The following is a 54,513-nucleotide window of genomic DNA, read 5'->3' as shown; positions in this document are numbered from 1 at the left end:
GCGCGGCCTCGTTGAGCACCGGGTGGTTGTAGCCGTGGATCGCCGACCACCAGGACGACATCCCGTCGACCAGTTCCCCGGACCCGTCCGCCGGACGCAGCCGCACCCCGCTCGCCGACTCGACGACGAGCGGCTCGGTGCGGCCGGGCATCGGGCCGTACGGGTGCCAGACGTGCCGCCGGTCCAGCTCCAGCAGCTCGCGCACGCTCAGGTCAGGCATTGGGCGCGAGGTCCGTCCCGGCACCCCTGCGGCGTACGGCGACCAGGTCGGGGCGCGGCTCGTGAGCGGCCGCCGGCGCCTCGGCCGCCGTACCGCAGACACCGCCGCCCTCGTGCGACCCGCAGCCCGTGCCGGCCTGCGACCCGCACCCGGCGCTCTCGTGAGAGCCGCATCCCGCGCTCTCGTGGGAGCCGCAGCCCCCGCCGGCCGTCGCCCGGTGCTCCGGCAGGGTCACCTGGTCGGCGCCCTCCACCTCGAAACCGGCGTCCGCGATCATCTCCAGGTCGGCCTTGCCGGCCTGGCCCTCGCTGGTGAGGTAGTCACCGAGGAAGATCGAGTTGGCCAGGTGCAGGGCGAGCGGCTGCAGGGTCCGCAGGTGCACCTCGCGGCCGCCCGCGATGCGCACCTCCACGTCCGGGCAGACGAACCGGACCATCGCGAGGATGCGCAGGCACCGCTGGGGCGTGAGGTTCCACTCCTTGGCGAGCGGCGTGCCCTCGAAGGGGATGAGGAAGTTCACCGGAACGGAGTCCGGGTCCAGCTCGCGCAGCGAGTAGACCACGTCGACCAGGTCCTCGTCGCTCTCGCCCATGCCGGCGATGAGCCCCGAACAGGCCGACAGGCCGGCCGCGTGCGCCTTGTGCACGGTGTCCACGCGGTCCGCGTAGGTGTGCGTGGTCGTGATGTCCCCGTACGTCTCCTCGGACGTGTTGAGGTTGTGGTTGTAGGCGTCCGCGCCGGCCTCGCGCAGCCGCTCCGCCTGGCCGTCGGAGAGCAGGCCGAGGCAGGCGCACACCTCGACGCCCTCGTTCTGCTCCTTGATCGTCTTGATGGTCTCGGAGACCCGGTCCACGTCCCGGTCCGTCGGCCCGCGCCCGCTCGCCACCAGACAGACCCGCTTGGCACCGCCGGACAGGCCCGCGGCCGCCGCCTCGGAGGCCTGTTCGGGCTTGAGCCAGGTGTACTTCAGGATGTCGGCCTTCGAGCCGAGCCGCTGGGAGCAGTACGAACAGTCCTCGGGGCACAGCCCGGACTTCAGATTGACGAGATAGTTGAGTTTGACCCGTCGCCCGAACCAGTGACGGCGCACCTTTCCGGCCGCGGCCACCACGTCGAGCAGGTCGTCGTCGGACGTGGCCAGGACGGCCAGCGCCTCCTGGCGGGTCGGCAGCTCGCGCCGAAGCCCCTTGTCCACCAGCGTGTTCAGCAGGTCCATAAAACGTGATCCTGTCCTACGCACCCGCCTCCGGCCAAGGTAGGGATCGCACAACACACCCGGTTTGACGTGTGGGTATTGCCACACCCTGGGTGGCGGGCCGGACCGCTAGGGTCTGTGCGCTACCTACAAAAGCCCCGGAGGACCCATGGCGTTCGGCTGGATCGACGAACAGGCGGAGCGGCGCCGCCGCGTCGGACTCGTACGGACCCTGCGCCCCCGCCCCGCCGACTCGCCGCTGCTCGATCTCGCCAGCAACGACTACCTGGGCCTGGCCCGCCACCCCGAGGTCGTGGAGGGCGCCGCCGCGGCGGCCCGGACCTGGGGCGGCGGCGCCACCGGCTCCCGGCTGGTCACCGGCACCACCGAGCTGCACGCCGAGCTGGAGCGCGAGCTGGCCGGGTTCTGCGGCTTCGAGGCGGCCCTGGTCTTCTCCTCCGGGTACGCGGCGAACCTGGCCGCCGTCACCGCGCTGACGACCCCGCGCGGTTCCCTGATCGTCGCCGACGCCGACAACCACGCCTCCCTCATCGACGGTTGCCGGCTGGCCCGCGCCGCCACCGAGGTGGTGCCGCACTCCGACCCGGAGGCGGTGCGCAAGGCGCTGCGCGCCCATGACGGGCCGGCCCTCGTCGTGTCCGACACGGTGTTCTCCGTGGACGGCGACGCCGCCCCGCTGACGGCACTGGCCGCCGCCTGCCGGGAGTACGGCGCCGGACTGGTCGTGGACGACGCCCACGGCCTCGGCGTGCTGGGCGCGGGCGGGCGTGGCGCCCCGCACGCGGCGGGTCTCGCGGGCGCCGACGACCTGGTCGTCACCGTCACCCTGTCCAAGGCGCTGGGCAGTCAGGGGGGCGCGGTGCTCGGCCCGGCACGGGTGATCGCCCATCTGGTGAACACGGCCCGCAGTTTCATCTTCGACACGGGCCTCGCCCCGGCGGCGGCGGGAGCCGCCCTGGCCGCCCTGCGGCTGCTGCGCCGCGAACCGGAACGGGCGGCACGGGTGCGTGCGGTGGCGGGCGAGCTGCACACCCGGCTGACGGCCTCGGGTCTGACGGCGGTCCGTCCGGACGCCGCGGTCGTCTCGGTGCGCGCGCCCTCGCGGGACGAGGCCGTGCGGTGGGCGGCCGACTGCCGTGCGGCCGGTCTGGTCGTGGGCTGCTTCCGTCCTCCCTCCGTGCCCGACGGTGTCTCACGGCTCCGGCTGACCGCGCGGGCGGACCTCACCGAGGCACAACTGGAGCACGCGGTACGGGTGATCGGCGAGACGCGGCCGTGAGCGGGCGGTCCACGCCCGTGTCCCGGCGGGGCGCGGCGGTCGCCGCGGCCGTGGTCAGCGCAGCGCGGCCGTGAAGTCCGTCCAGCTCTCGGGCGAGAAGAGCAGCGCGGGTCCGGACGGGTTCTTCGAGTCGCGTACGGCGAGCCGTCCGGCCCAGGGCCCGGTGGCCGGGCGGGCGGTCTCGACACAGTTGTTGGCTCCCGTGCTGTAGCTGCTGCGCAGCCAGCGCACGTCGGCCGGTCGGGGGGTGGAGGGGACGTGCCGAGGCGATGCGGTCATGGGGGGTGCCTCCTTATGCACCGCCGTCACCTAGTGCGGCGATGAAATCCAGCGAGTCCTCGGGCGAAAGGGCGTGGATCCGAAGGGCGTCGAAGGCCTCGGTGTAGGCCCGGAGGTCTTCTTTCCGCTCCAGATAGAGGCTACTCGTCAAGTGGTCGAGAACAACCACATCCAGATCAGAAGTGCTCGAAAATGAGAAGACAACGAAAGGTCCGGTGACCCCGATGTGCGCCCCGGCGGCGAACGGCAGCACCTGCAGCCGCACTTGGGGCAGGCGCGCGGCGCTCACCAGGCGGCGCAGCTGCTCCGCCATCACCTCGGGGCCGCCGACCTCGCGACGCAGCACCGCCTCGTCGAGTACCGCGGACAGCCGCAGCGGCGGATTCGCCCGCAGGACGTCCTGCCGGGCCAGCCGGACCTCGACCAGCGTGTCCAGGCGGTCCTCGGACACTCCCTCCACCGCGGCCCGGGTCACCGCGCGTGCGTAAGCAGCGGTCTGCAGCAGCCCCGGGACCACGGTGGTCTCCAGCGTGCGCATCGCGGTGGCCTGCGACTCCAGGCTGATGAAGTCCCGGTAGGTGGGCGGCAGCACGCCTCGGTAGGCCTGCCACCAGTGCTCCCGTCCGGCGCCGGCGCCGTCGGCGCCGGCCAGCATCAGCATGAGCCGGCGCAGCTGGGGGTCCGCGACGCCGTAGGTGTCGAGCAGTAACCGGACGTCGGACGGTTTCGCACCGCTCGTCCCGGTCTCGATGCGGCTCACCTTGGACTGGTGCCACCCCGCCAGCCGGGCCGCCTCACCACTGGTGAGACCCGCGCGGGTGCGCAGCGCACGCAGCTCGGCGCCGAGTTTGCGGCGGCGCACCACGGGGCCGTGCTGCATGGAGTACTCCCAACTGCCGACGAACCCCCGGGCAACGCGCTGCCGTGGCAGAGTTCACCGCTTCGGGGGACAGATATATGCATATCTTGGTGGATCGCCCCCGTGACCGGTGCGGCAATGGCAGGCTGACGACGAAGCACCAGTCCGGGACCGTACTCGAACCATCCGCAGCGTGTCGGACTCCGGTCCCGCGGGAAAGGGACGACGTCGCCATGGCAGACCACCTGGAAGCATCCGTCACCCTGCCGAGCGATCCCGGCTCGGTCGCGGCAGCGCGCGCCTTCGCCGTCGGCACCCTGGGGGAGTGGGGGCTGCCGGTGGACGCCGACCTCGCGGACACCATCCGTCTGATCGTCTCCGAACTCGCCACCAACGCCGTACAGCACACCTTCGGGAGATCACCCACCTTCACGGTGGACCTGGTTCTCGAACACGACGAGAACCTGCGGGTGGGTGTCACCGACAGCCACCCGCGCTTCCCCAGACGCCTCCCGGCCGCCGTTCAGCAGGACAACGGCCGCGGCATGGTCATCATCCGCTGCCTCACCGCCGAGTGCGGCGGCAGGCTGCGCGTACGGCCCACCCGCGAGGGCGGCAAGACGGTGTCCGTAGAGGTCCCTTGGGCCGTCCCCGCCGAACAGGTGACCATGGCGGGCCCCCAGGACATGGCGGGCCCCCAGGAGCAGTAGCCCCCGGAATCCTGTCCCGTCTACCGCTGCCCCGGCCGTTCGTGCCCCCGTGCCCCCCGTGTCCCTCATCCGCCGCCCCGCCGGACACGGCCCGCGGGGCGGCGGCGGGCAGGCCCCGGAAGGGTTGTCAGGGAGTCCGCTCCGGGGCCTGGGAATCAGCGGACGCGCCCGTACCAGACACTCCTGGTCCAGAGCTTCTGCAGCTTCACGACGTCCCCCGTCTTCGGCGAGTGCCAGATCTTGTTGTGACCGGCGTAGAGACCGACGTGGTACACGTTCGACCCGGAGTGGAAGAAGACCAGGTCACCGGGTTTGCGGCTGGACGCGGAGACGTGTCGCGTCCGGTTGTACTGCTGGGCCGCCGTCCGCGGCAGGCTCTTGCCGGCCTTCTTGTACGAGTACATCGTCAGCCCGGAGCAGTCGAAGCGGTGGGGGCCGGCGGCGCCGTACCGGTAGGGCGAGCCCTTCTTCGAGGCCGCGATCTGCAGGGCCTTCGTCGCCGGCGTGACGGCCTCCGCGTCGGCGGCGGCACCCGGGACCACGATCGAGCCGCCCACGGCGGCGATGGCGAAGGCCGAGGCCGTACCGGCCCGGACCATGAGGGACGGGACACGATTGAGCGCGGTCATGCGCAACCCTTCGTCAGCCGCCTGTGAAGGATGACCTGTCGGATTCGGGCTGGCGAAGTTGCCCGGCCGCTGACGCGGCTTCACCCCAAGAGTCCCTCGGTCCGGTCATGGCGTGACCGTGCCGGCGACCCGTCGTGCTCGGGTCCTCCACTCCTGCCGAACCATCCTGTCGACCGGTCGTCCGGGCGGCGGCAGGACTCGGCGTCCGCCCGGACCGCCCCGCCGCTTGTGGCGGGGGCTTGTCGTCAGTCAGGGATCTTGGCTGACCGATGTCCGAAAATCCCAACGGAACCGAGGATTTGTGGTGTTACTCACCACTCACCCGTTCGGGTGGACATCCCGATCCGCGACCTGGTGTCAAGAGGCCCATGACCCTGCGGACCAGCGAAGAAATGTCCCGATACGACCCGAAGCTACGCGCGTCGCGCAAGCCGGGGACCCTCGCCGCTGGTCGAAAATTCGGTCCCTCGGTACTCCAACCGTGGGTAACTCCCTTGGGCCGTTTGAATCGCGGTCAGGACACCCGCCGCACCCGGCCGTCGGGCGGCACCCGGTGGCGGGTGGGTCAACTGTCGGAGAGCGGCGGCAGGGCGACGCGCGCCGTGCGGCGGTCGCCGTCCAGCACGCGCAGCGCACGCGCCAGCGTGGGTGCGTGGACCTCGCTCTCTCCGCGCTGGTGCATCAGTTCCAGGGCGTCCCGCAGCGCGATCGCCTTGCCGACCAGGGTCTGGGCCGCTCGCAGCCCGCCGTAGGTGTCACCGGGGCGGGACGGATTGATCCGGCCGATCAGATCGACCACGTCGAGGTAACGGTCGATCAACTCCGCCTCCGCGCGCGTCAGAGCGGGCAGGGGCGGCAGCTCGGGGGGCAGCATCGACCGTCTCACCTCCCGCCGGACCCGGAGAGCGACTCGGTGCGCCCGGCCACGATCCGGTCCGCCAGCCCGTACTCCACCGCCTCCCGCGCGTCGAGCACCCGCTCCCGCTCGATGTCCGCGCTCACCCGTTCCCGGTCGCGCCCGGTGTACCGGGCCAGTAGCTCCACCAGCAGCGCCCGCAGCCGTGTCAACTCCTCGGCCTGGAGGGCCAAATCGCTCGCCTGGCCGGTCACCGGGCCGGACAGCGCCGGCTGGCGCAGCGTCACGCGCGCCCCGGGCAGCACCTGCCGCTTGCCCGGGGCGCCCGCCGCGAGCAGTACCGCGGCGGCGGAACCGGCCCGGCCGAGGCAGGTGGTGGCGACATCGCAGCCCACGTACCGGATGGTGTCGTGGATCGCCGCCATGGCGTCGAGCGAACCGCCCGGCGAGTTGATGTACAGCGCGATGTCCCGGTCGGGCTCCCGGTGCTCCAGATGGAGGAACTGGGCCACCACGTCGTTCGCCGACGTCTCGTCGACCGGTGTGCCGAGCAGCACGATCCGCTCCTCCAGCAGCTTCCCGTACGGATCCGTCGTGCGGTGACCGGGGCCGGTGCGCTCGGTGAACTCGGGCAGAACGTGACGGGCTGACGGCCGGATCATGTGAGCCCCCTCCTTCGGCGTCCGTAAAAAATGTACAGGACGTACATGACGTAAGGTGGGAGCATGGCCTACGAGATCCCAGTGACGCAAGCCCGGGCTGAGCTCGCCGAACTGATCAACCGGGTGGTGTACGGCGGAGAACGGGTCGTCGTGACCCGGCACGGCAAGCCCCTCGTCGCCCTGGTCTCCGCCGCCGACCTGGAACGCCTCGACGCCCTCGACGCCCCCATCACCGACCAGGTGATCAGCTCGGTCTCCGCGGTGCGCGAGGCCGGGGCCGCCGCCCGCGAGCATCGCCGGTTCGGCATCGCGGCGGAACATCCGGGGTCGAACCCGTCCTGACGGACTCGCCGGCCCCGTACCGAGGCCGGCACCCGCCGAGCGGAGGGCGCGCCGGTCCCGCGCGGAGCCGGCCGGGGTCAGCTCGCGGGGGCGAGTTCCCGCTCGACCGCCGGTGCCGGGCTCCCGGCGCGGGAGGTCAGCCGGGTGCCGAGCAGGACCGCCGCGAGGCCCAGCGCGGCCCACCAGGCGAGGGTGATCAGGGGGCCGGTCGCCGCCGCGCCGCCGAAGTAACCCACCGAACGCAGCAGCGAGGCGCTCGCGCCCGGCGGCAGCCACTGGCCGAGGGTGCCCACCGGCTCGGGCAGCAGGTGCGGTGCCGTCGCGGCACCCGAGAACGGGTTGCCGATCAGCATCATCAGGGCGCCGACGAGGGCGATTCCCGCCCGGCCGGCCAGCGCGGCGGCCCCGGCGACCGCACCGGCCACGGCCAGCGTGGCCAGACCGAACGCTCCCGCCTCGGCCCACCAGTTCCCGTCGAGCACCCCGAGCCAGCTGTCGGCGAGGGTGGCGGCGGCCAGTCCGACCAGCCCGGCGGCGCCGGTCAGCGCGACCGCGGCCCGGCCGCCGCGCAGCCCGAGCAGTGTCACCGCCGACCCGGCCGCGAGCCCGGCCATCACCAGCGGCAGCACGCTCGCGGTCAGGGTCGCGCCGCGCGGATCGGCCGCCGGGGCGGCCACCACGTCCTCGGTCCGCAGCGGTGTCCCGCTCGCGGCGGCCTGTTCGCCCACCGCTCGCCGCAGGAGCTGGGCGACGACCGGGCTCGCGGCGGAGGCGGTGAGCAGTTTCGGGCCGTCGGGTGCGGCGACCACGGCGCCGTATACGGTCCGGTCCTCGACGGCCTCGCGGGCGGCGGCCTCGTCGGCGTAGCGGTGGATCCGGAAGGCGCCCTCGTGCCCCTCGCGCAGTCGCTGCTCCAGCGGGGCGGTGGCGGCGGCGGGTCCGGCCAGGCCCAGCGGGAGGTCGTGCGGCGCGGTGCGGGCGGCCGGCCATGCGAAGGCCCACAGGGCCAGCAGTGCCAGGGCCGGGGCGAGCAGGGTGGCGGCGAGCAGCCGGCGGCCGACGGGGGGCGGGGCGGCCTCGGCGGGCTGTGCGGGCTGCGCGGCGCCGGTGGGCGAGGCGGTGCTGCTGGTGGGCATGACTTCCCCCAAAAAAGAAGGATCGTTCGTTTTACAGTTGCCCTCACCGTGCTCCGGTAGCCGCCTCTTGTCAAGAAGGAACGTTCGTTTTAGCTTGGGGGTATGGCTCGCGTATCCCAGCAGCATCTCGACGCCCGGCGTCGGCAGATCCTCGACGCCGCCGCGCTCTGCTTCGCCCGCAACGGCTTCCACGCCACCTCGATGCAGGACGTGCTCAAGGAGGCCGACCTGTCCGCAGGCGCGGTCTACCGCTACTTCAGCGGCAAGGACGAGCTCATCCGCGCCATCGTCACCGAGGTGCTCGACGAAGTGCGGGGCGCCTTCGAGCAGGCCGCCCGGCTGAGCCCCCCGCCGCCCCCGGACGAACTGGTCGGCTCGGTCCTCGGCCGGGCCCTCGGCGCCCGGGCGTCGCTGACCTGCGACGGCGAGCCGGCCTTCCCCCGCCTGGTGGTCCAGGTGTGGGCGGAGACCCTGCGCGACAAGGAACTCGCCGCCACCATGCACGAGGGCTACAGCCGCGTCCACGACGGCTGGATGACGCTGGTCCGGGCCTACCAGGACAGCGGGATGATGCCCGCCGACGTTCCGCCGGAGCACGTCGCGAGCACCATGATCGCCGCCGTGCAGGGGTTCCTCGTCCAGCAGGTCCTCTTCGGCGCGGCACCCGTCGCGGTGCTCCAGGACGGTCTGCGGGGCCTGGCCGGCGTACGGGGGCCGCGCTCCGGCACCTGAACGAGGGACGCGGGTCCCCCGAGGGGACCACAGCTCGGTTTACTTGCCGGAAATGCGCCCCAACTAGCCTGCCCCTCCACGCCACCCGGCACGTTGCCCGGGGCCGCGGCGACCGGGCCCCGTACGGCCCACAGCGAGGATGTGAGGTGGGACGTGCAACTGACCCCGCACGAGCAGGAGCGGCTGCTGATCCATGTGGCGGCCGACGTCGCCGACCGGCGCCGGGCCCGCGGCCTCAGGCTCAACCACCCCGAGGCGGTCGCCCTCATCACCTCCCACCTGCTCGAAGGCGCACGCGACGGCCGTACCGTCGCGGAGCTGATGTCCTCCGGGCGTGAGCTGCTCACCCGGGACGACGTCATGGACGGCGTCCCCGAGATGATCCGCGAGGTGCAGGTCGAGGCGACGTTCCCGGACGGCACCAAGCTCGTCACCGTCCACGACCCGATCGTCTGAGGGAGAGCCATGATTCCCGGCGAGATCCTGTTCGCGGACGGCCCGATCGTCTGCAACGAGGGCCGCGAGGTCACCCGGCTGACCGTTCTCAACGCCGCCGACCGGCCCGTCCAGGTCGGCTCCCACTACCACTTCGCCGAAGCCAACCCCGGCCTTGAGTTCGACCGCACCGCCGCCCGCGGCCGACGGCTGGACGTCCCCGCCGGCACCGCCGTGCGCTTCGAGCCGGGCATCCCCGTCGAGGTGGGACTCGTCCCCCTGGCCGGTGCGCGGATCGTGCCCGGGCTCCGCGGGGAGACCGCGGGCGCCCTCGACGGGGGCGACGCACCCGGGACCGCCGGGCCGCGGAGCACCACCGGCCCGCGCGGGCGCCGCGCCGGCGACAGCGACACCAGCCGCCCGCGCGGCGGGACGGACGGAGCGGCAGGTGCCTGAGATCTCGCGTGCCGCGTACGCCGACCTGTTCGGGCCGACCACCGGAGACCGGATCCGGCTCGCCGACACCGATCTGCTGGTCGAGATCGAGGAGGACCGCTGCGGCGGGCCCGGACTCGCCGGGGACGAGGCGGTGTTCGGCGGCGGCAAGGTCATCCGGGAATCCATGGGCCAGGCGTGCGCCACCCGTGCGGACGGCACCCCCGACACCGTGATCACCGGCGCGGTGATCGTCGACCACTGGGGCGTCGTCAAGGCCGACGTAGGTGTCCGGGACGGCCGGATCACCGGCATCGGCAAGGCCGGCAACCCCGACACCATGGACGGCGTCCACCCCGACCTGGTCATCGGACCCGAGACGGAGGTCGTCGCCGGCAACGGGCGGATCCTGACCGCCGGGGCGATCGACGCGCACGTCCACTTCATCTGCCCGCAGATCGCCGACGAGGCGTTGGCGTCCGGCGTGACCACGCTGGTCGGCGGCGGGACCGGGCCGGCCGAGGGCTCCAAGGCGACGACCGTGACGCCCGGCCCCTGGCACCTCGCCCGGATGATGGCGGCGATGGAGCAGTACCCGCTGAACATCGGCTTCCTCGGCAAGGGCAACACCGTCTCGCACGAGGCGATGCTCTCCCAGATCCGGGGCGGCGCCCTCGGCCTGAAACTGCACGAGGACTGGGGCTCGACGCCGGCCGTCATCGACGCCGCGCTGACGGTGGCCGACCGGACCGGCATCCAGGTCGCCATCCACACGGACACCCTGAACGAGGCCGGGTTCGTCGGCGACACCCTCGCCGCGATCGCCGGCCGCGGGATCCACGCGTACCACACGGAGGGTGCGGGCGGCGGGCACGCGCCCGACATCATGACCGTGGTCTCGGAGCCCAACGTGCTGCCCAGCTCCACCAACCCGACGCGGCCGTACACGGTGAACACCGCCGAGGAACACCTCGACATGCTGATGGTGTGCCACCACCTGAACCCGGCCGTACCCGAGGACCTGGCGTTCGCCGAATCCCGGATCCGGCCCTCCACCATCGGCGCGGAGGACATCCTGCACGACCTCGGCGCCATCTCGATCATCTCGTCCGACTCCCAGGCCATGGGCCGGGTCGGCGAGGTGATCCTGCGGACCTGGCAGACGGCGCACGTGATGAAGCGGCGCCGGGGCGCGCTCCCCGGCGACGGGCGCGCGGACAACCACCGGGTCCGCCGGTACGTCGCCAAGTACACGATCAACCCGGCACTCGCCCAGGGGCTGGCCCGCGAGGTGGGTTCGGTGGAGATCGGGAAGCTCGCCGACCTGGTGCTGTGGGAACCGGCGTTCTTCGGCGTCAAACCGCACCTCGTCCTCAAGGGCGGGCAGATCGCCTACGCGCAGATGGGCGACGCCAACGCCTCCATCCCGACGCCGCAGCCGATCCTGCCCCGCCCGATGTACGGGGCGATCGGGCGGGCACCGGCCGCCAACTCGGTCAACTTCGTGGCCGCGCTCGCGATCGATGACGGGTTGCCGGAGCGGCTGGAGCTGGGCAAGCGATTCGTCGCGATCGACTCGACGCGCGGGGTGACCAAGGCGGACCTCCGGGAGAACGATGCCCGCCCACGCGTCGAGATCGACCCCGACAGCTTCGCCGTGCGCATCGACGGCGAACTGGTCGAGGCCGAACCGGCGGCCGAACTTCCGATGGCCCAGCGCTACTTCCTCTTCTGACGGGGGTCCTCATGACACGGGCCGCACTGCTGGTCCTGGCCGACGGGCGCTTCCCCGCCGGAGGGCACGCGCACTCCGGCGGGGCGGAGGCCGCGGTCGGGGCCGGCCGGATCACCGGCGCGGCGGATCTGGCGGACTTCTGCCGGGGCCGGCTGCACACGACGGGTCTGGTGGCCGCCGCACTCGCCGCCGCGGCGGCGTTCGGCGCCGCACCGGCCGAGTTGGACGCGGCGGCCGACGCCCGGACCCCCTCCCCGGCGCTGCGTGTCGCGGCGCGCAAGCTGGGACGGCAGCTGACCAGGGCCGCCCGGGCGACCTGGCCCTCCGCCGAACTCGACGCGCTGGCACGAGCGTTCCCCAAGGGGGCCCACCAGCCGGTCGTCCTGGGGCTGGCCGCCCGCGCCGCCGGCCTCGGTCCCGAGGACGCGGCGCACTGCGCGGCCTACGAGAGCGTCAGCGGACCGGCGACGGCCGTCGTCCGGCTGCTCGGCCTCGACCCCTTCGACGCGACGGCGGTGCTGGCCCGGCTGGCGCCCGAGACGGACATCGTCGTGGACCGGGCGGTCGCCGCGGGACGGGCGGCGGCCGAGGAGGGCGTGGACGCGCTGCCCGCCGCCTCCGCGCCCGTGCTGGAGATCGGGGCGGAGGCTCACGCGGCCCGGCCGGTCCGGCTGTTCGCGTCGTAGACCGCCACGCGTACCCCGCGGGCCTGCCGCCGTCGCCGCGGCAGGCTCCGCATCCCCCTCGGAAGCCACGGACGGCACAACCCCCTCAGCCGGCCCTGACGGGCCGCCCGACGACTTACGGAGCTCCATGCACCTCGACCACTCACACGACGGCCCCGCCGCCGTCAGCGCCGACGCCCGCCGGCCCGACGGGGCCCGCCGAGCCCTGCGCATCGGGCTCGGCGGGCCCGTGGGTTCCGGGAAGACCGCCACCGTGGCCGCCCTGTGCAGGGCGCTGCGCGCGGAGTTCTCGCTGGCGGTGGTGACCAACGACATCTACACTCGCGAGGACGCCGAGTTCCTCCTGCGGGAGGCCGTGCTGCCGCCCGAGCGGATCGCCGCCGTGGAGACGGGGGCCTGCCCGCACACCGCGATCCGGGACGACATCTCCGCCAACCTGGAGGCCGTGGAGGACCTGGAGGACGCCGTCGGCCCGCTCGACCTGGTGCTGGTGGAATCCGGCGGGGACAACCTGACCGCCACCTTCTCCAAGGGGCTCGTGGACGCGCAGATCTTCGTCATCGACGTGGCCGGCGGGGACGACATCCCCCGCAAGGGCGGCCCCGGCGTCACCACCGCCGACCTGCTGGTGGTGAACAAGACCGACCTCGCTCCCCACGTGGGGTCCGACCTCGGCCGGATGGCCGCCGACGCCGAGGCGCAGCGCGCCGGACTGCCGGTCGTCCTGCAGTCGCTGCGCGGCGAGGCCGGGGTGCGCGACGTCGCCGCCTGGGTGCGGGAGCGGCTCGCCGCGTGGACCGCGTGAGCGCCGCCGGCACGCTCGGCGTCCGTGCCGCCGCGCGCATCGTGGCCCGGGCCGACGGCCGGGGCGGCACGGCCCTGCCGGTGCTCGGCAGCGACGGGCCCCTGGCCCTGCGCCGCGCCCGGGGCACGGACGGCGAGGCGCACGCCGTGCTCGTCGGCGCGATGAGCGGGCCGCTCGGCGGCGACCGGTTCGCCGTGCGGGCGGACGTGGCGGAGCACGCCCGGCTGCGGCTGTCCTCCGCCGCCGCCACGCTGGCCCTCCCCGGCCAGGTGAAGGACCACGCCTGCTACGACGTCCGGATCCGGGTCGCCGACCACGCCCGGCTGCGCTGGCTGCCCGAGCCGCTGATCTCCGCCCGCGGCAGCGACCTGCGGGTCACCACCCGCGTCGACCTCGCCCCCACGGCCGGCCTGGTGCTGCGGGAGGAGCAGGTGCTGGGCCGGACCGGCGAGGAGCCAGGGCGGCTCACCAGCCGGCTCGTCCTGCGGATCGGTGAACGCGCGGTGCTCGACCAGGAACTGGCCTGCGGCCCCGGCGCACCGGGCGGCTGGGACGGGCCCGCCGTACTGGCCGGACATCGCGCCGTGGGCCAAGTGGTCCTCGTATCACCGGAGTTGCACGACCGACCGGTGGCCGCCCGGGTCCTCGGTGACACCGCCGCCCTGCTGCCCCTGGCCGGGCCCGCCGTGCTGGTCACCGCCGTGGCGGCGGACGGACTGCGGCTGCGCCGAGTACTCGACGCCGCCCTGGACGAGGTCCGCGTGGCCATCCGGTGAGCGGTGCGCACCGTACGCTTATCGGATTGGCAAAGAAGCCCCGCGAGACCTGTTGCCCGGGTCCGCACAGCGGCGAGGATCCCCCCTGACCAACTGTCCGCATGTCACCAGGTAGGGGGAGTACCTCAGTTGAGGGAGATACGACCGAACAGACGGACGCGCGCGCTGGGTTCGGCCGGTGTGCTCGTCACCGCGACGCTGCTGGCCGGCGCCGTCGCCGCGCCCACCGCCGGCGCCACCACCGACCGCCACGGCCAGGGCCGGGAGCAGCGCGGCGCGGCGATCGCCGCCGCACGGGCCGCGAAGACCGGGATCGACTGGCAGGACTGCCCGGCCGACTGGGGCCTGGAGAAGCCCATCCAGTGCGGCTGGGTGACCGTGCCGGTCGACTACGCCCACCCCTACGGCAAGCAGATCAAGCTCGCCGTCGACCGCATCGGCAACACCGGCACGCCGCACGAGCGCCAGGGAGCGCTCGTCTACAACCCGGGCGGGCCCGGCGGCTCCGGGCTGTACTTCCCGCGCCGGGTCACCACCGGCAGCGCGGTGTGGGCCAACGTGGCCAAGGCCTACGACTTCGTCGGCTTCGACCCGCGCGGTGTCGGCCACTCCGCGCCCATCTCCTGCGCGGACCCGCAGGAGTTCGTCAAGGCGCCCAAGGCCGACCCGGTCCCGGACGACGAGGCCGACAAGCGGGCCCAGCGCAAGCTGGCCCGCGAGTACGCCGAGGGCTGCCAGGAGCGCAGCGGCGCCATGCTGCCGCACATGACCACCCCGAACACCGCCCGCGACCTGGACGTCATCCGCGCCGCCCTCGGCGAGCGCCGGCTCAACTTCCTCGGCGTCTCCTACGGCACCTACCTCGGCGCCGTCTACGGCACCCTCTTCCCGGGCCATGTGCGCCGCATGGTCGTCGACAGCGTGGTCAACCCGTCCCGCGAGAAGATCTGGTACCAGGCCAACCTGGACCAGGACGTCGCGTTCGAGACCCGCTGGCGGGACTGGCAGGACTGGGTCGCCGCCCACGACGCCACCTACCACCTGGGCACCACCCGGGACGCCGTGCAGGCCAAGTGGCTCGACCTGCGCGCCACCGCCGAAGCGCACCCGCTGGGCGGGGTCGTCGGCCCGGCCGAGCTGATCGGCTTCTTCCAGGCCGCCCCGTACTACGACTCCGCGTGGAAGCGGGTCGCCGCGGCCTTCAGCAAGTACGTCGCCGGTGACCCCCAGCCCCTGATCGACGCCGCCGCCCCCGACCTGTCCGACACCGAGGGCAACATCGCCTCGGAGAACGGCAACGCCGTCTACACGGCCGTCGAGTGCACCGACGCCAAGTGGCCCCGCAACTGGCGGACCTGGGACCGTGACAACACCCGGCTGCACCGCGACCACCCGTTCATGACCTGGGCCAACGCCTGGATGAACCTGCCGTGCGCCACCTGGCCGGTCAAGCAGCGCACCCCGGTGGACGTCAGGACGCGGCACGGGCTCCCGCCGGTGCTCATCGTGCAGTCCGAGCGGGACGCCGCCACCCCCTACGCCGGGGCCGTCGAACTGCACCGGCGCTTCCAGGGCTCCCGCCTGATCACCGAGAAGGGCGCCGGCTCCCACGGCGTCACCGGACTGGTCAACTCCTGCGTCAACAGCAGGGTCGACGCCTACCTGCTGAACGGCACGCTCGACACCGCGGACGTGACCTGCGCCCCGCACGCCACGCCGCAGCCGTAACCGGCCACCACCCAGGGTGGGAGGGGCCCGGCGGCCCCTCCCACCCGCTCCGCCTCAGCGCAGCGGCAGCCGCGGGAACCTGCGCTCCTTCTCCGCTGCCGCCGCCTGCTCCGCCTTCGCGACGGCCGCGTACTGGTCGACGTACTCCTGCTCCGACAGGGTCAGGATGGCGTACATGATCTCGTCGGTGACGGCGCGCAGGACGGCCTTCTCGTTCTCCATGCCGCTGTAGCGGGAGAAGTCGAGCGGCTCGCCGAAGCGGATCGTGATCGGACGCAGCCGCGGGACGACCTTCCCCGGCGGCTGCGCCTCGAAGGTGCCGATCATCGCCACCGGCACGACCGGCACCTGCGCCCTGAGGGCCATCACCGCCACGCCGACCTTGCCCTTGTACAGGCGGCCGTCGTGCGACCGGGTGCCCTCCGGGTAGATGCCGAGCAACTCGCCCTTGCGCAGCACCCCGAGCCCCTCCCGGATGGCCGCCTTGCCGGCCTCCTTGCCGGAGCGGTCGACCGGGATCTGACCGGCGCTGCGGAAGAAGGCCGCGGTCAGCCGCCCCTTGACCCCCGGACCGGAGAAGTACTCGGCCTTGGCGAGGAAGGTGATCCGCCGCTTGAGGACCGCCGGCATCAGGAAGTGGTCGGAGAAGGAGAGGTGGTTGCCCGCCACGATCGCCGCGCCCGACTCCGGCACATGTTCCAAGCCCTCGATGCGGGGCCGGAAGAGCAGCCTCAACAGCGGTCCCAGCACGACGTACTTCAGGAGGTAGTAGAACAACGGGATCCCGCCTCCATTCGCCGAAAGCGCTGTCAGTGTAGGCGCGACGGTCACCGTCCGGAACAGGCCGGACGGCTCCCGCCCGGCCCCGTCCTGCCCACCCCGGCACCGCGTTCACAGCCGTACGATCACCAGCGCCGTGTCGTCCGTGGCGCCGCCCGGAGGGAGCAGTTCCAGCAGGACCGCGTCGGCGAGGGACTCGGGGTCCTTGCCCCGGTGGCGGACCAGGGACTCGGCGAGCCGGGCCAGACCGGTGTCGATGTCCTCGCGGCGCCGCTCCACCAGCCCGTCGGTGTACAGCACGAGCGTGGCCCCCCGGTCGTAGCGCATTCCCGCCTGCGGTCTGGGCATCGGGTCGGGCCGGGCGTCGAGCGGCGGGTCGGTGGCCTGGTCGAGGAGTTCCACCCGGCCGTCATGGTGGACCAGGATCGGCGGGGGATGCCCGGCGCTGCTGTAGCTGATGGTGCGGTGGTCGAAGTCGATGAACGTGGTCACGGCGGTCGCCGACTCGGCGCCGTCCACCACGTTGGCGTACCGGCCCAGGACGTCCAGTGCCTGGGCCGGGCCCGCCGCCACCCGGGAGGCCGCGCTGAGCGCGCTGCGCAACTGGCCCATCACCCCGGCCGCCTCCAGCCCGTGGCCCACCACGTCGCCCACGGACACCCCGATCCGGTCGCCGCCGACCAGGTCCACCACGTCGTACCAGTCGCCGCAGACGTTCAACGCGCCCACCGCGGGCCGGTACCGCACGGCCAGCTGCCGGTACTTCAGCTGCCGGTTGGCCGGCAGCATCGCGCCCTGCAGGGCGAGCGCCACCTCGCGTTCCCGGGCGTGGGCCTGACGCAGCCGCTCGTTGAGCTCCTGCAGTTCACGGGCGCGCGTGTAGAGCTCGGCCTCCAGTACCCGGGCCTGGCTGCCGGTGTGGCCGTTCGCCCGCCCGCGCCGGGCCTTGATCAGCTCGGTGACCTCCTCCACCCGGTGCACGATCAGCGCCACCCGGCCGTCGGGGCCGAGAACGGGCGCGTTGACCGGGCTCCAGTAGCGCTCGGCCCACTCGCCGGGCCGCTGGGGGTCCTCGACGTCGTAGCGCTGCAGGGCCATGGTGTCGCGCTCGCCGGTGTCCACCACCCGCAGCATCGACGCCCGGAGGTCCCGCATCCCGGTGGCGGTCGGGTCGCCCGGGTTGTCGGGGAAGACGTCGAAGATGTAGCGGCCCACCAACTGCTCCCGGGTGCGTCCGGACAGCCGCTGGAAGTCCTCGTTGGCGTCGGCGTACACCAGGCCGGGGGTGAGCAGGGCCACCATGCCGGGCAAAGCCTGGAACACCGTCGCGTAGTCGATCTCCGAGTCGTTCATCGCCGCGCCCCATCTGCCGGTCTTGCGTCATTTTCGCATGATGTGTCGGGGGTGACCTGTCAGAGCTCGGGTCCGGACAGCGACTGCTCGGCCCAGATGATCTTGCCATCGTCCGTGAAGCGGGTGCCCCACCGCTGGGTGAGCTGGGACACCAGCAGCAGTCCGCGCCCGCCCTCGTCGGTGGTACGCGGATGGCGCAGATGCGGCGCGGTGGCACCGCCGTCGTGCACCTCGGTGACCAGCGCCCGGCCCCGGATCAGCCGCACCCGGATCGGCCCCGCGGCGTGCCGGATGGCGTTGGTCATCAGCTCGCTCACCACCAGTTCGGTGGTGAACACCAGCTCCTCCAGACCCCAGTCCGCGAGCCGCCCGGCCGCCGCCCGCCGCGCATCGGCGACCGTCGCCGGATCGGCCGGCACCTCCCACTCGGCGACCTGCCCGGCGCCCAGCCGCAGGGTGCGCGCCATCAGCAGCGCCACGTCGTCGTTCGGCCGGGCCGGGGCCAGGGCGTCGACGACCGCCCGGCAGCGCAGGTGCAGCGAGTCCACCGTGCCCTCCAGCGCCCGGCGCAGCCCGTCCCGGCCGCTGTCCGGCGCCCCCGGCCCGCGCCGCGCCAGCAACCCGTCCGTGTGCAGCGCCAGCGTGCTGCCCTCGGGCAGGCACAGCTCGACCGCCTCGAAGGGCGGGCCGCCCGTGCCCAGCGGCGGACCCTGCGGCAGCTCCACGAAGATCACCGCCCCGCCCGGCGCCACGACCACCGGCGCCGGGTGCCCCGCCGCGGCCATCGCGCACCGCCCGTCCACCGGGTCGTACACCACGTACACACAGCCCGAGCCCACGGCACCCGCGCCCTCGCCCGCCGCCCCCTCGGGGTCGACGCCCTCCTCGCTCGCGGTGCGCGCCACCAGGTCGTCCAGGTGGGCGAGGACCTCGTCCGGCGACAGGTCCAGCGCGGCCAGCGTGCGCACCGCGGTGCGCAGCCGGCCCATGGCCGCCGCGGCCGCGATGCCGTGCCCCGGCACCTCGCCCACCACCAGCGCCACCCGGGCGCCCGACAGCGGGATCAGGTCGTACCAGTCGCCGCCGAGACCGGTCAGCTCGTCGGCCGGGCGGTAGCAGGCCGACACCGTGACCGCGTCCTGCTCCGGCAGCCGGCGGGGGAGCAGACTGCGCTGCAGCAGCAGCGCCGCGTCGCGCTCGCGGGTGTAGCGGCGGGCGTTGTCGACACAGACCGCGGCCCGCGAGACCAGATCCTCGGCGAGCGAGACGTCGCCCGCGTCGAACGGCTCCTTGCGATGCCCCCGGAAGAACGTGGTCAGGCCCAGCGTCACCCCCCGGGAGCGCAACGGAACGATCAGCGCGCTGTGCAGGCCGAGCTCCCGGAAGGTGGCCCGCCGCTCGCCGGGCACCTCGGCCGCCCACTGCGGCGTCGACGGGTCCAGCCGCTCCCGGGACCAGGATCGGCCCGAGGCCAGAGCACGCAGCGGCGGTGAGCCGGGCAGGTACTCCACCGGCCCGCCGGCCGGTACGAACGCCTCCGGAACGCCCTCGTTCACCGACTGGTGCCCCGCGCGCCGCAACGCCACCCCGGCCGCACCGTCGCCCTCCGGCACCGGTGCCGGCTCCACGCCCCGCAGCACCGACTCCAGCAGGTCCACGGTGACGAGGTCGGCGAAGCCCGGCACGACGATGTCGGCCAGCTCCTGCGCGGTGCGCGCGCAGTCCAGGCTGCGGCCGATCGACCGGCCGGCCATGTCGAGCAGGGCCAGCCGCTGCCGGGCACGGTGCCGCTCGGTGATGTCGACGACCGTGTAGTAGACCCCCATCGGGTGGCCGTACTCGTCGTCGAGCCGGGTGAAGGACATCATGTGCGCGGTCTCGCGGTGCGGTGCGGACCGTATACGGCCGACGTGCTCGTACCCGACGACCGGTTCCCCGCTGGCCAGCACCCGCCGCATCCGGCTCTCGATGGCCGAGGCGTCCAGCCCCGGCTGGATGTCCGCCAGCCGGCGGCCCAGCCGCTCGGCCGGAGGGCCGCCGCCGAACCGGGCGAGGGCCGCGTTCGACCACACGAAGCGCAGGTCGGTGTCCACGATGGCGATGCCGATGGGTGAGCCGGCCACCATCTGCTCCAGGACCTGGCGGTCCATGTTCCAGCCGGGTGCCTCGGCCATCTCGTTGAGCAGCACAAGCCAGCGGGAGGGGCCGCGCACTTCGGCGGCGGAGGTGATCCGGGCCATCACCCGCAGCGACCGACCGTCGCGGCACCGGGCGGTGAGCAGCCCGGCCCATCCGCCGTCGGTGCGGCACCGCGCGAGCAACTGCGGCACCCGGGCGGCGTCCTCCCGGCCCAGCAGCCGCTCCAGCCCCGTCCCGACCGCCTCGGCGGCCGGATACGCCAGCAGCCGCCGCGCGCTGCCGGTCCAGCTCGTGACCACGCCCTCCGCGTCGAGCAGCAGGGGTGCGGCGTCGGCCACGTCGAACCAGCGGCGGCCGACGTCATGGTCCTCGTCAACGCCCACGGCCGACCTCTCCGTCGCTGAGAGTGGTCTACCACCTCTTCCTTCCCCCTCACCCTGCCCGCCCGGGGTCCGGTCGGCTACCTGGACGGCGCGGTGAACGCGCCGCCGGTCACCGCCGACGGCGTGCGGGGGAGTGCGGGTGGTCCGGGCCCGGCGCGGGCAGGCGCGCCGGGCCCGGACCGGTGCGGTCAGGCGTCCTGCCGCAGTACTCCTCCCAGGGTGGCGAGCGCCGAGGCCAGTTCCTCGGCGGTGACGGTCAGCGGCGGGGCCAGCCGGATCGTCGAGCCGTGGGTGTCCTTGACCAGAACCCCTTCGCGCATGAGCCGCTCGCTGATCTCCCGGCCGGTGCCGATGCCCGGGTCGATGTCGACGCCCGCCCACAGACCGCGCGAGCGGAACCCGACGACGCCCTCGCCGACCAGCTCGGACAGGCCGCCCCGCAGCACCGCGCCGAGCTCGGCCGCCCGGCGCTGGTACTCGCCGCTCTCCAGCAGTTCCACCACCGCCGTGCCGACCGCCGCCGCCAGCGGATTGCCGCCGAACGTCGAGCCGTGCTCGCCCGGCCGCAGCACCTCCAGCACCTCGCGCCGGCCCACCACCGCCGACACCGGCACGATGCCCCCGCCGAGCGCCTTGCCGAGCAGCACCACGTCCGGGACCACGCCCTCGTGCTGCACGGCCAGCGTGTGCCCGGTACGGCCCAGACCCGACTGGATCTCGTCGGCGACGAACAGGCAGTTCGCCCGGCGGGTGATCTCCCGCACCCCGGCCAGATAGCCCTCGTCCGGGATGATCACCCCGGCCTCGCCCTGGATCGGCTCGATCAGCACGGCCGCCGTGGTCTCGTCGACCGCCGCCTCCAGCGCCGCCAGGTCGTTGTACGGCACGATCCGGAAGCCCGGGGTGAACGGCCCGAACCCCGCGCGGGCCGTCTCGTCCGTGGAGAAGCTGACGATCGTCGTCGTACGGCCGTGGAAGTTCTCCGCGGCGACCACGATCGTGGCCCGGTCCGCGGGCACGCCCTTCACCTCGTAGGCCCATTTGCGAGCCACCTTGATACCGCTCTCCACGGCCTCCGCGCCGGTGTTCATCGGCAGCATCATGTCCATGCCGGTGAGGCGCACCAGCCGCTCCGCGAACTCCGCGAGCTGGTCGTTGTGGAAGGCCCGCGAGGTGAGCGTGAGCCGGTCCAGCTGGCGGTGCGCCGCCTCGATCAGCGCCGGGTGCCGGTGACCGAAGTTGAGCGCCGAGTAACCCGCCAGCATGTCCAGGTAGCGACGGCCCTCCACGTCCTCCACCCAGGCGCCCTCGGCACGGGAGACGACGACCGGCAGCGGATGGTAGTTGTGCGCGAGCACCGGCCCCTCGGCCTGGATCAGCTCGGCGGAGGAACGGGTGGTGGCGAGAGCGGTCATCAACGAATCTCCTGGGTGCAGCACTTGATACCGCCGCCGGCCTTGTGGAACTCCGACAGGTCGACGGGGACGGGGATGTAGCCGTGCTCGGCGACACGGCCGGCGAGCGCCTCGGCCTGCGGCGCGATGAAGACGTGGCGGCCGTCGGAGACGGAGTTCAGGCCGAACGCCATGGCGTCCTCCCGGGTGGCCAGCACGGCGTCCGGGTACAGCCGGGCCAGCACCTCCCGGCTGCCTGCCGAGAACGCCTCCGGGTAGTACACGATGTTGTCGTCGTCGAGCACGAACAACGCCGTGTCGAGGTGGTAGAAGTACGGGTCCACCAGCGTCAGGCTGATCACCGGGTGCCCGAAGAACTCCTGCGCCTCGCGGTGCGCCTCCCGGGTGGTGCGGAACCCGGTGCCGGCCAGGACGTACCGCCCCGTCCACACCAGATCGCCCTCACCCTCGCACACCGACTCCGGCCGGTGCACGGCGTAGCCGGCGTCCTTGAACCAGGTGTCGTAGTGCAGGGACTCGGGCCGCCGCTCGGGGGCGTGGAAGAGGGAGCCGAGGACCCGGCCGTCGACGACGACCGCCGAGTTCGCGGCGAAGACCATGTCGGGCAGGCCGGGGACCGGCTCCAGGGTGTCCACGGCGTGACCGTGGGCGCGGTAGGCACTGATCAGCGCCTGCCACTGCTCCTGCGCCAGGTCGACGTCGACCCGGGTGTCGGGATGCATCCAGGGATTGATCGCGTACTGCACGGCGAAGTGTCTGGGTTCGCAGACCAGGAAGCGCCGGGGGCGCGGCACACGGCTGTCGGTCACAGAGGGGTTCCTCCGCTGGGGTCCTCCGCTTGTCAGCGGTGTCGACTGAGGGTTGACACCACGGTAGAAACTGACCGAACCGCCCGACAAGGAACAAGAGCTGCGTGTCCACGCAACGATGCTGCGTGTTCAACGGTCTCAGCGCACGTCTGGTGCGGGCTGGCTGGCGCCGGCCTCCGGGCTCTCCGGCAGCAGGTGCGACAGCACCATCACACTGATCGTCTTCCGGATGAACGGCTCCGCCCGGATCCGCTCCAGCACCTCCTCGAAGTGCTCCACGTCCCGCGCCCGCACGTGCAGCAGCGCGTCCGCCCCACCGGTCACCGTCATCGCGGCGGTGATCTCCGGGTGGTTGCGCACCACCTCCGCCAGCCGCCGCGGCGGGGCCGCGCCCTCGCAGAACACCTCGACGTACGCCTCCGTGCGCCAGCCCAGCGCGGACGGCTTCACCGTCGCCGTGAAGCCGGTGATCACCCCGGCGTCCCGCAACCGGTCCACCCGGCGCTTCACCGCCGTCGACGACAGCCCGATCGCCGTCCCGATCTCGGCGAAGCTGGTCCTGGCGTTCGCCATCAGAGCCGTGATGATCTTCCGGTCGAGCTCGTCGAACGAGGCGGGAACGCTGTGCATGCGGGCACTGTATCCAGTGGGGAGGACCCTCGCGCCCGACCGGCGGGACGGCCGCGCACGGCACGTGTCCCCCGGCGCGGATCGCCCCTACACTCCACCTTCATGTTGCGCGCGCTCGCCGTGGACGACGAACGGCCCTCGCTGGAGGAACTCCTCTACCTGCTGACCGCGGACCCGCGGATCGGCACGGTCGAGGGCGCCGGTGACGCGACCGGGGCCCTGCGCCGCATCAACCGTGCCCTGGAGTGCGGCCCCGACGGCCCCGACGCCCTCGACGTGGTCTTCCTCGACATCCAGATGCCCGGCCTCGACGGCCTCGACCTGGCCCGGCTGCTCACCGGCTTCGCCCAGCCCCCGCTCGTCGTGTTCGTCACCGCCCACGAGGACTTCGCCGTCCGGGCCTTCGACCTCAAGGCCGTCGACTACGTCCTCAAACCCGTGCGCACCGAACGCCTCTCCGAGGCCGTGCGCCGCGTCGCCGAACGGCGCGCCGCCGCCATCCCCGACGCGGCGGCCGGCACCGCCCCGCCGCCCATCCCCGTCCACGAACCCGACCCGGACCACATACCCGTCGAACTCGGCGGGGTGACCCGGTTCGTCGCCGTCGCCGACATCACCCACGTCGAGGCACGGGGCGACTACGCCCGTCTGCACACCGACCGGGGCAGCCACCTCCTGCGCGTCCCGCTGTCCACGCTGGAGGAGCGCTGGCGCGCCCGCGGCTTCGTGCGCATCCACCGCCGCCACCTGGTCGCCCTGCACCACATCGACGAGCTGCGCCTGGACGCCGGCACCGTCAGCGTCCTGATCGGCGGCGAGGAACTCCAGGTCAGCCGTCGGCACGCCCGCGAACTGCGGGACCTGCTGATGAGGAGGGCCTGACGGTGCCGCACGACCCCGCCGCCCCCGCCGAGCGCAGAGCCGAACGCCGTGTCGTGGTCACCGGCCCGCCCCGCCGCACCCGGCGTGCCCTGGGCCACTACCGCCCGCGCACCGAGATCGACGAGCAGACCACCCTCGGCCACACCTACGTCCGCTCCCTCATGCGCAGCCAGCTGCGCGCCGCGCTCACCGTGTTCGCCGTCCTCGCCCTCCTCGTCGGACCCCTGCCGCTGGTCTTCGCCGCCATGCCCCAGGCCCGCCGCCTGGAGTGGGCGGTGCTCGGCTTCTGCCTGTACGCGCCGCTGGTCCTGCTCGCCCGCTGGTACGTGCGCCGCGCCGAACGCAACGAGCGGGACTTCGTGCGGCTGGTCGAGGACCGCTGAGCACCGGGCACCGCCGTGAACTCCGCCTACGCCGTCCCCGCCGTCGCCCTGGTGGTCGTCACGACCGTCCTCGTCGGTGCCTTCGGCCTGCGCGTCTCCCGCACCACCTCCGACTTCTACGTCGCCTCGCGCACCGTCGGCCCCCGCCTGAACGCGGCCGCCATCAGCGGCGAGTACCTCTCCGCCGCCTCGTTCCTCGGCATCGCCGGACTCGTCCTCGTCCAGGGTCCCGACATGCTGTGGTACCCGGTCGGCTACACGGCCGGGTACCTGGTCCTGCTGCTGTTCGTCGCCGCCCCGCTGCGCCGCTCCGGCGCCTACACCCTCCCCGACTTCGCCGAGGCCCGGCTCGCCTCCCGGCCCGTGCGCCGTCTCGCGGGCGCTTTCGTGGTCGGCGTCGGCTGGCTCTACCTGCTGCCCCAGCTGCAGGGCGCCGGACTCACCCTCGCGGTCCTCACCGACGCCCCCGACTCGCTCGGCGGGATCATCGTCGCCGTGGTCGTCACCGTGACCGTCGCCGCCGGCGGGATGCGCAGCATCACCTTCGTCCAGGCCTTCCAGTACTGGCTGAAGCTCACCGCCCTGCTCGTCCCCGCGCTCTTCCTCGTCCTCGCCTGGCAGTCCGACGGCGCGCCCCGGCAGGCCTTCGCGGAACCGGCCGCCTTCCGTGAGCAGCGTGCCGTGCGCGTCGACGACACCCTCGACCTGAGACTCGACTCGCCCCTGACCGTGACGGTCACCGGCACCGTGGACAGCCGGCCCCTCGACGGCACCGAGGTGCGGCTGCCCCCGGGCACCCACCGCGTCACCGGCGGCACCCGTCTCACCTTCGCCGCGCACACCACCGTCCCCGCCGCCGACCGCGCCGGCAACGGCGGCCTGTCCACCTCGCTCGCCGAGGGCCGTGCCGAGCGCCCGCTGTACGCCACCTACGGACTGATCCTCGCCACCTTCTTCGGCACCATGGGCCTGCCGCACGTCGTCGTCCGCTTCTACACCAGCCCGCACGGCGTCGCCGCCCGCCGCACCACGGTCGCCGTCCTCGCCCTGATCGGCGCCTTCTACCTGCTCCCGCCCCTCTACGGTGCCCTGGGCCGGCTGTACGCCCCCGAACTGACCCTCACCGCCGACGCCGACGCCGCGGTGCTGCTGCTGCCCGGCAGGATGATCGGCGGCCCCGGCGGTGACCTGCTCGGCGCACTGGTGGCCGGCGGCGCGTTCGCCGCGTTCCTCTCCACGGCCTCGGGACTGACCATGGCCGTCGCGGGCGTCCTCACCCAGGACGTGCTGCCCACCCGGGGCGTCCGCCACTTCCGGCTGGGCACCGGGCTCGCCATGGCCGTGCCGCTCGCCGCCAGCCTGCTGGTCGGCGGGCTGCCCGTGGCCGACGCGGTCGGGCTGGCCTTCGCGGTGTCCGCGTCGTCCTTCTGCCCGCTGCTCGTCCTCGGCATCTGGTGGCGGCGGCTCACCCCGCCCGGCGCGGCCGCCGGGATGCTCGTCGGCGGCGGCGCGGCCTTCGTCGCGGTCGCCGCGACCATGGCCGGACTGCCCGGCACGGGCCGCCTGCACGCCCTGCTCGCCTGGCCCGCGCTGTGGTCGGTACCGCTGGGCTTCCTCACCATGATCCTGGTGTCCCTGGCCACCCCGGGCCGCGTCCCCGCCGACACGGCCGCCGTCCTCGCCCGCTTCCACCTGCCGGAGGCCCTGCGGACACCCGCGTACCCGCCACCCGAGGAGCCCCACCCCGCGCAGGAGCGCGCATGAGCGGTTTCCTGGCCGGCTTCCTCGTCGCCATCCTCCCCCTGCTGACCGCCGGCTTCTGGCTCGGCCGGCGCACCGCACGCCCCGAGAACCTCGGCGGGCTCGGCACCCCCGTCGAGCACGCCACCTTCCAGACCCTGCACACCGCCTCCCTCGCCGCGCCCCCGCTTCGCGCCGGCCTCACCGAGGAGACCGCCCGCAGGTCGGCCCGCCGGCTGCGCTCCCTGCTCGGCACCGACGCCCTCTGCCTCACCGACGAGAAGGACGTGCTGGCCTGGGACGGCGTCGGCGCCCACCACCGCGCCGAGATCATGGAGCGGCTGGCCGGACCGCTGGAAACGGGTCGTGGCGAGGCGTTCCGGCTGCACTGCGACGCCCCCGACTGCCCGGTCCGCTGGGCGGTGGTCGCCCCCCTCACCGTCGACGACCGCGTCCACGGGGCGCTGGTGGCCTGCGCGCCGCGCGAGTCCGCCGTCCTGGTCCGGGCGGCCGGCGAGGTCGCCCGCTGGGTGTCGGTCCAGCTGGAGCTGGCCGACCTCGACGACTCCCGCACCCGCCTCATCGAGGCCGAGATCAAGGCGCTGCGCGCCCAGATCAGCCCGCACTTCGTATTCAACTCGCTCGCGGTGATCGCGTCCTTCGTCCGCACCGACCCCGAGCGGGCCCGCGAGCTGCTCCTGGAGTTCGCCGACTTCACCCGCTACTCGTTCCGCAGGCACGGCGACTTCACCACCCTCGCCGACGAACTGCACGCCATCGACCACTATCTGGCCCTGGTCCGCGCGCGCTTCGGCGACCGCCTCGCCGTCACCCTGCAGATCGCCCCCGAGGTGCTCCCCGTCGCCCTGCCGTTCCTGTGCCTGCAGCCGCTCGTCGAGAACGCCGTGAAACACGGTCTGGAGGGCAAGGCCGACCGCTGCCACATCCGGATCACCGCCCAGGACGCCGGTGCCGAGGCCCTGGTGACCATCGAGGACGACGGCGCGGGCATGGACCCCGCGCTGCTGCGCCGCATCCTCGCCGGTGAGGTCAGCCCGTCCGGCGGCATCGGCCTGTCCAACGTGGACGACCGGCTCCGCCAGGTCTACGGCGACGACCACGGCCTCGTCATCGAGACCGCCCCCGGCGCCGGCATGAAGATCACCGCCCGGCTGCCGAAGTACCAGCCCGGGGTGCACTCGGCGGCCGGCCTGGGAGCCCCGTGATCCACGGGGCTCCCGTGGCTCCGCTCAACTGCCGCGCATCATGATCAGCGCCAGGGTGATCAGTCCCAGCACGACCCAGCCGAACCACAGCCAGCCGTTGCTGCCGATCGCCACCGTGTAGGCGGTCACCACGACCAGACCGCCGACGGTGAGCGCCCCCATCGTCCTGGTGGAACCTTCAGTGGAACCGGGCATCGCGGCACCCTCCTCGGCACGCCCCTCGGCAGGGCGCGTTCCCTCCATGGTGCCCCGGCGGGCGGCCGCGCGGCGATGCCCCGGCGCATCCCGGTCAGCTCCGGCGGGCGTCCAGCGAGGCGAGGTAGGCGTTGTACGCCTCCAGCTCCTTGTCACCGTCCCGGTCGGCGGCGCGGTCCTTGCGCTTGGCCTGGCGCTGCTCGGAGCCGTACCACTGGAACAGCAGGGCGATCAGGACCAGCACCGACGGGATCTCGCTGAACGCCCAGGCGATTCCGCCGGCCGCGGTCTGGTCGGAGAGGGGGTCGACACCCAGCGAGGCGGGCGGGTTCTGGAAGGTCTCGACCATCGTCGTCGAGGCCATCATCAGCGCGATCCCGAAGAACGCGTGGAACGGCATGCCCGCGAACAGCTCCAGCATCCGCATCAGATAGCCGGGCCGGTGCGGCCCCGGGTCGACGCCCATGATCGGCCAGAAGAACACCAGGCCGACGGCGAAGAAGTGCACCATCATCGCGACGTGCCCGGTCCTGGACCCCATCAGGAAGTCGAACAGCGGGGTGAAGTACAGGGCGTACAGGCTCGCGATGAACATCGGGATCGTGAACAGCGGATGCGTGACGACCCGCATGTACCGGCTGTGCAGCAGCATCAGCAGCAGCTCGCGCGGCCCCTTGCGTCCCTGACCGGCCACCGGCAGCGCCCGCAGCGCCAGCGTCACCGGGGCGCCGAGCAGGACCAGGATCGGCGACAGCATGCTGATCACCATGTGCTGCACCATGTGCACGCTGAACATCACCATGCCGTAGTCGTTCAGCTTGGTGCACATCATCAGCGCGACGGTGAGCACGCCGGCGACGAACGCCACCGTCCGCCCCGGGGACCATGCGTCCCCGCGCCGCCGCAGCCGTACGACACCCCACAGGTACAGGCCGAGCCCCAAGGCACAGGCGACGAGGAAGAACGGTTCCGCCGACCACTGCAGCCCCCGCCCGAGGGTGAAGGGCTGCAGATCCATGTCCATGCCGTGCCCACTGTGATCCATCGGCCGGCTCCTGCTTTCGTGGGGGTTTGCGCTCAAACGGTCCCCACAAGACTAGGACGGCCCCCGGTCACCCTCGTGACCGGGGGCCACCGCCGTCCGGGGCGGGACGAACCGCGCGGGCGGTCACGCACCGCCGGCGCCCGCCGGAGGCTAGAGCACGCACTCGGCCTCGGCGTACCGTTCGGCCGGCACCGTCTTCAGCGTCTTCACGGCCTCGGCCAGCGACACCGTCACGATGTCGGTGCCCCGCAGCGCGGTCATCACCCCGAACTCCCCGCGGTGCACGGCCTCCACCGCGTGCCACCCGAACCTGGTCGCCAGCACCCGGTCGTACGCCGTGGGCGTGCCGCCCCGCTGGACGTGGCCAAGGATCACCGGCCGCGCCTCCTTGCCGAGCCGCTGCTCCAGCTCGATGGAGAGCTGGCGCGCGATGCCGGCGAACCGTTCGTGCCCGTAGATGTCCTTGCCGCCCTCGTCGAAGGTCATGGTGCCGGGCCGCGGCTTGGCACCCTCGGCGGCGACGACGATCGCGAACCGCTTGCCCGCCTCGAACCGCTCACCGACCCGCCGGGTCAGCTCCTCGATGTCGAACGGCCGCTCCGGCACCACGATGGCGTGCGCGCCGGCCGCCATCCCGGAGTGCAGCGCTATCCAGCCGGTGTGGCGGCCCATGACCTCCACGACCAGCACCCGCTGGTGCGACTCGGCGGTCGTCTTCAGTCGGTCCAGGGCGTCCGTGGCGACGCCGACGGCCGTGTCGAAACCGAAGGTGACGTCGGTGACCGCGATGTCGTTGTCGATGGTCTTCGGCACGCCCACGACGGGCAGACCGGCGTCCGACATCAGCCGGGCCGCCTTCAGGGTGCCCTCACCGCCGATCGGGATGATCGCGTCGAGACCCAGTTCCTCGACGTGGCCGCGGGCCCGCTCCACGCCGTCGCGCAGGTGCGAGGGCTGGACCCGGGAGGAGCCGAGGATGGTGCCGCCGCGGGCGAGGATGCCGCCCACCGCGTCCAGGTCGAGCTTGAGGTAGTCGCACTCCAGGAGGCCCTTCCAGCCGTCGCGGAAGCCGATGACCTCGTCGCCGTGGTCGGCGACGGCACGGTGTACGACGGACCGGATGACGGCGTTCAGGCCGGGACAGTCGCCGCCGGACGTGAGGACACCAATGCGCATAGCCCGAAACAACCTTCTCCATGTGGGCGCGGGGACCGGACCCCGTCGTCCGGCACGAATCCCCGCCACCCTAGCGTCAGGAGGGGGCGGGGCCGTACCGTGCGTCCGCCTGCTGGACGGCCCCGCTCACCTGCGCGGATGCACCGTCAGACGGGCTGCTGACGGTGCCCCGAAGATCAGGTGAACAGCCCGGTCGCGCGACCGCCGGTCACGCGGGCTGCTGCGCCGCCGCGATGCGCTCGTTGCGCAGCGCCTCGTACCAGCGGTCGTCGGTCGGCGGCAGCGCGTTGACGTCCAGGGCCAGCTTCAGCAGCAGGTCCGCGATCTGCGGGTTGCGGGCGAGCACCGGGCCGTGCATGTACGTACCGAAGACGGTGTCGTTGTACGCGCCCTCGGTGCCGTCGCCGGTGCCGTTGCCCCGGCCGAGGCGGACCCGGGCCAGGGGGCGGGCGGTGGGGCCGAGGTGGGTGATGCCCTGGTGGTTCTCGAACCCGGTCAGCGGCGGCAGGCCCAGGGGCTGGTCGATGTCGCCGAGGACGTCGCCGACGCACCGCTCGCCCTCGCCGCGCACCGTGGTGACGTCGAGCAGGCCGAGGCCCGGCTGGCGCTGGCCGAGGTCGTTGACGAACTCGTGGCCGAGGATCTGGTAGCCGGCGCACACCGCGAACACGATCGCGCCGTTGTTCACCGCCTGGTACAGGTGGCCGTCCCGCCGCAGCCGCTCCGCGGCCAGCCGCTGCGGCCGGTCCTCGCCGCCGCCGATGAGGTAGATGTCGCCGGAGGTGGGGATCGGCTGGTCGCTGCGCACGTCGAGGCGTGCCACGTCCAGGCCGCGCTGCCGGGCCCGGCGCTCCACGACCAGCACGTTGCCCTGGTCGCCGTAGGTGCTGAGCAGGTCCGGGTAGACCCAGACGACCCGCAGTTGGTTGTCGCTCACGTAAGTCCCCTGTGTGTCAGTTGCCGACGCGGCGGCGCAGGTCCTGGAAGGCGGTGTAGTTCGCGATGACCTCGATCCGGCCGGGCGGCGCCTGCTGCACCGCCTGGTCGAGGGTGTCGCACACCTGGAAGTGCTGGCCCGCGACCTCCAGCCGCACGGCGAGGTCCAGCCTCCGGTCGCCGATGACGAAGATCGGGTGGCCGGTCAGACGCGTGTAGTCCACGTCCCACAGCCAGGAGGTGTCGGTGCCGTCGGCGCCGCGGGCGTTGACGGACAGGATCACCGGGGTGGGCGGCGGATCGATCAGGCTGAAGGTCTCCAGCCAGCCGGCCGGGTTCTTCGCCAGCAGCAGCCGCAGGTCGCGCTGCATGAACTGCACCACGTCGTAGCGCCCGGCGACCGCCTGCACCTGGTACATGCGCTCCAGGGCCACCTGCGGCGGGACGCCGAAGACGGCCGCGACGGCGGCGGAGCTGGCCGCGTTGGCCTTGTTGGCGCGGCCCGGGAGCTGGAGGTGGATGGGCCACGCGGAGCCGTGCGGGTCGAGGACGTGGTCCCCGGACAGCACCCAGCTCGGCGTCGGCCGACGGAAGCCGCACTCGCCGCAGAACCAGTCCTCGCCCGGCCGCTGCATCACACCGCCGCAGGACGGGCAGGACCAGGCGTCGTCCTTCCACATCTGCCCGGCGGCGACCCACACCACGTTGGGCGAGGAGGATGCGGCCCACACGACCAGCGGGTCGTCGGCGTTGGCCACGATGACCGACTTGGACCCGGCGAGCCCCTCGCGCCAGTTCTCGGCGAGCATGCGGGTCTCGGCGGCGCGGTCCAGCTGGTCCCGGGAGAGGTTGAGCAGCGCGATGCACTTGGGCGCGGTGTCCCGGGCCACCCCGGCGAGGTACTTCTCGTCGACCTCGATGACGCCGAACTTGGCGTCCGAGCCGCCGGCCAGGGCCGAGGTGATGCCGGCCGGCATGTTGGCGCCGAGGGCGTTGGAGACGACGGGGCCCGCGGCGCGCAGGGCCTCGGCGATCAGCCGGGTGGTGGTGGTCTTGCCGTTGGTCGCCGAGACCAGGATCACGTCCAGGTGCTGGGCGAGCCGGGCGAGGAGGTCGGGGTCGAGTTTCAGCGCGACCCGGCCGCCGATCACCGATCCGCTGCCGCGCCCGGCGGCGCGGGATGCCGCAGCGACCGCCTTGCCCGCGGTCACGGCCAGCTTGGCCCGTGGCGTCAGCGGGTCCGAGTTGCCTGCCATCAGTTCTCGATCCTCCTTGCGTTCGCGCCGCGCCTGAAGCCTGACGGCACCGTGGTGGGTGGTCAGCCTATCGAGATCCATTCACACTCCCGAATCCCGGCCCACGCGCGCGCGGCGGTGGCGTGGGCAGTGAGGACCGTACCCTTGCGGCCATGCGACACGGCTCGATCCCGGGCGCCCGCGGGCGCGTCCGGCCCCTCACCCTGCTCGGCAACCCGGTGCTGCACGAGCCCTGCAAGGATGTCACGGACTTCGGTCCGGAACTCGCGGCGCTCGTGGAGGATTTGTTCGCGACGATGTACGCGGCTCGCGGAGTGGGCCTTGCCGCCAGCCAAGTGGGGGAGCGGCTGCGGGTCTTCGTCTACGACTGCCCCGACGACGAGGACGTCCGCCACCTGGGCCACCTCGTGAACCCGCGCCTGGTCGAGGCGGACGGCGTGGTGCTCCGCGGCCCCGAGGGCTGCCTGTCCCTGCCGGGGCTGGAGGCGGGCACGGAGCGGTACGACCACGCGGTCGTCGAGGGCCGCACGGTGACGGGGGAGCCGGTGACCGTGCACGGGACCGGGTTCTTCGCCCGGTGCCTCCAGCACGAGGTGGACCACCTGGACGGCACGCTCTATGTGGACCGCCTCACGGGGTGGCGCAGGCGGAGGGTGCTGCGTCGGGCCGCCCGAGCGCCGTGGGCGCGGTGAATCCGCGCGAGGGGGCGGCGCGGGTGTGTTCCCCGCCCCGCTGAGCGCGGCTCAGAAACCGGGACCGCCCATCTTGTCGCCGGCCGCCGCCAGCCGCCCCCACAGCAGGTCCGCCAGGCTCCGTACCAGCTCGGCGCGGGAGCAGGGACGCTCGCCCAGCCACCAGTCCCCGGCCGCGTGCATCATGCCGACGATGCCGTGGCCCCACACGCGGGCGAGCTGCTGACTCGCCGGCCCGAGATCCAGCCGCTCCTCGATGACCTGCGCGAGCTCCTCGCCCATCCGCCGCAGCAGCGGGGCGCTGTGCTTGCCGACGTCGAAGCCCTGGTCGCCGCTCTGCGAGCCCTCGGCCGGGTGCATCAGGAAGCGGTACACCTGGGGTCGCGCCTCGATCGCCCCGAGGTAGGTGTCGAGGGTGGCCTCGACCCGCTCGCGCCGGTCGGCGGGCGCGTCCAGCGCCGCCCGCAGCGAGTCCAGCAGCGCGTCGGTGTGCCGCTTGGCCAGGGCCGCGTAGAGCCCGCCCTTGTCGCCGAAGTGGCGGTAGAGGATGGGCTTGGTGATGCCCGCCTCGGCGGCGATGGCGTTCATCGACGCCTGCGGGCCGTCCCGGAGCACCACCCGGTCCGCGGCCTCCAGCAGCTCGCGCCGTCGGCGGTCGGCGGACCGCTGCTGGTCGCTGCGCTGCGTGGTGTCCATGTGCTCTCCCCACCCGTGCTGATTCGGTGACGCCTGCGCAAACTAGCACCTGACGGCGGGGACACCTCGAACGGGATGCCGAGCTGTCATCAGGAGTTGACTTTTCCTACCGGCCGGTAACACACTCGCGTTACCGCTAGTAACACGATACGGCACGTCGGTGTGCCGCCGCTGGAGGGGACATGGCCGAGTTCACCATGGAGCTCAACGACGAACAGAAGGAGGTCCGGGACTGGCTGCACGGATTCGCCGCCGACGTCATCCGCCCCGCGGCCGCCGAATGGGACGAGCGTGAGGAGACTCCCTGGCCGGTCATCCAGGAGGCCGCCAAGGTCGGCATCTACTCCCTCGACTTCTACGCCCAGCAGTACTTCGACCCCACCGGCCTCGGCATCCCCATGGCGATGGAGGAGCTGTTCTGGGGCGACGCGGGCATCGCGCTCTCCATAGTCGGCACCGGCCTCGCCGCCGTCGGCGTCCTCGCCAACGGCACCGAGGAGCAGATCGGCACCTGGATCCCCCAGATGTACGGGGACGCGAGCGACGTCAAGGTCGCCGCGTTCTGCTCCTCCGAACCCGACGCCGGCTCCGACGTCGCCTCCATGCGCACCCGCGCGGTGTACGACGAGGCCAAGGACGAATGGGTGATCAACGGCACCAAGACCTGGGCGACCAACGGCGGCATTGCCAACGTCCACGTGGTCGTCGCCGTCGTCGACCCGGAGCTGGGCTCCAAGGGCCACGCCTCCTTCATCGTCCCGCCGGACACGCCCGGCCTGACCCAGGGCCAGAAGTTCAAGAAGCACGGCATCCGCGCCTCGCACACCGCCGAGGTCGTCCTCGACGACGTACGCGTCCCGGGCTCCTGCCTGCTCGGCGGCAAGGAGAAGCTGGACGAGCGCCTCGCCCGGGCCCGGGAGCGGGCGAAGGCCGGCGGTGAGCGCGTCAAGAACGCGGCGATGGCCACCTTCGAGGCGTCCCGCCCGGCCGTCGGTGCCATGGCGGTCGGCACCGCCCGCGCCGCCTACGAGGTCGCCCTCGACTACGCGACGACCCGCGAGCAGTTCGGCCGCCCGATCATCGACAACCAGGGCGTCGCCTTCCAGCTCGCCGACATGCGCACGCAGATCGACGCCGCCCGGCTGCTGGTCTGGCGCGCCTCCTGGATGGCGGTCAACGGCAAGCCGTTCACGGCGGCCGAGGGCTCGATGTCCAAGCTGTTCGCCAGCGAGACCGCCAAGAAGGTCACCGCACAGGCGATCCAGATCCTCGGCGGCAACGGCTACACCCGCGAGTACCCGGTGGAGCGCATGCACCGCGACAGCGCCATCTACACCATCTTCGAAGGCACCAGCGAGATCCAGCGGCTGGTGATCGCCCGGACGCTGTCGGGGACGCCGATCCGCTAGCGGTGGCGCAACGGGGTCAGCTGCTCGATGTCGTACCGCGCCCGCAGCTTTGCGATCGCCGCGTGGTCGGGCGGCCCGCCCCCGCCCAGGATCTCCAGCAGCTCCTCGAAGTACCGCTCGTGGTCGGGCGGCGGGGACGCCTGGAACAACATCCTGGCGGGGGCGTCCGTCGGGTTCGCGAACGCGTGCGGGCGCCCGGGCGGTACGACGATCACCGTGCCCGGCGTCGCCCGTACCACCCGGTGGCCCGCAGCGGACTCCCAGCGCTGCCAGTGGTCGGGCGTGCGCACCCGCGGCTCGAAGGCGAGCACGTCCAGCTCGCCCTCCAGCACGTAGAACAACTCCTCGCTGCGGGTGTGCACATGGGCACCGACGTCGAAGCCCGGCGGCACCTCCACCTCGAAGGTGGAGGCGGTACGGGAGTGACTGCCGGTCACCTTGAAGGTGACGCGCTGGGCAGGGGTGTCGACGATCCGGCCGTGCCCCGGCGGCACCAGCAGGCCCTCGGTCGCGGTCACCGGCGGATCACCACGTGACCGGCAGGGCCTCGGGGCCCCGGATCAGCGCGCCCCTGCGGAACGGCACCTGCTCCGGAGCGACCGCCGGCCGCAGCCTCGGGACACCGTCCAGCAGCGCGTCCATCAACAACTGCGACTCCAGCCGGGCCAGCATCCCGCCCGGACAGTAGTGCGGCCCGAAGCCGAAGGCGACGTGCGGGTTCGGCGCGCGCGTGAGGTCGATCGTCTCCGGGTCCGGGAAGACCTCCGGGTCGCGGTTGGCCGCCAGGTACGACACGTAGACCGCGTCCCCTTCGCGGATGCGCACGCCGCCGATCTCCACGTCCTCCAGGGCGATCCGGGACAGCCCGACCGCGTTGCGGTGCGGGATGAGGCGCAGCAGCTCCTCGATGGCCTGGGGGCGGATCGCCGGGTCCGTGCGCAGCCGGTCGGCGAGCTCCGGTCGGGTCAGCAGCAGATAGAACATCTGGCCGCTGTTGTTGGTCACCGCCTCGCCGCCGATCTGCAGCAGCACCGCCAGGCCCACCGCCTCGCTCAGCGACACCTCGCACCGGCCCACGGCCGCGCCCAGCAGCGAGGTGACGTCCTCGCCGGTGCTGCCCTCGCGCTGCCCGATCAGGTCGGAGAAGTAGGCGCCCATCTCCTCCTTGGCCCGCTCGGAGACATGGGCGCCGTGCGAGGACGACAGGATCAGCTGGGTCCAGGTGTGCATGGACTGCCGGTCCGCGGCCGGGACGCCCATCAGCTCGCAGATCACCGCGATGGGGAACGGTCCGAGCACCGCCTCGGTCAGATCGGCCGGCGGGCCGTCGCACAGCAGTTCCTCCACGAGCTCGTCGAGCATGCCGCGCGCCCGCTCACGGACGCGCTCCACACCCTTCGCGGTGAACGCGGCGGCCACCGCGCGGCGCAGCCGGGTGTGGTCGGGCGGGTCGAGGAAGCCCACCGCGTCCCGGCCCGGGATGAAGTGCGGGGCGAGCCGGGTGACCGGACGGTCCATGACCGCCTCCCGGCTGAAGCGCGGGTCGTTGGTGACCGTGCGCACATCGTCCATCCGGGTGGCCAGCCAGGCCCAGCCCTCGCCGTTGGGCAGCCGGATCCGGGTGACCGGTCCCTCGGCCATCAGCTCCGTCAGCACCGGGTCGAAGTCCGCACCGGTCAGGTCCAGGGCGGGCCACTGCCGGACCGGGGGGCGGCTGTCGGTGAGTGTCTCGTCGCTCATGTCGTCTCGTCCTCGCAGGTCCAGTGGCCGACGGCCATCTCCGCGGTGATGCCGGGACCGAACCCGGCGAGCAGTCCGCGCGCCCGGTTCCGGACGCCGCCCTCCTCGAACAGCCGGCGCAGCGCGTCCAGCACGACGGCGCTGGCGATGTTGCCGTACTCGGTCAGCGTGGCGCGGCTGAACCGGAAGGCCTGCGAATCGACCCGCAGGAACCTGCTCAGGTCGTCGAGGATGCGGGGGCCGCCCGCGTGCACGATGTAGAAGTCCAGGTCGGAGGCGTCCCAGCCGTGGGACCCGGCCAGGTCGCGAAGCGCCGGGGCCAGCGGCTCCATGGTGGTCGGCACCCGCTTGTCCAGCAGAAAGTGGAACCCGGTGGCCCGAACGTCGTACATGATCCACTCCTCGGTCTTCGGGATCAGGTACGAGCCGTTGCGCTCCAGCCGGACACCCTCACCGCCCCGGCCGCGCACCACGGCGGCCGCGATGCCGTCGCCGAACAGGCCGTTGGAGAGCAGCGAGCCGACACCGAGGTCGGTGGGCTGGTAGCACAGCGAGCAGAACTCGCAGGCCACGATGAGGGCGTCGGCCTCGGAATAGGCCGTGCAGAAGCCCGGTTGATCGCCGCGCCGCCGGCCGCGCAGCCCAGCTGGGCGATGGGTATCTGGCGGGTCGTGTTGTCGAAACCCATCTCGTTGATCAGCCAGGCCGTCATCGAGGGCATCATGAACTCCGTGCACGAGACGTAGACGATCACGTCGATGTCGGTGGTGAGCAGCTCCGCGTCGTCGAGCGCCCGCTGGACGACTGCCGGCACGCGGGCCTTGGCCTCCTTCGCGTACAGCTTGTTGCGCTCCTCGGAGCCGGGGTGCCTGAGGGTCTCCTCGACGGGCTGCACGATGTGCCGCGTCTTCACTCCCGTGTTCTCGATCAACCGGAACGCCAGCGGCAGTTGAGGATGATCCGCGTGACGGGAGCGCGCCAGCTCCAGCGTCTGATCCATCGTGATCACATGCTCCGGGACGGACACCGAGGGTCTGCACAGAGTCGCCATGAACCGTGCCTGCTTTCGAAGGTGGTTCACCTCAGAAGGTGCTCCACCCACGATCACCCGGGAGGGCGACGATCTCGCGTGTTGCTACTCCAACGAGGGGACTACGGCGCCCCGCTGCTGTGCGCGATACAGGCCACGTCGATGCGGTCGGCGAGCTTGGCGAGCTCGATCGTGAGCGCGGCCACCGTGTCCTCGTCCAGATCCTCCCCGGCCTCCACGAGCCGCACCCACCGCGTCCCCACGGTCCGCAGCAACCTGCTCACATCCGCGGCCGCCACCTGCAGGGAGCCTTGGTCGTCGACGATCAGGGGCAGAGTCACTTCGCGGTTCACAAGCGCAGATCGTAGCCGCGCGATCCTCACGCACCGTGCCAAACCGTCGTGATGTTGCAGAACTCCCGGATTCCGTGCCCGGACAGCTCACGCCCGTACCCCGACCGCTTCACGCCGCCGAACGGGAACGCCGGATGGGACACGGTCATGCCGTTGACGTACACGCCGCCGGCCGCCAGATCCCGGGCGAACCGCTCGGCCTCCGCCTCGTCGCGCGTCCACACGTTGGAGCTCAGCCCGAACAGCGAGTCGTTGGCGATCAGTACCGCCTCGTCGAGATCGGCGGCCCGGTACAGGGTGGCCACCGGCCCGAACGCCTCCTCCCGGTGAATGCGCATCTCCCGGGTGATGCCGGCCAGGACGGTCGGCGGGTAGTACCAGCCGGGCAGCTCCGGCCGGCGCAGCGGGTGGCCGCCGCACAGCACCGTCGCCCCCGCGCGGCGCGCGTCGTCGACCAGTTCCTCCAGATCGTCCCGGCCCCGCTCGCTGGACAGCGGCCCCACCTGGGTTGCCTCGTCCATCGGGTCGCCCACCTTCAGCGCCTTCATCCCGTCGACGAACCGCTCGGTGAACGCGTCGTACACCTCCGAGTGGACGATGAAGCGCTTGGCGGCGATGCACGACTGCCCGGTGTTCTGCACCCGCGCGTTCACCGCGACCTCGGCGGCCCGGTCCAGGTCGGCGGACGGCATGACGACGAACGGGTCGCTGCCGCCCAGCTCCAGCACGGTCTTCTTGATCATCTCTCCGGCGGTGGCGGCGACGGCCCGGCCTGCGGGCTCGCTGCCGGTGAGCGTGGCGGCCTTGACCCGCTCGTCGCGCAGGATCTCGTCCACCGCGGCCGAGCCGACCAGCAGCGTCTGGAAGCAGCCCTCGGGGAAGCCCGCCCGGTGGAACAGCTCCTCCAGGTACAGGGCGGTCTGCGGCACGTTCGAGGCGTGCTTGAGCAGGCCCACGTTGCCCGCCATCAGCGCCGGCGCGGCGAACCGGACCACCTGCCACAGCGGGAAGTTCCACGGCATGACCGCGAGGACGGGGCCCAGCGGCCGGTAGCGCACCACGACCCGTGAGGCACCCGAGTCCTTCACGTCGGCCTCGGCCGGCTCCTCGTCGGCGAGCAGTCCCGGCGCGTGCTCGGCGTACCAGCGCATCGCCTTGGCGCACTTGGCCGCCTCCGCGCGGGCCTGCACGATCGGTTTGCCCATCTCCGTGGTGATCGTCCGGGCGATGTCAGCCTGGTCCTCGTCGAGGAGTTCGGCGGCCCGGGTCAGCAGCCGGGCGCGCTCGGCGAACGACGTCGTCCGGTAGGTCCGGAACGTGGCCTCCGCGAGCTGGAGCCGGCGCTCCAGCTCCTCCTCGCCCATGGGCTCGTACGTCTTGAGCGTCTCGCCGTTCGCCGGGTTCACCGTCGCGATGGGCATGACCGACCTCCTGAGATGCTGACTGTGCTTCGACCTTCCCGCGCGGCGGGGCCCGCCGCAACGCGTACCCGGCCGCTCAGGCCGAGTGCTCCGCCAGCCGGTCGAGAAACGCGCGCTGGGCGGTGACGATCAGCTCCCGGGCGCGGTCCAGGCCGTGCCAGGCGACCCGGTCCAGTTCGGGGAACTCCGCCACGCGGCCCGAGCGGGGCGGCCACTCCATCGTGAAGGTGCCCGGGACCACGCTCGCCGGGTCCAGGTCGGCCTCCACGGCCCAGGCGGTGACCACCTTGCCGCCCCGCTGGCGCACCTCCCCGAGGCCGATCGCCTCGCCGTCCGGCGGCGCCACCCCCAGTTCCTCGCGGAACTCGCGGCGGGCCGCGTCCCAGGCGGGTTCACCGGCTTCGTACTCGCCCTTCGGCACCGTCCACGCCCCGGCGTCCTTCCGGGCGAAGAACGGACCACCCATATGGCCGAGCAGCACCTCCAGCCCGCCGCCGGCGTGCCGGAACAGCAGCAGTCCGGCGCTGTGTCGCCCGGCTGTCACGGCCGCACCTCCGGGTGGGCGGCCAGCAGGGTGTCCACCGTGTCGGCGTCCTCGGGACGCTTGTCCTCCCGGTAGCGCACCACGCGCGCGAAACGCAGGGTCACGCCGGCCGGGTAGCGGGTGGAGCGCTGCAGACCGTCGTAGGCGATCTCCACGACGAGTTCCGGGCGTACGGTGACCACCTGGCCGTCGTCCTCGACCGCGAGCTGCTGGAGGCGCTCGGTCTGCCAGGCCAGCATCGTGTCGGTCATGCCCTTGAAGGTCTTGCCGAGCATGGCGAGGCCGCCGTCGGCCGTGCGGGCGCCGAGGTGGAGGTTGGAGAGCCTGCCGGTGCGCCGGCCGTGTCCCCACTCGGCGGCCAGGACTACCAGGTCGAGGGTGTGCACGGGCTTCACCTTCAGCCACGAGGCGCCGCGCCGGCCCGCGCTGTAGGGCGCGTCGAGGGCCTTGACCACCACCCCCTCGTGACCGCGGCGCAGGGCGTCCGCCAGGAACTCCCGGGCCGACGGCACGTCCTGCGGCCCCGCCACCACCGTCCTGCGCACCCGCATCGGCTCGGGGACCAGCCGGGCCAGCTCCGCGTGCCGCTCGGTGAACGGCAGGTCGAGCAGATCGCGGCCGTCCACCGACAGCACGTCGAAGAACACCGGCGAGACCGGAACCGCCAGCGCGGCCGTCGCCACGTCCACCCGCGAACCGACCCGCCCGGCGGTCTCCTGGAAGGAGCGGGGCCGGCCCCGCTCGTCGAAGGCGATCACCTCGCCGTCCAGGATGAACCGGCCGCCGCCCAGTTCCCGTGCGACGGCGGTCAGTTCGGGCAGCCGGTCGGTGATGTCGTCCAGGGTGCGGGTGTACAGGCGCACGTCGTCGCCGTCGCGGTGGACCTGGACGCGGATGCCGTCCAGTTTCTCCTCCACCGCGCAGTCGCCCAGCCGCTCCACCGCCTCGGCCACCGAGGACGCGGTGTGCGCGAGCATCGGCAGCACCGGGCGGCCGACGGTCAGCCGGAACCGGTCCACCGCCTGCGGTCCGTCCGCGAGGAGCGCCTCGGCGACCGGCTGCAGCCCCCCGGCCAGCATCACCGCCCGCCGCACCTCGTCCGCCGGCGCTCCCGTCGCCCGGGCCAGCCCCTCCGCGGCCAGCGCGTCCAGCGCGCCCTGCCGGACCTCGCCGGTCAGCAGGCCGACCAGGAAGCGCTGCTCGCTCTCGGTGGCCGCGCCCATCAACGCGCCGACCAACCGGGTGCGTTCGCCCTGGGAGCCGGGGCCGGACACCTTGCCCAGCTCGGTGAGGCGGGCGTCCACCTCGCGCACGGTCAGCGACGGCTCCGGCGCCGGGGCGACCGGCCGGCCCAGCACCTTCCAGCCCACGCCCAGGCGGCCCTGGGGGAGCCGGCCCGCCAGATACGGGATCACGACCGGCACGTCCTCGGGGCCCGCCTCGCGGAACAGGTCGGCGAGCAGTGCGATCTTGCGGGAGCGCGCCGAGGTGGCGGCGACCTCCCGGGACACGTCGGCGAGCCGGATCAGCAACATGCAGCCATGGTGCAACGCCCGCGCGGCGGTTACCTCCCCACCGCGGAGTCCAGGTCGCTCATCAGCAGCTCCCCGTTGATCGCCGCGCCGGCCCGGTAGCCGCGGCTGGCCGCGTTGACCACCTGTTCGGAGAAGCCGCTGGCGTTTCCCGCCGCCCACAGGCCGGGCACGGTCGTCAGGCCCCGCTCGTCGATCACCGGGTAGCGGCCGAACGGTGTCTCGCGCATTTCGGCGCCGAGCCGTTCCAGCAGTCCGGTCCGGGGCACCGCCCTCGGAGCCACGAACAGCACGTCGCGGGCGTGGACCGCGCTTCCCCCAGAGGGGGCGCCGCCGGCGAGGCGCACGCCGGTGAGCCGGTCGTCCTCGACGACCAGGCCCGCCACCTCGCCCGGCACCACCTTCACCCCGGCCGCCGCGAGCCGCCGCAGATCGTCGTCGGACAGCTCGTCCGAGGCCACCGAGTGCAGGAAGAACGTCACGTCCTTCGACCACTGGGTGACCATCAGCGCCTGGTGCACGCTCATCGGCGTGGTCGCGAGCACGCCGAACGCCTTGTCGCGCACCTCCCAGCCGTGGCAGTACGGGCAGTGCAGCACATCCCGCCCGAACCGCTCGGCGAGGCCCGGCACCTCGGGCAGCTCGTCCTTCAGGCCGGTCGCGACGACCAGCTGTCGGGCGCGCACAGTCGGTCCGCCCGCCAGGGTGACGGCGAAGCCCCGATCCCGGCCCGCGGGCGGAGCTCCGGTATCGCGGCGGGCGTCCACCGCCCGGTCGCGGACCAGCTCCACGCCGTAACGGGCGATCTCCTCGCGCCCGACGGCGAGGAACTCCGCGGGCGCCATGCCGTCCCGGGAGAGGAAGCCCTGCATGTGGGCGGCTGGGGCGTTGCGCGGCTCACCCGCGTCGACGACGAGGGTGCGGCGCCGGGCCCGGCCCAGGACCAGCGCCGCGGACAGGCCCGCCGCGCCGCCGCCGATCACGATCACTTCGTAGGTCTCGGTCATGCGGACACGGTCGCCGTGAGGGTGCGGAATTGACAAGCTTGTTTGCCGTTCCTGCAATAGATGTCATGACTACCGATGATGTGCTCGCCGAGGTCGGTCCGAGGCTGCGACGGATCCGCAAGGAGCGGGAGGTGACGCTCGCGGGGCTGTCCGAGGCGACCGGGATCTCCGTGAGCACCCTGTCCCGCCTGGAGTCCGGACTGCGCAGGCCCAGCCTGGAACTGCTGTTGCCGATCGCCCAGGCCCACCAGGTGCCGCTGGACGAACTGGTCGGCGCCCCGCCGGTCGGTGACCCCAGGGTGCGGGCCGAACCGATCGTGCGGCACGGGCGGACCTACATCCCGCTCACCCGGCAGCCCGGCGGCCTCCAGGCGTTCAAGATCCTCGTGCCGCAGCAGCAGGCGGAACCCGAACCGCGCACCCACGAGGGCTACGAGTGGCTCTACGTCCTGTCCGGGCGGCTGCGGGTCGTCCTCGGCGAGCACGACGTGGTGCTGACGGCCGGGGAGGCCGCCGAGTTCGACACCCGCGTGCCGCACTGGTTCGGGTCGACGGGGCAGGGGCCGGTGGAGTTCCTCAGCCTGTTCGGGCCGCAGGGGGAGCGGATGCACGTCCGGGCGCGGCCGGCCTCCGGGAAGTGACCTCCGCGACTGTTCCCTGATCGGCAAGCGACCGCTTAGTATGCGATCGACCCGGTCAGACGAAGCAGTCCCGTGGAGGCTCCGCATGCAGGCATGGCAGGTGCACGAGAACGGCGAGCCGAGCGAGGTGATGCGGCTCGGCGAGGTCGAGCGGCCCACCCCCGGCGAGGGCCAGGTCCTGCTCAAGGTGCGCGCCGCGAACATCAACTTCCCGGACGTGCTGATGTGCCGGGGCCACTACCAGGTCCGGCCGCCGCTGCCCTTCACCCCCGGTGTGGAGATCTGCGGCGAGACCCCGGACGGCCGCCGGGTGCTCGCCACCCCCGCGCTGCCGCACGGCGGCTTCGCCGAGTACGCCGTCGCCGACGCCGCCGCCCTCCTGCCCGCCCCCGCCGGCCTCGACGACGCGGAGTCGGCCGCCCTGCACATCGGCTACCAGACCGGCTGGTTCGGGCTGCACCGCCGGGCGCGTCTGGAAGCCGGGGAGACCCTGCTGGTGCACGCCGCCGCGGGCGGGGTCGGCAGCGCGGCCGTGCAACTGGGCAAGGCCGCCGGCGCCACCGTCATCGGCGTGGTCGGCGGCGCGGAGAAGGCCGCCGTCGCCCGCGACCTGGGCTGCGACGTCGTCGTCGACCGGCGTGCCGAGGACGTCGTCGCCGCCGTGAAGGAGGCCACCGGCGGCCGGGGCGCCGACGTGATCTACGACCCCGTCGGCGGCGAGGCCTACGCACAGTCCGCCAAGGTCGTCGCCTTCGAGGGCCGGATCGTGGTCGTCGGCTTCGCCGGCGGCACGATTCCCACCCCCGCCCTCAACCACGCCCTGGTGAAGAACTACGCGATCCTCGGCCTGCACTGGGGCCTGTACAACACCAAGAACCCGAAACTGGTCCAGCACTGCCACGAACAGCTCACCGAACTCGCCGCACGCGGCGCCATCCGGCCGCTGGTGAGCGACCGGGTGCCGCTGGGCGGGGCCGCCGCGGCCGTGCAGCGGGTCGCCGACGGCGTCACCACCGGCAGGGTCGCGGTACTCATGGAGGACGCAGCATGACCGACGCAGCAGAACTCAGGGCCCGCACCGCGCGACTGCTGGCCGCGCACCCGCCCGCCACCACCGACCGCCTGGACTTCCTGCGCGCCCGCTTCGACGCCGGCCTGGCCTGGGTGCACTTCCCCGAGGGTCTCGGCGGACTCGGCGCCGCCCGTTCCCTGCAGGCCGTCGTCGATGCCGAACTGGAGGCCGCCGGCGCCCCCGACAACGACCCGCGCCGCATCGGCATCGGCCTCGGCATGGCCGCCCCCACGATCCTGAAGTACGGCACCGAGGAGCAGAAGCGGCGGTTCCTGCGCCCCCTGTGGACCGGCGAAGAGGTGTGGTGCCAGCTCTTCAGCGAACCGGGTGCCGGATCCGACCTCGCCGCGCTCGGCACCCGCGCCGTGCGCGAGGGCGACACCTGGGTCGTCAACGGACAGAAGGTGTGGACGTCCAGCGCCCACGTCGCCCGCTGGGCCATCCTTATCGCCCGCACCGACCCGGACGTCCCCAAGCACGCCGGGATCACCTACTTCCTGTGCGACATGACCGACCCGGGCGTCGAGGTGCGCCCGCTGCGCCAGATCACCGGCGAGGCCGAGTTCAACGAGGTGTTCCTCACCGACGTCCCCATCCCCGACGACCGCCGGCTCGGCGAGGTGGGCGACGGCTGGCGGGTCGCCCAGACCACGCTCAACAACGAACGCGTCGCCATCGGCGGCATGCGGCTGCCCCGCGAGGGCGGCATGATCGGCCCCGTCGCGAAGACCTGGCGCGAACGCCCGGAACTGCGCACCCACGACCTGCACCAGCGCCTCCTGCGGCTCTGGGTCGAGGCCGAGGTCACCCGGCTCACCGGCGAACGGCTGCGCCAGCAGCTCGCCGTCGGCCAGCCCGGCCCCGAGGGCGCCGGCATGAAGCTCGCCTTCGCCCGCCTCAACCAGGAGATCAGCGGCCTTGAGGTGGAACTCCTGGGCGAAGAGGGCCTGTTGTACGACGACTGGACCATGCGCCGCCCGGAACTGGTGGACTTCACCGGCCGTGAGGCCGGCTACCGCTACCTGCGCTCCAAGGGCAACAGCATCGAGGGCGGGACCAGCGAGGTCCTGCTGAACATCGTCGCCGAGCGCGTCCTGGGCCTGCCCGCCGAGCCGCGCACCGACAAGGACGTCGCCTGGAAGGACCTCGCCCGATGAGTACACAGCCGGATCTCCTCCACACCGAGGAGGAAGAGGCGCTGCGCGCCGCGGTGCGGGACCTGCTCGCCGACCACTGCGACACGGCCGGGCTGATCGCCCGCGCCGAGTCCGACACCCCGCACGACATCGCCGCGTGGAAGGCGCTCACCGAGGGCATGGGCCTGGCCGGCCTGCTGATCCCCGAGGAACTGGACGGCCAGGGCGCCACGCACCGGGAGGCCGCCGTCGTCCTGGAGGAGCTGGGGCGGTTCGTCGCTCCGGTGCCGTTCCTGACGAGCGCCGTCGTCGCCACCGAGGCACTGCTGGAGTGCGGCGGGGACGACCTGCTGACCCTGCTGGCGACCGGTTCGTCCGTCGCCGCGCTCTGCGTCGGCCTGCACACCGCCCCCGGCGCCGCCTTCCCGGTCGTCGAGGTCCGGGACGGGGCGCTGCACGGCGAGCTGACCGGCATCGCGGACGCGGCCGTCGCCGGAACCCTCCTCGTCCCGGCGGACGACGGCGGCCTGTACGCCCTCGCCGCCGACAGCGCGACGATCGTCCCGCAGACGTCCCTGGACCTGACCCGGCCGGTGGCGCGCGTCGTCCTGGACGGTGCGCGCGGTGCCCGCCGCCTGGGCCCCGCCGAACCCGCCGTTCGGCGCGCCCTGCGTGCCGGTGCCGGACTGCTCGCGTCCGAGCAACTGGGGCTCGCCGACCGGTCGTTGACCGAGACGGTCCGCTACCTCAAGGACCGCAAGCAGTTCAACCGGCCGGTCGGCGGCTTCCAGGCGCTCAAGCACCGGCTCGCCCAGCTGTGGCTGGAGGTCGTGAGCCTCCGCGCCGCCGCCCGCAACGCGGCCGGCGCCCTCGCGGCGGGCCGGGACGTGGACGTGGCGGTCGCCGTCGCCCAGGCCTACGCGGCACCCGTCGCCGTACGAGCGGCCGAGGAGGCGCTGCAACTGCACGGCGGGATCGGCATGACCTGGGAGCACCCGGCGCACCTCTGCCTCAAGCGGGCCAAGGCCGACTCGATCGCGTTCGGCACCGCGGGCGCGCACCGCGCCGCTCTGGCCGATCTGGTCGGCCTCCAGGCCCCCTGAGGTTCCGGCCGAAGGGGTGAACGCGTGGCGGCGGTCCGGCCAACTCCTGTCCCGGAAGGGTTGGTTGGGGTGATCGCGATCGCATACTCCCTGTGGTCCTGTCCGGTCCACAGGGAGTCAGCCGCATGCCCCTCACCACCCGCCGCAGAGCCCTCACCACCTTCGGCGCCGCCCTCACGGGGGCGGTCGCGCTGCCCGCCGGCACCGCGCTGGCCGGCGAACAGCACCACGGCCCCCGCCCGTTGTGGCGCGCGCACGCCCACAACGACTACGAACACCACCGCCCCCTCCTCGACGCCCTCGATCACCGCTTCGGCAGCGTCGAGGCCGACGTCTACCTCGTCGGGGACCGGCTTCTGGTCGCCCACGACCCCGAGGACCTCGACCCCGCCCGGAGCCTCGAAGCCCTCTACCTCGACCCGCTCGCCGCCCGTGTCAGGGCCCACCACGGCTCCGTGTACCGGGGTCGGCGACGGCCGCTGCAACTGCTCGTCGACCTCAAGACCGAGGGCGTCGCCACCTACCTCGTCCTCGACCGACTGCTGCGCCGCTACCCCCACCTCTTCACGACGTACGCCCACGGCCGGGTGCGGCCCGGCCCGGTCACCGTCGTCGTCTCCGGGGACCGCGCCGCCCGAGAGCCCATGGCAGCCCAGACCGTCCGCCGTGCCTTCTACGACGGGCGCCTCACCGACCTCGGCTCCGCCACGCCCGCCTCCTTCATCCCCCTCATCAGTGACAACTGGACGCACACCTTCACCTGGCTCGGCACCGGCACCTTCCCGGACACCGAACGCCGCAAGCTGCACGCCGTCGCCGCGGCGGCCCACCGGCGCGGGCAGCGGGTCCGGTTCTGGGCCACCCCCGACCTGCCCGGCCCCGCCCGCGACGCCCTGTGGGGCGAACTCCTCGCCGCGGGCGTCGATCACCTCAACACCGACGACCTCGCGGGGCTGGAGGCCTTCCTCGACGCCCACCCCTGACCCGCCGTCCGAGGACACCACCCGATCGGCCTACGGCTCAGCAGCACCGACCCGCCCTCCGCTACGCCACACTTGCGGCCGAACGCCGCGAAAGCGGACGTAGCGGAGGAGGTTGGCGATGGCCATTTCCATCTCGGTGGTGCTCTTGCTGCTGGTCCTGGCAGTGATCTTCCTGCGCAACGGCGGACTCAAGGTCTCGCACGCGCTGGTCTGCCTGCTGCTCGGCTTCTTCCTGGCCGGCACCAGCATGGCCCCCACCATCAGCAGCGGCATCACCGCGACGGCCGACCTCGTCAGCAGCCTGCGGCCCTGACGAGCGGAGCGGTCACCGGGAGAACACCCCGATGCCGTTGGGGACCGGGCGTTCCACACCCCCGGCCGGATGGTTGCGCACCGTCACGGAGTCCGCTCCCGGCGGGCGTGCCACCAGTGTCGAGGAGCCGCCACCGTCCAGGCTGAAGCCCTCGGTGGCGCCCAGCCCCCGCAGCACGTCCGCGACCTCGGCGATCGTGAGGCCGAAGCGGTGGGCCGGAGCGCCGTCCAGCGCCAGCAGCAGCACCCGCCGCCCGCCGTCGGCGATCCCGACGGCGGTACGCACCGCCGACGTCGTGCCGTCCACTCCCGGCAGCGGGCGCCCGCCCGACAGCAGTCGGTAGCCGCCCAGCGCGAAGCGGTACGACACCCCGCGGGCCGAGGTGAGCGCGTACCGCACCGACACCCGGGCCCCCCGGACCAGCGCGCGCAGCCGCCGTGCCCCCGCTTCCCGGCCCACCAGGACGGTGGTGCCCGCGGTGATCGGACCGCTGCCCGGGGCGGTCGCGGCCGACACCACCACACCCCCGCGCACCGTGACCTCGTAGGCGTCCGCGGCGCACGGCGCGGACCGCTCGGTGTCGGTGCCGCAGACCGACCGCAGCCGGGAGACCGAGCCCCAACGGCGGTCGTACGCGCCGATCGAGTCCTCCGGGAGCGCGTACTGGTTGAGCCCGGCCAGCGGGGTCCACCAGGAACCGGTCGCCACCGAGCCGGAGAACGACAGGCTGTCCGTGCGGGCCCGGCCGTCGGTACCGACGCCGACGACGTCCCGGGTCGACGTCCCCGGCGGCAGCGCGGGCCCGAACCGCTGGCCGTCCGGCACCGCCCCCTTCAGCACCCGCCCGTCCACGATCACCGGACCGACGCTCGCACCCGTCGCCGGCACCCCCGGGTGCTGTGCCTCGCTGATGTCGAAGAAGTCCCCGTTGACCCCCGCGACCGCCCCCCGGCGGTCCGCCATCCGGGAGACGGCTGCCCGGCCCGCCACCACCCCAGGAGAGAGCAGGCCGAGCCGCGCCCCGCTGTCCGTCAGATCGACGCCCAGCACGTGCGCGCGGGCCGGCCCGGCCGCCGCCCGCAGTTCGTACGCCCGGTACAGCACACCCGGCGCGACGACGGTCCAGGTCGAGGCACGGGCCGGCGGCGCTCCGCCGAGGACGGCTCCGAGCAGCGTGACGAGCGCGGTGAGCAGGGCTGACCGGCTGCTGCGGAGGCGGCTGTGAAGATGTGCGAGCGGCTGCGCCACGGACCCCCCTCGGTCGTCCCGGGCACAGTCTTACCGGCCGGGGCGACCACGGCGGGGGACGCGGCGGCGGCCTCACGAGATCGAGTGAGCGGGCGGGCGTCCGGACGCGGACGAGTGGCGCGGGCGGGCGAGGAGTGTCAGTCGTGTCAGGCCGGGCGGCGGGCCTCAGACGACGTCGTCGGTCTGTCCGCCGTCCTCGTCCTCGTCCTCACCTTCGGCCTGGGACGGGGTCGTGCGGTCCGGCTCGACGGGCAGGTCCTCGGGGTCACGCTCGCCCTCGGCCTGGGAGGGAGTGGGCCAGGTCATGATCGTCTCCTGGTGACGGGGACGAGCCCCGGGTTCCCCGGTCGGTGCAGCGGATGCCCGCTCGGCGGCGGGACCCGGTGGAACGCGTTGACCGTGACTGCCGTCCTGATCGTGTCCGGGACCACCGCTGGGGTCCGGCCCTCGCCGAGCACCTCGGGGCCTGCGCGTACGCGGCCTCCGCGGTGGCGTGGTCGGTGGGGTGGGTGGTCACCTCCACCGGGCCGGCGCAGCCCGCTTGAGGGGCGTGGACCGGGCCGTCATCCACGCAGTACGCCCCCGGGGGCGCGGCCGGGGGGTCCGTCCGGCTTCAGCGGCGAGCGCCGGGCCGCGGGTCGTCCCACGCCTCGTAAGCGGCGAACGGGTCCTCGTCGTCGGTGACGCCGCCGGTGCCAGCCGGCGCTGACACGGCGGTGACGACGGTCAGGGCCAGGGTGTCGGTGGCGGGGGAGCCGGGCGGCCGGTGGGTGACCGTGGCGGGCGGCGTCACGAGGCAGGTGGTGCCCGACCGGGCGCCGGACGGGCGCAGCCGGACGGTGATGCCGTGCCGGTCCGCCGGCCTGCCGACCACGAAGAGCCCCATGTGCTGGTAGACGCCGCCATCCGCGGCCGGCGGCTGCGCCGGCTTGTGGTTCAGCACCGCGAAGTCCTCGGGCGTCAGCCCGATGCCCTGGTCGGGTATCTCGACGGTGACCCGCCCGTCGGGCAGCCGGACCGCGGTCACCCGCACCGGGGAGCGGGGCGAGGAGAAGGTGGTGGCTTTCTCCAGGAGTTCGGCCCAGCAGATGCACCAGGTCGGTCACCGCCGGGCCGTCGATCTCCACCTCCGGGACCCCGGACAGCTCGACGCGCTCGTACTGTTCCACCTCGGAGGCGACCGCCCGGACCACGTCGACGAGGGCAGCGACCGGTCCCACTGCTGGGCGGGTTTCTCGCCGCCGAGCACCAGCAGGTTCTCGCCGTTGCGGCGCACCCGTGTGGCGAGGTGGTCCAGTTTGAACAGGTTCGCAAGCTGGTCCGGGTCGGTCTCGTGGTCCTCCAGGTCCCCGATCAGGGCGAGTTGGCGTTCGATCAGTGACTGGTTGCGGCGGGAGAGGCGGGTGAAGACCGCGTTGACGGCGGCGCGCAGCCGGGCCCGAAGAAGTACAACGCTCAGTCACATGGCGACCGAGCCCGGCCCGAAGGCCGCGCGGCGGGGTGCCCGCCCCTCAGAACCGGTGGCCCGGCCGGCGCACGGCAGGGCGTGCCCGGATCCGTCCCCGCGTCGACCCGCTCGCCACGCCGTCGCCCGCCCGCGCCGGGCCGGTGTCGTCGGCGTGCGCCCGGCGCGGGCGGTAGGGCGGTCAGAGGTCGAACTCGTGCGGCGGCAGTTCGAGGGTGAAGCACGCCTCACGGACGACGGCCTGCTCGGTCTTGTCGAAGTCGCCGTCTGCGCCCCCGATGACGATGCCGATCTGGATAACGGCACGCGCCTCGGCGGGCTTCTTCTTCGCCTTGGCGACCTCCTGCAACACGCTCACCTTGCCGAAGGCGAAGTCGGTGGTCAGCTTGGTGAGGTTGTCCTCGAAGCGGCGGCGCAGATCGTCGGCGTCGAAGTTCTGCAGCACTTCGTTGGTGGCGATCAGCTGGGCCACGCGTTGCCGCTCGGAGGGGTCGATGGTGCCGTCCGCCGCAGCGACCAGGGCGCACATCGCCATGCTCGCGTCTCGGAAGGCGCCGCTCTTGAGGTCGTTCTTCTTCGCCACGAGCTGAGTCTGCATCGTCGATGCGGACTCCTTGATGCGGTCCCACAGGGCCATGAGAACTCCATACGTCGATCGGGGCCGGGCCGCCCGACGGCGACCCGCTGCCCCAGCTTCATCTACAGCAACGTAGAAACTAGCGGCCACGCCGGAAAGTTCCGGCGGTGGGTTTCACCGTGGCAGCGGCCGACTTGGACAGGGGTCGCCGCCGAAGCGAGTGCTCCGTCCGCCCGGGGGAAGACTGAGTCGGGGAAGACCGCTCGGCAGAGGCAGGCATCCAGGGGGTTGGCATGGAGATCTCGGGAATTCTCAGCGCGATCGTGATCGGCGTCGTCATCGGTGTCCTCGGCCGACTCGTCGTGCCGGGCCGTCAGCACATCGGCGTGTTCTGGACGATCCTCGTCGGCATCGCGGCAGCGTTCGTCGGCACGGCGATCGCCGCGGGGGTCGGGGTCGCCGACACCAGGGGCGTCGACTGGATCGAACTGGCCATCCAGACCGGCCTGGCGGCTGTGGGCGTCACGGCTCTGGAGCGGGCCAGGACCCGCCGCTGAGCATCCGGCCGGCCCGGGCCGGCGGGGACGGGGCCGCCTCCGACTCGCCGCCCCGCACGCGGCGGTGCGAGCGGTGACGGCGCCCGGCCGTACGGGCGCGGGCGCCCCGGGGCGGCGACGCCGGGGCGCGCCGGGCTCCAGGCACGCCCGTCCCTCCCCGGCCGACATCGGACCCCGCCTGCCCACCCGGCAGGGGCTCGGCTAAGGTGACCTGCCGGATCTTGGCGTCAACCTGTCGGATCCACGACGTACGCGTACGCGGGACTCCGCGTGACCGACAGGCGGAAGGGCCGGAGGGTGAGGGGACACGCCGAGCGCGGTGGCCGGGTGTGGCATGCACTGGTCATGGCCCACCCCGCCCGCACCGTGGTGACGGCCTTCGGCGCGGTGATCCTGCTCGGTACGGCGGTGCTGACGCTGCCCGTGGCGAGCCAGGACGGCATCCGGACCGACGTGGTGACCGCGCTGTTCACCTCCACCTCGGCGGTCTGCGTGACGGGTCTGGCGGTCGTGGACACCGGCACCTACTGGAGCGGCTTCGGACAGGGCGTGATCATGGCCCTCTTCCAGGTCGGCGGCTTCGGCATCATGACCATGGCCTCACTGCTGGGACTGCTGCTCTCCGGCAAGCTACGGCTGCGTATGCAGCTGACGGCGCAGGCCGAGACCAAGAGCCTCGACATCGGCGACGTACGGCGCGTGCTGCTGGGCGTCGCCGGGTGCACCGTGGCCGTGGAGCTGGCCGTGGGGGCCGTACTGGCGCTGCGGCTGCGCTTCGCATACGGGGAGTCGATCGGGGACGCCACGTACCTCGGCCTCTTCCACTCCGTGTCGGCGTTCAACAACGCCGGGTTCGGGCTGCACCCCGACAGCCTCACGCGCTATGCGCGGGACGCGTGGGTGACACTGCCCGTCGCCGTGGCGGTGATCCTCGGAGGAATCGGTTTTCCCGTGCTGCTGGAACTGCTGCGCCACCACCGGCGCAAGCAGCGCACCGGTCGGCGTGGCTGGTCCCTGCACTTCCGGCTGACGGTCGTCACCACGGCCCTCCTGCTCGCCGGCGGAACCCTGCTGACCTGTGTGCTGGAGTGGAACAACGCCACGACCCTCGGGCCGTTGTCGTCGCACCAGAAGATCCTCGCCGGGTTCTTCCACTCCGCCATGTCCCGCACGGCCGGGTTCAACAGCGTGGACGTCGGCTCGATGACGGCGGCCACGCTGCTGCTGACCTGCATGCTGATGTTCGTCGGCGGCGGCAGCGCCGGCACCGCGGGCGGCATCAAGGTCAGCACCTTCGCGGTGCTGGGCGCCGCGATGCTGGCCGAGGTGCGCGGTGAACCCCACTCCGGGGTCATGGGCCGCCGGCTGGCCCCGCACGTGCTGCGCCAGGCGCTGACCGTGGCGCTGGCCGGGGTCGGCTTCGTGATGACCGCGACCCTCGCCCTGCTCTCCGTCGTCGACGCGCCCTTCGAACAGGTGCTGTTCGAGGCGGTGTCCGCGTTCGGCACGGTGGGACTGTCCACCGGCATCACCGGGGATCTGCCGACCGTGGGCCGGCTGATCGTCATCGTGCTCATGTTCGTCGGCCGGCTCGGCCCGGTCACCCTCGTCTCGGCGCTCGCCCTGCGCGACCGCACCCGCCGCTACCAGCTTCCTGAGGAGCGACCTGTCATTGGGTAACTACCTGCACTCCCTGCGCCTGCGCCGCCGCAGGCGGCGGGCGGCCGAACACCCCGCCCCGTACGGCGACCAGCGCGTGGCCGTGATCGGCCTGGGCCGGTTCGGCAGTTCGCTGGCCAACGAGCTGATGAGCCGGGGGTGGGACGTGCTCGGCGTGGACACCGACCCCCACCTGGTCCAGAAGTACAGCGACGACCTCACCCACGCGGCGGTCGCCGACTGCACCGACCCCGAGGTCCTGCGGCAACTCGGCGTGCACGAGTTCACCAGCGCGGTCGTCGGTATCGGCACCGACATCGAGGCGTCCATTCTCATCGCCTCCAACCTGCTGGAGGCCGACGTCCCCAACATCTGGGCGAAGGCGATCAGCCGGCAGCACGGTCAGATCCTCGAACGACTGGGGGTGCACCACGTGGTGCTCCCCGAGCACGAGATGGGCGAGCGCGTCGCTCACCTGGTGACCGGACGCATGCTGGACTTCATCGAGTTCGACGACGACTACGCCCTCGTCAAGACCGTCGCGCCGGCGGCCGCCACCGGCGTCCCGCTCGGCGAGAGCGGGGTCCGCACCAAGTACGGCGTGACGGTCGTCGGCATCAAACGCCCCGGCGAGGGTTTCACCCACGCCACCGCCGAGACGGTGATCGCCCAGGGCGACGTCATCATCGTCACCGGCAAGACCCAGGCGGTGGAGAGTTTCGCCGCGCTGAACTGAGTGCGGTGTGGCCGGGCGGTGCGAACCCGGAAGCCCGGCGCCACCTGCCGGACCGCACCGCCCCTCGCTGCGACTTCCCTGCGGGCCCGGCTCTGACGCCTCGGCCTGCCGGCGGTGGCGGTCGGCAATTCACGCTGACGGCCGGTCTCCCCTCGGTGGGGACCGATGACGCCACCGCGGTGTCCGAGGCCGTCCGCTACCTCGCCGTCCTCGGACACCGCCGCATCGCCCGGGTGGGCGGGCCGGCCGGGCTGGGACACAGCGCCATCCGTACGGAGGCGTCCGAGAGGGCGGTGGCGGAACTCGGCCTCGACCGCGGAGTGCCTGTCGAGTCCGGCATCGCGGGAGAGGAGCGGGCTCGCGCGACACGATCGCTGCTGTTGGCGTCGGATCGGCCGACGGCCGTCGTCCACGACGACCACGTCATGGCCGCCGCGGGAGTCCGTGGCCACCTCACAACTCGTACCACCCGGCTCGACGGCCCCACCCCACCCGTAGGCGGAGCCCGGCTGTCGCGCGTGACGCCCGCCGGACCCGGCCGGATGGGCGCCCCTCCACGACTCGGCCTCGGGCTCCATGGAGGGCACGGCGCGACCTCGGAGGCGAGCCAGCGCCTCGCCCAATGGATCCACGAGCGCGAGCAACTCACCTGCGGACCGACCGCTCGCCGCATGGGCGTGAGCGGCGTTGTCAAATCGGTATAGACGTCAGGCCCTGTGTTCTTCCACTTA

General features: G+C 73.0%; 55 protein-coding genes, 4 pseudogenes and 1 riboswitch (1 of these 60 only partly in view). Of the genes and pseudogenes, 27 read left to right on the top strand and 32 right to left on the bottom strand.

The window, feature by feature from the left end; translation table 11 throughout:
- Both ACSLTV_RS16965 and bioB read right to left on the bottom strand, forming a co-directional pair.
- A protein-coding gene (locus ACSLTV_RS16965) for an adenosylmethionine--8-amino-7-oxononanoate transaminase (RefSeq protein WP_432136901.1) crosses the window boundary here: on the bottom strand, nt 1-220 show its 5' end (the start). It extends 1,091 nt beyond the left edge of the window; only the first 220 of its 1,311 coding nucleotides appear in the window; its start codon is at nt 218-220; the stop codon falls past the left edge of the window.
- Nucleotides 213-1,436: a biotin synthase BioB gene (gene bioB, locus ACSLTV_RS16960; protein ID WP_432136902.1), complete on the bottom strand. Its 1,224-nt coding sequence runs from the start codon at nt 1,434-1,436 to the stop codon at nt 213-215. Before bioB ends, ACSLTV_RS16965 begins: the two co-directional genes overlap by 8 nt.
- 148 nt (nt 1,437-1,584) lie before the next feature.
- Between bioB and ACSLTV_RS16955 the strand changes: the two genes are divergently transcribed.
- Entirely contained in the window at nt 1,585-2,715 is a 1,131-nt protein-coding gene (locus ACSLTV_RS16955; RefSeq protein ID WP_432136903.1) for an 8-amino-7-oxononanoate synthase, read from the top strand.
- A gap of 54 nt (nt 2,716-2,769) precedes the next feature.
- Here the strand turns inward: ACSLTV_RS16955 and ACSLTV_RS16950 are convergent, their stop codons facing one another.
- Together ACSLTV_RS16950 and ACSLTV_RS16945 are read right to left on the bottom strand one after the other, a co-directional pair.
- Entirely contained in the window at nt 2,770-2,994 is a 225-nt protein-coding gene (locus tag ACSLTV_RS16950) for a DUF397 domain-containing protein (RefSeq protein ID WP_432136904.1), read from the bottom strand.
- 13 nt (nt 2,995-3,007) lie between these two features.
- On the bottom strand, nt 3,008-3,874 hold the full coding sequence (locus ACSLTV_RS16945; RefSeq protein WP_432136905.1) for a helix-turn-helix domain-containing protein: 867 nt from the start codon (nt 3,872-3,874) through the stop codon (nt 3,008-3,010).
- A gap of 212 nt (nt 3,875-4,086) precedes the next feature.
- Between ACSLTV_RS16945 and ACSLTV_RS16940 the strand changes: the two genes are divergently transcribed.
- Nucleotides 4,087-4,563, top strand: a complete 477-nt coding sequence (locus ACSLTV_RS16940) for an ATP-binding protein (protein WP_432136906.1) — start codon at nt 4,087-4,089, stop codon at nt 4,561-4,563.
- 155 nt (nt 4,564-4,718) lie between these two features.
- Here ACSLTV_RS16940 and ACSLTV_RS16935 read toward each other — a convergent pair whose 3' ends face one another.
- The 3 genes from ACSLTV_RS16935 to ACSLTV_RS16925 all read right to left on the bottom strand — a co-directional run bounded on the left by ACSLTV_RS16935 (nt 4,719) and on the right by ACSLTV_RS16925 (nt 6,710).
- On the bottom strand, nt 4,719-5,192 hold the full coding sequence (locus tag ACSLTV_RS16935; protein ID WP_432136907.1) for a C40 family peptidase: 474 nt from the start codon (nt 5,190-5,192) through the stop codon (nt 4,719-4,721).
- A gap of 3 nt (nt 5,193-5,195) precedes the next feature.
- Nucleotides 5,196-5,315: riboswitch (cyclic di-AMP (ydaO/yuaA leader) on the bottom strand.
- A gap of 442 nt (nt 5,316-5,757) precedes the next feature.
- Nucleotides 5,758-6,066: a hypothetical protein gene (locus tag ACSLTV_RS16930; RefSeq protein WP_432136908.1), complete on the bottom strand. Its 309-nt coding sequence runs from the start codon at nt 6,064-6,066 to the stop codon at nt 5,758-5,760.
- A gap of 8 nt (nt 6,067-6,074) precedes the next feature.
- Nucleotides 6,075-6,710, bottom strand: a complete 636-nt coding sequence (locus tag ACSLTV_RS16925; protein ID WP_435612422.1) for an ATP-dependent Clp protease proteolytic subunit — start codon at nt 6,708-6,710, stop codon at nt 6,075-6,077.
- A gap of 63 nt (nt 6,711-6,773) precedes the next feature.
- Here ACSLTV_RS16925 and ACSLTV_RS16920 point away from each other — a divergent pair, with 63 nt between their 5' ends.
- Nucleotides 6,774-7,052, top strand: coding sequence for a type II toxin-antitoxin system Phd/YefM family antitoxin (locus ACSLTV_RS16920; RefSeq protein ID WP_435612421.1), 279 nt, complete (start codon nt 6,774-6,776; stop codon nt 7,050-7,052).
- 77 nt (nt 7,053-7,129) lie between these two features.
- Here the strand turns inward: ACSLTV_RS16920 and ACSLTV_RS16915 are convergent, their stop codons facing one another.
- Complete coding sequence (locus tag ACSLTV_RS16915) at nt 7,130-8,188, bottom strand: ABC transporter permease (protein ID WP_435612420.1); 1,059 nt, start codon at nt 8,186-8,188, stop codon at nt 7,130-7,132.
- Between the two features lie 102 nt (nt 8,189-8,290).
- On the opposite strand from ACSLTV_RS16915, the gene ACSLTV_RS16910 reads away from it, so the two are divergent.
- The 8 genes and pseudogenes from ACSLTV_RS16910 to ACSLTV_RS16875 all read left to right on the top strand — a co-directional run bounded on the left by ACSLTV_RS16910 (nt 8,291) and on the right by ACSLTV_RS16875 (nt 15,520).
- On the top strand, nt 8,291-8,920 hold the full coding sequence (locus tag ACSLTV_RS16910; RefSeq protein ID WP_432157116.1) for a TetR/AcrR family transcriptional regulator: 630 nt from the start codon (nt 8,291-8,293) through the stop codon (nt 8,918-8,920).
- A gap of 153 nt (nt 8,921-9,073) precedes the next feature.
- Nucleotides 9,074-9,376 (top strand): urease subunit gamma, encoded by a 303-nt coding sequence (locus ACSLTV_RS16905; RefSeq protein WP_432136913.1) that lies wholly within the window; start codon nt 9,074-9,076, stop codon nt 9,374-9,376.
- A gap of 9 nt (nt 9,377-9,385) precedes the next feature.
- Nucleotides 9,386-9,691 (top strand): annotated as a pseudogene (locus tag ACSLTV_RS16900) (urease subunit beta); the annotation flags it as partial.
- Nucleotides 9,692-9,803: 112 nt separating this feature from the next.
- Entirely contained in the window at nt 9,804-11,525 is a 1,722-nt protein-coding gene (locus tag ACSLTV_RS16895; RefSeq protein ID WP_435612419.1) for an urease subunit alpha, read from the top strand.
- 11 nt (nt 11,526-11,536) lie between these two features.
- Nucleotides 11,537-12,211, top strand: coding sequence for an urease accessory protein UreF (locus ACSLTV_RS16890; RefSeq protein WP_432136915.1), 675 nt, complete (start codon nt 11,537-11,539; stop codon nt 12,209-12,211).
- Between the two features lie 127 nt (nt 12,212-12,338).
- Entirely contained in the window at nt 12,339-13,016 is a 678-nt protein-coding gene (gene ureG, locus ACSLTV_RS16885; protein WP_432136916.1) for an urease accessory protein UreG, read from the top strand.
- Complete coding sequence (locus ACSLTV_RS16880) at nt 13,004-13,792, top strand: urease accessory protein UreD (protein WP_432159130.1); 789 nt, start codon at nt 13,004-13,006, stop codon at nt 13,790-13,792. The genes ureG and ACSLTV_RS16880 overlap by 13 nt, the downstream gene beginning before the upstream one ends.
- 129 nt (nt 13,793-13,921) lie before the next feature.
- Nucleotides 13,922-15,520 carry an alpha/beta hydrolase gene (locus tag ACSLTV_RS16875; protein ID WP_432136918.1) on the top strand — a complete coding sequence of 533 codons (1,599 nt, stop codon included), beginning with the start codon at nt 13,922-13,924 and terminating at the stop codon, nt 15,518-15,520.
- Nucleotides 15,521-15,574: 54 nt separating this feature from the next.
- On the opposite strand, the gene ACSLTV_RS16870 is transcribed toward ACSLTV_RS16875, so the two are convergent.
- From ACSLTV_RS16870 to ACSLTV_RS16845, 6 genes are all read right to left on the bottom strand, one after another.
- On the bottom strand, nt 15,575-16,297 hold the full coding sequence (locus ACSLTV_RS16870) for a lysophospholipid acyltransferase family protein (RefSeq protein WP_432136919.1): 723 nt from the start codon (nt 16,295-16,297) through the stop codon (nt 15,575-15,577).
- Nucleotides 16,298-16,411: 114 nt separating this feature from the next.
- Nucleotides 16,412-17,653, bottom strand: coding sequence for a PP2C family protein-serine/threonine phosphatase (locus ACSLTV_RS16865; RefSeq protein ID WP_432136920.1), 1,242 nt, complete (start codon nt 17,651-17,653; stop codon nt 16,412-16,414).
- Nucleotides 17,654-17,712: 59 nt separating this feature from the next.
- Entirely contained in the window at nt 17,713-20,175 is a 2,463-nt protein-coding gene (locus ACSLTV_RS16860) for a SpoIIE family protein phosphatase (RefSeq protein WP_435612418.1), read from the bottom strand.
- Nucleotides 20,176-20,363: 188 nt separating this feature from the next.
- Entirely contained in the window at nt 20,364-21,590 is a 1,227-nt protein-coding gene (gene rocD / locus ACSLTV_RS16855; protein WP_435612417.1) for an ornithine--oxo-acid transaminase, read from the bottom strand.
- On the bottom strand, nt 21,590-22,399 hold the full coding sequence (gene ddaH / locus ACSLTV_RS16850) for a dimethylargininase (protein WP_432136923.1): 810 nt from the start codon (nt 22,397-22,399) through the stop codon (nt 21,590-21,592). Before ddaH ends, rocD begins: the two co-directional genes overlap by 1 nt.
- Before the next feature lie 138 nt (nt 22,400-22,537).
- Nucleotides 22,538-23,029 carry an Lrp/AsnC family transcriptional regulator gene (locus ACSLTV_RS16845; protein WP_435612416.1) on the bottom strand — a complete coding sequence of 164 codons (492 nt, stop codon included), beginning with the start codon at nt 23,027-23,029 and terminating at the stop codon, nt 22,538-22,540.
- Nucleotides 23,030-23,131: 102 nt separating this feature from the next.
- Between ACSLTV_RS16845 and ACSLTV_RS16840 the strand changes: the two genes are divergently transcribed.
- Genes ACSLTV_RS16840 through ACSLTV_RS16825 form a run of 4 tightly spaced genes read left to right on the top strand, consistent with a single transcriptional unit; the run spans nt 23,132 to nt 27,260 of the window.
- Nucleotides 23,132-23,911, top strand: coding sequence for a LytR/AlgR family response regulator transcription factor (locus ACSLTV_RS16840; RefSeq protein ID WP_435612415.1), 780 nt, complete (start codon nt 23,132-23,134; stop codon nt 23,909-23,911).
- Entirely contained in the window at nt 23,908-24,294 is a 387-nt protein-coding gene (locus ACSLTV_RS16835) for a hypothetical protein (protein ID WP_432136958.1), read from the top strand. The genes ACSLTV_RS16840 and ACSLTV_RS16835 overlap by 4 nt, the downstream gene beginning before the upstream one ends.
- Before the next feature lie 15 nt (nt 24,295-24,309).
- Complete coding sequence (locus ACSLTV_RS16830; protein ID WP_435612414.1) at nt 24,310-26,058, top strand: cation acetate symporter; 1,749 nt, start codon at nt 24,310-24,312, stop codon at nt 26,056-26,058.
- Entirely contained in the window at nt 26,055-27,260 is a 1,206-nt protein-coding gene (locus ACSLTV_RS16825; protein WP_432136927.1) for a sensor histidine kinase, read from the top strand. Before ACSLTV_RS16830 ends, ACSLTV_RS16825 begins: the two co-directional genes overlap by 4 nt.
- A 24-nt stretch (nt 27,261-27,284) precedes the next feature.
- On the opposite strand, the gene ACSLTV_RS16820 is transcribed toward ACSLTV_RS16825, so the two are convergent.
- From ACSLTV_RS16820 to ACSLTV_RS16800, 5 genes are all read right to left on the bottom strand, one after another.
- A complete protein-coding gene (locus ACSLTV_RS16820; RefSeq protein ID WP_432136928.1) occupies nt 27,285-27,455 on the bottom strand; it encodes a hypothetical protein in 171 nt (56 codons plus the stop codon).
- A 94-nt stretch (nt 27,456-27,549) separates the two neighbouring features.
- A complete protein-coding gene (locus ACSLTV_RS16815; protein WP_435612413.1) occupies nt 27,550-28,500 on the bottom strand; it encodes a cytochrome c oxidase assembly protein in 951 nt (316 codons plus the stop codon).
- Between the two features lie 150 nt (nt 28,501-28,650).
- Nucleotides 28,651-29,676, bottom strand: coding sequence for a 6-phosphofructokinase (locus tag ACSLTV_RS16810; protein ID WP_432136930.1), 1,026 nt, complete (start codon nt 29,674-29,676; stop codon nt 28,651-28,653).
- Nucleotides 29,677-29,884: 208 nt separating this feature from the next.
- The gene (locus tag ACSLTV_RS16805) at nt 29,885-30,613 is read right to left on the bottom strand and encodes a type 1 glutamine amidotransferase (protein WP_432136931.1); all 729 of its coding nucleotides are present in this window, start codon (nt 30,611-30,613) and stop codon (nt 29,885-29,887) included.
- A 16-nt stretch (nt 30,614-30,629) separates the two neighbouring features.
- A complete protein-coding gene (locus ACSLTV_RS16800; protein WP_432136932.1) occupies nt 30,630-31,868 on the bottom strand; it encodes a MurT ligase domain-containing protein in 1,239 nt (412 codons plus the stop codon).
- A gap of 152 nt (nt 31,869-32,020) precedes the next feature.
- On the opposite strand from ACSLTV_RS16800, the gene def reads away from it, so the two are divergent.
- Nucleotides 32,021-32,560: a peptide deformylase gene (def, locus tag ACSLTV_RS16795; RefSeq protein WP_432136933.1), complete on the top strand. Its 540-nt coding sequence runs from the start codon at nt 32,021-32,023 to the stop codon at nt 32,558-32,560.
- Nucleotides 32,561-32,611: 51 nt separating this feature from the next.
- Here def and ACSLTV_RS16790 read toward each other — a convergent pair whose 3' ends face one another.
- Nucleotides 32,612-33,256, bottom strand: coding sequence for a TetR family transcriptional regulator (locus tag ACSLTV_RS16790; RefSeq protein WP_432136934.1), 645 nt, complete (start codon nt 33,254-33,256; stop codon nt 32,612-32,614).
- Nucleotides 33,257-33,438: 182 nt separating this feature from the next.
- On the opposite strand from ACSLTV_RS16790, the gene ACSLTV_RS16785 reads away from it, so the two are divergent.
- Nucleotides 33,439-34,665, top strand: a complete 1,227-nt coding sequence (locus tag ACSLTV_RS16785; protein ID WP_432136935.1) for an acyl-CoA dehydrogenase family protein — start codon at nt 33,439-33,441, stop codon at nt 34,663-34,665.
- Here ACSLTV_RS16785 and ACSLTV_RS16780 read toward each other — a convergent pair.
- From ACSLTV_RS16780 to ACSLTV_RS16745, 8 genes and pseudogenes are all read right to left on the bottom strand, one after another.
- Nucleotides 34,662-35,183 carry a cupin domain-containing protein gene (locus tag ACSLTV_RS16780; protein ID WP_432136936.1) on the bottom strand — a complete coding sequence of 174 codons (522 nt, stop codon included), beginning with the start codon at nt 35,181-35,183 and terminating at the stop codon, nt 34,662-34,664. The genes ACSLTV_RS16785 and ACSLTV_RS16780 overlap by 4 nt on opposite strands.
- A 7-nt stretch (nt 35,184-35,190) precedes the next feature.
- Nucleotides 35,191-36,405, bottom strand: a complete 1,215-nt coding sequence (locus ACSLTV_RS16775) for a cytochrome P450 (RefSeq protein WP_435612412.1) — start codon at nt 36,403-36,405, stop codon at nt 35,191-35,193.
- Nucleotides 36,402-37,456: pseudogene (locus ACSLTV_RS16770) on the bottom strand (type III polyketide synthase). Before ACSLTV_RS16770 ends, ACSLTV_RS16775 begins: the two are co-directional and overlap by 4 nt.
- A 101-nt stretch (nt 37,457-37,557) precedes the next feature.
- Nucleotides 37,558-37,788 carry a DUF6213 family protein gene (locus ACSLTV_RS16765; protein WP_432136938.1) on the bottom strand — a complete coding sequence of 77 codons (231 nt, stop codon included), beginning with the start codon at nt 37,786-37,788 and terminating at the stop codon, nt 37,558-37,560.
- Between the two features lie 26 nt (nt 37,789-37,814).
- Nucleotides 37,815-39,209 (bottom strand): NADP-dependent succinic semialdehyde dehydrogenase, encoded by a 1,395-nt coding sequence (locus ACSLTV_RS16760; RefSeq protein ID WP_435612411.1) that lies wholly within the window; start codon nt 39,207-39,209, stop codon nt 37,815-37,817.
- Nucleotides 39,210-39,285: 76 nt separating this feature from the next.
- Entirely contained in the window at nt 39,286-39,753 is a 468-nt protein-coding gene (locus tag ACSLTV_RS16755) for an NUDIX domain-containing protein (RefSeq protein WP_432136940.1), read from the bottom strand.
- Entirely contained in the window at nt 39,750-41,288 is a 1,539-nt protein-coding gene (locus ACSLTV_RS16750; protein ID WP_435612410.1) for an ATP-dependent DNA ligase, read from the bottom strand. The genes ACSLTV_RS16755 and ACSLTV_RS16750 overlap by 4 nt, the downstream gene beginning before the upstream one ends.
- 29 nt (nt 41,289-41,317) lie before the next feature.
- Entirely contained in the window at nt 41,318-42,292 is a 975-nt protein-coding gene (locus ACSLTV_RS16745; protein ID WP_435612409.1) for an NAD(P)/FAD-dependent oxidoreductase, read from the bottom strand.
- A gap of 65 nt (nt 42,293-42,357) precedes the next feature.
- On the opposite strand from ACSLTV_RS16745, the gene ACSLTV_RS16740 reads away from it, so the two are divergent.
- The 6 genes from ACSLTV_RS16740 to ACSLTV_RS16715 all read left to right on the top strand — a co-directional run bounded on the left by ACSLTV_RS16740 (nt 42,358) and on the right by ACSLTV_RS16715 (nt 47,540).
- The gene (locus tag ACSLTV_RS16740) at nt 42,358-42,933 is read left to right on the top strand and encodes a helix-turn-helix domain-containing protein (protein ID WP_432136943.1); all 576 of its coding nucleotides are present in this window, start codon (nt 42,358-42,360) and stop codon (nt 42,931-42,933) included.
- A gap of 85 nt (nt 42,934-43,018) precedes the next feature.
- On the top strand, nt 43,019-43,984 hold the full coding sequence (locus ACSLTV_RS16735) for an NADPH:quinone oxidoreductase family protein (RefSeq protein ID WP_432136944.1): 966 nt from the start codon (nt 43,019-43,021) through the stop codon (nt 43,982-43,984).
- A complete protein-coding gene (locus ACSLTV_RS16730) occupies nt 43,981-45,162 on the top strand; it encodes an acyl-CoA dehydrogenase family protein (protein ID WP_432136945.1) in 1,182 nt (393 codons plus the stop codon). Before ACSLTV_RS16735 ends, ACSLTV_RS16730 begins: the two co-directional genes overlap by 4 nt.
- On the top strand, nt 45,159-46,244 hold the full coding sequence (locus tag ACSLTV_RS16725; RefSeq protein ID WP_435612408.1) for an acyl-CoA dehydrogenase family protein: 1,086 nt from the start codon (nt 45,159-45,161) through the stop codon (nt 46,242-46,244). The genes ACSLTV_RS16730 and ACSLTV_RS16725 overlap by 4 nt, the downstream gene beginning before the upstream one ends.
- 125 nt (nt 46,245-46,369) lie before the next feature.
- Nucleotides 46,370-47,227 carry a phosphatidylinositol-specific phospholipase C/glycerophosphodiester phosphodiesterase family protein gene (locus tag ACSLTV_RS16720; RefSeq protein ID WP_432136947.1) on the top strand — a complete coding sequence of 286 codons (858 nt, stop codon included), beginning with the start codon at nt 46,370-46,372 and terminating at the stop codon, nt 47,225-47,227.
- 118 nt (nt 47,228-47,345) lie between these two features.
- Complete coding sequence (locus ACSLTV_RS16715) at nt 47,346-47,540, top strand: hypothetical protein (RefSeq protein WP_432136948.1); 195 nt, start codon at nt 47,346-47,348, stop codon at nt 47,538-47,540.
- Between the two features lie 12 nt (nt 47,541-47,552).
- Here the strand turns inward: ACSLTV_RS16715 and ACSLTV_RS16710 are convergent, their stop codons facing one another.
- From ACSLTV_RS16710 to ACSLTV_RS16695, 4 genes and pseudogenes are all read right to left on the bottom strand, one after another.
- Nucleotides 47,553-48,788 (bottom strand): phosphodiester glycosidase family protein, encoded by a 1,236-nt coding sequence (locus ACSLTV_RS16710; protein WP_432136949.1) that lies wholly within the window; start codon nt 48,786-48,788, stop codon nt 47,553-47,555.
- A 165-nt stretch (nt 48,789-48,953) separates the two neighbouring features.
- Nucleotides 48,954-49,094 (bottom strand): hypothetical protein, encoded by a 141-nt coding sequence (locus ACSLTV_RS16705; RefSeq protein ID WP_432136950.1) that lies wholly within the window; start codon nt 49,092-49,094, stop codon nt 48,954-48,956.
- 460 nt (nt 49,095-49,554) lie between these two features.
- Nucleotides 49,555-50,229, bottom strand: a pseudogene (locus tag ACSLTV_RS16700) (ATP-binding protein); the annotation flags it as partial.
- A 205-nt stretch (nt 50,230-50,434) separates the two neighbouring features.
- The gene (locus tag ACSLTV_RS16695) at nt 50,435-50,890 is read right to left on the bottom strand and encodes a tellurite resistance TerB family protein (protein ID WP_432136951.1); all 456 of its coding nucleotides are present in this window, start codon (nt 50,888-50,890) and stop codon (nt 50,435-50,437) included.
- A gap of 233 nt (nt 50,891-51,123) precedes the next feature.
- Here ACSLTV_RS16695 and ACSLTV_RS16690 point away from each other — a divergent pair, with 233 nt between their 5' ends.
- The 4 genes and pseudogenes from ACSLTV_RS16690 to ACSLTV_RS16675 form a co-directional block, all read left to right on the top strand.
- Nucleotides 51,124-51,387, top strand: coding sequence for a GlsB/YeaQ/YmgE family stress response membrane protein (locus ACSLTV_RS16690; protein ID WP_432136952.1), 264 nt, complete (start codon nt 51,124-51,126; stop codon nt 51,385-51,387).
- A gap of 345 nt (nt 51,388-51,732) precedes the next feature.
- Nucleotides 51,733-53,067, top strand: a complete 1,335-nt coding sequence (locus tag ACSLTV_RS16685) for a TrkH family potassium uptake protein (protein ID WP_432136953.1) — start codon at nt 51,733-51,735, stop codon at nt 53,065-53,067.
- Nucleotides 53,060-53,782 carry a potassium channel family protein gene (locus ACSLTV_RS16680; RefSeq protein WP_432158126.1) on the top strand — a complete coding sequence of 241 codons (723 nt, stop codon included), beginning with the start codon at nt 53,060-53,062 and terminating at the stop codon, nt 53,780-53,782. Before ACSLTV_RS16685 ends, ACSLTV_RS16680 begins: the two co-directional genes overlap by 8 nt.
- Nucleotides 53,783-53,878: 96 nt before the next feature.
- Nucleotides 53,879-54,225, top strand: a pseudogene (locus tag ACSLTV_RS16675) (substrate-binding domain-containing protein); the annotation flags it as partial.
- Nucleotides 54,226-54,513 lie beyond the last annotated feature (288 nt).

It is taken from the genome of Streptomyces sp. bgisy159 (assembly GCF_965341775.1).
Classification (GTDB): Bacteria; Actinomycetota; Actinomycetes; order Streptomycetales; family Streptomycetaceae; genus Streptomyces.
Note: the sequence above shows the minus strand (reverse complement) of the source record. Positions and strands in the feature narration are given on the sequence as shown.

Excerpts from the sequence above, each read along its gene's own strand:
- bioB (WP_432136902.1), bottom strand. The coding sequence starts at position 1,436 with ATGGACCTGCTGAACACGCTGGTGGACAAGGGGCTTCGGCGCGAGCTG.
- ACSLTV_RS16955 (WP_432136903.1), top strand. The coding sequence starts at position 1,585 with ATGGCGTTCGGCTGGATCGACGAACAGGCGGAGCGGCGCCGCCGCGTC.
- ACSLTV_RS16950 (WP_432136904.1), bottom strand. The coding sequence starts at position 2,994 with ATGACCGCATCGCCTCGGCACGTCCCCTCCACCCCCCGACCGGCCGAC.
- ACSLTV_RS16945 (WP_432136905.1), bottom strand. The coding sequence starts at position 3,874 with ATGCAGCACGGCCCCGTGGTGCGCCGCCGCAAACTCGGCGCCGAGCTG.
- ACSLTV_RS16940 (WP_432136906.1), top strand. The coding sequence starts at position 4,087 with ATGGCAGACCACCTGGAAGCATCCGTCACCCTGCCGAGCGATCCCGGC.
- ACSLTV_RS16935 (WP_432136907.1), bottom strand. The coding sequence starts at position 5,192 with ATGACCGCGCTCAATCGTGTCCCGTCCCTCATGGTCCGGGCCGGTACG.
- ACSLTV_RS16930 (WP_432136908.1), bottom strand. The coding sequence starts at position 6,066 with ATGCTGCCCCCCGAGCTGCCGCCCCTGCCCGCTCTGACGCGCGCGGAG.
- ACSLTV_RS16925 (WP_435612422.1), bottom strand. The coding sequence starts at position 6,710 with ATGATCCGGCCGTCAGCCCGTCACGTTCTGCCCGAGTTCACCGAGCGC.
- ACSLTV_RS16920 (WP_435612421.1), top strand. The coding sequence starts at position 6,774 with ATGGCCTACGAGATCCCAGTGACGCAAGCCCGGGCTGAGCTCGCCGAA.
- ACSLTV_RS16915 (WP_435612420.1), bottom strand. The coding sequence starts at position 8,188 with ATGCCCACCAGCAGCACCGCCTCGCCCACCGGCGCCGCGCAGCCCGCA.
- ACSLTV_RS16910 (WP_432157116.1), top strand. The coding sequence starts at position 8,291 with ATGGCTCGCGTATCCCAGCAGCATCTCGACGCCCGGCGTCGGCAGATC.
- ACSLTV_RS16890 (WP_432136915.1), top strand. The coding sequence starts at position 11,537 with ATGACACGGGCCGCACTGCTGGTCCTGGCCGACGGGCGCTTCCCCGCC.
- ureG (WP_432136916.1), top strand. The coding sequence starts at position 12,339 with ATGCACCTCGACCACTCACACGACGGCCCCGCCGCCGTCAGCGCCGAC.
- ACSLTV_RS16865 (WP_432136920.1), bottom strand. The coding sequence starts at position 17,653 with ATGAACGACTCGGAGATCGACTACGCGACGGTGTTCCAGGCTTTGCCC.
- rocD (WP_435612417.1), bottom strand. The coding sequence starts at position 21,590 with ATGACCGCTCTCGCCACCACCCGTTCCTCCGCCGAGCTGATCCAGGCC.
- ACSLTV_RS16845 (WP_435612416.1), bottom strand. The coding sequence starts at position 23,029 with ATGCACAGCGTTCCCGCCTCGTTCGACGAGCTCGACCGGAAGATCATC.
- ACSLTV_RS16840 (WP_435612415.1), top strand. The coding sequence starts at position 23,132 with ATGTTGCGCGCGCTCGCCGTGGACGACGAACGGCCCTCGCTGGAGGAA.
- ACSLTV_RS16825 (WP_432136927.1), top strand. The coding sequence starts at position 26,055 with ATGAGCGGTTTCCTGGCCGGCTTCCTCGTCGCCATCCTCCCCCTGCTG.
- ACSLTV_RS16820 (WP_432136928.1), bottom strand. The coding sequence starts at position 27,455 with ATGCCCGGTTCCACTGAAGGTTCCACCAGGACGATGGGGGCGCTCACC.
- ACSLTV_RS16815 (WP_435612413.1), bottom strand. The coding sequence starts at position 28,500 with ATGGATCACAGTGGGCACGGCATGGACATGGATCTGCAGCCCTTCACC.
- ACSLTV_RS16810 (WP_432136930.1), bottom strand. The coding sequence starts at position 29,676 with ATGCGCATTGGTGTCCTCACGTCCGGCGGCGACTGTCCCGGCCTGAAC.
- ACSLTV_RS16800 (WP_432136932.1), bottom strand. The coding sequence starts at position 31,868 with ATGGCAGGCAACTCGGACCCGCTGACGCCACGGGCCAAGCTGGCCGTG.
- def (WP_432136933.1), top strand. The coding sequence starts at position 32,021 with ATGCGACACGGCTCGATCCCGGGCGCCCGCGGGCGCGTCCGGCCCCTC.
- ACSLTV_RS16790 (WP_432136934.1), bottom strand. The coding sequence starts at position 33,256 with ATGGACACCACGCAGCGCAGCGACCAGCAGCGGTCCGCCGACCGCCGA.
- ACSLTV_RS16785 (WP_432136935.1), top strand. The coding sequence starts at position 33,439 with ATGGCCGAGTTCACCATGGAGCTCAACGACGAACAGAAGGAGGTCCGG.
- ACSLTV_RS16775 (WP_435612412.1), bottom strand. The coding sequence starts at position 36,405 with ATGAGCGACGAGACACTCACCGACAGCCGCCCCCCGGTCCGGCAGTGG.
- ACSLTV_RS16760 (WP_435612411.1), bottom strand. The coding sequence starts at position 39,209 with ATGCCCATCGCGACGGTGAACCCGGCGAACGGCGAGACGCTCAAGACG.
- ACSLTV_RS16750 (WP_435612410.1), bottom strand. The coding sequence starts at position 41,288 with ATGTTGCTGATCCGGCTCGCCGACGTGTCCCGGGAGGTCGCCGCCACC.
- ACSLTV_RS16745 (WP_435612409.1), bottom strand. The coding sequence starts at position 42,292 with ATGACCGAGACCTACGAAGTGATCGTGATCGGCGGCGGCGCGGCGGGC.
- ACSLTV_RS16740 (WP_432136943.1), top strand. The coding sequence starts at position 42,358 with ATGACTACCGATGATGTGCTCGCCGAGGTCGGTCCGAGGCTGCGACGG.
- ACSLTV_RS16735 (WP_432136944.1), top strand. The coding sequence starts at position 43,019 with ATGCAGGCATGGCAGGTGCACGAGAACGGCGAGCCGAGCGAGGTGATG.
- ACSLTV_RS16730 (WP_432136945.1), top strand. The coding sequence starts at position 43,981 with ATGACCGACGCAGCAGAACTCAGGGCCCGCACCGCGCGACTGCTGGCC.
- ACSLTV_RS16725 (WP_435612408.1), top strand. The coding sequence starts at position 45,159 with ATGAGTACACAGCCGGATCTCCTCCACACCGAGGAGGAAGAGGCGCTG.
- ACSLTV_RS16720 (WP_432136947.1), top strand. The coding sequence starts at position 46,370 with ATGCCCCTCACCACCCGCCGCAGAGCCCTCACCACCTTCGGCGCCGCC.
- ACSLTV_RS16715 (WP_432136948.1), top strand. The coding sequence starts at position 47,346 with ATGGCCATTTCCATCTCGGTGGTGCTCTTGCTGCTGGTCCTGGCAGTG.
- ACSLTV_RS16705 (WP_432136950.1), bottom strand. The coding sequence starts at position 49,094 with ATGACCTGGCCCACTCCCTCCCAGGCCGAGGGCGAGCGTGACCCCGAG.
- ACSLTV_RS16695 (WP_432136951.1), bottom strand. The coding sequence starts at position 50,890 with ATGGCCCTGTGGGACCGCATCAAGGAGTCCGCATCGACGATGCAGACT.
- ACSLTV_RS16690 (WP_432136952.1), top strand. The coding sequence starts at position 51,124 with ATGGAGATCTCGGGAATTCTCAGCGCGATCGTGATCGGCGTCGTCATC.
- ACSLTV_RS16685 (WP_432136953.1), top strand. The coding sequence starts at position 51,733 with ATGGCCCACCCCGCCCGCACCGTGGTGACGGCCTTCGGCGCGGTGATC.